General features: G+C 68.3%; 64 protein-coding genes (2 of these 64 running past the window's edge). 41 read left to right on the forward strand and 23 right to left on the reverse strand.

The window, feature by feature from the left end:
• Positions 1-305, forward strand: the 3' end of a protein-coding gene (locus ACLJRL_RS01840) for a GlxA family transcriptional regulator (protein WP_410654210.1). The gene continues 682 nt to the left of window position 1, outside the view; 305 of the gene's 987 nt are visible here — the last part of the coding sequence; the start codon falls outside the window, past its left edge; the stop codon is at positions 303-305.
• Positions 278-1051: an enoyl-CoA hydratase-related protein gene (locus ACLJRL_RS01845; protein WP_410654211.1), complete on the forward strand. Its 774-nt coding sequence runs from the start codon at positions 278-280 to the stop codon at positions 1049-1051. Before ACLJRL_RS01840 ends, ACLJRL_RS01845 begins: the two co-directional genes overlap by 28 nt.
• A 52-nt stretch (positions 1052-1103) precedes the next feature.
• Here ACLJRL_RS01845 and ACLJRL_RS01850 read toward each other — a convergent pair whose 3' ends face one another.
• Complete coding sequence (locus tag ACLJRL_RS01850; protein WP_410654212.1) at positions 1104-1646, reverse strand: NUDIX domain-containing protein; 543 nt, start codon at positions 1644-1646, stop codon at positions 1104-1106.
• A gap of 37 nt (positions 1647-1683) precedes the next feature.
• Here ACLJRL_RS01850 and nucS point away from each other — a divergent pair, with 37 nt between their 5' ends.
• The 13 genes from nucS (at position 1684) to ACLJRL_RS01915 (ending at position 14437) form a co-directional block, all read left to right on the forward strand.
• Complete coding sequence (gene nucS / locus ACLJRL_RS01855) at positions 1684-2343, forward strand: endonuclease NucS (RefSeq protein ID WP_410654213.1); 660 nt, start codon at positions 1684-1686, stop codon at positions 2341-2343.
• A gap of 334 nt (positions 2344-2677) precedes the next feature.
• Complete coding sequence (locus ACLJRL_RS01860; protein WP_410654214.1) at positions 2678-3640, forward strand: patatin-like phospholipase family protein; 963 nt, start codon at positions 2678-2680, stop codon at positions 3638-3640.
• 45 nt (positions 3641-3685) lie between these two features.
• Entirely contained in the window at positions 3686-4462 is a 777-nt protein-coding gene (locus ACLJRL_RS01865; RefSeq protein ID WP_410654215.1) for a hypothetical protein, read from the forward strand.
• Positions 4463-4651: 189 nt separating this feature from the next.
• Positions 4652-5674 (forward strand): hypothetical protein, encoded by a 1023-nt coding sequence (locus ACLJRL_RS01870; RefSeq protein WP_410654216.1) that lies wholly within the window; start codon positions 4652-4654, stop codon positions 5672-5674.
• A 161-nt stretch (positions 5675-5835) separates the two neighbouring features.
• On the forward strand, positions 5836-7533 hold the full coding sequence (locus tag ACLJRL_RS01875; protein WP_410655128.1) for a sodium:solute symporter family protein: 1698 nt from the start codon (positions 5836-5838) through the stop codon (positions 7531-7533).
• A 10-nt stretch (positions 7534-7543) separates the two neighbouring features.
• On the forward strand, positions 7544-7807 hold the full coding sequence (locus tag ACLJRL_RS01880; RefSeq protein WP_410654217.1) for a hypothetical protein: 264 nt from the start codon (positions 7544-7546) through the stop codon (positions 7805-7807).
• Positions 7808-7854: 47 nt separating this feature from the next.
• Positions 7855-8856: a DUF3558 domain-containing protein gene (locus ACLJRL_RS01885; RefSeq protein ID WP_410654218.1), complete on the forward strand. Its 1002-nt coding sequence runs from the start codon at positions 7855-7857 to the stop codon at positions 8854-8856.
• Positions 8857-8935: 79 nt separating this feature from the next.
• Positions 8936-9937, forward strand: a complete 1002-nt coding sequence (gene dhaK, locus ACLJRL_RS01890; protein WP_410654219.1) for a dihydroxyacetone kinase subunit DhaK — start codon at positions 8936-8938, stop codon at positions 9935-9937.
• Entirely contained in the window at positions 9937-10560 is a 624-nt protein-coding gene (gene dhaL / locus ACLJRL_RS01895; protein WP_410654220.1) for a dihydroxyacetone kinase subunit DhaL, read from the forward strand. The genes dhaK and dhaL overlap by 1 nt, the downstream gene beginning before the upstream one ends.
• Complete coding sequence (dhaM, locus tag ACLJRL_RS01900) at positions 10557-11231, forward strand: dihydroxyacetone kinase phosphoryl donor subunit DhaM (RefSeq protein ID WP_410654221.1); 675 nt, start codon at positions 10557-10559, stop codon at positions 11229-11231. The genes dhaL and dhaM overlap by 4 nt, the downstream gene beginning before the upstream one ends.
• 101 nt (positions 11232-11332) lie before the next feature.
• Positions 11333-13108: a 3-hydroxyacyl-CoA dehydrogenase family protein gene (locus ACLJRL_RS01905; RefSeq protein ID WP_410654222.1), complete on the forward strand. Its 1776-nt coding sequence runs from the start codon at positions 11333-11335 to the stop codon at positions 13106-13108.
• A 119-nt stretch (positions 13109-13227) separates the two neighbouring features.
• A complete protein-coding gene (locus tag ACLJRL_RS01910) occupies positions 13228-13593 on the forward strand; it encodes a hypothetical protein (protein WP_410654223.1) in 366 nt (121 codons plus the stop codon).
• Between the two features lie 10 nt (positions 13594-13603).
• Positions 13604-14437, forward strand: coding sequence for a hypothetical protein (locus ACLJRL_RS01915; RefSeq protein WP_410654224.1), 834 nt, complete (start codon positions 13604-13606; stop codon positions 14435-14437).
• Between the two features lie 4 nt (positions 14438-14441).
• Here ACLJRL_RS01915 and ACLJRL_RS01920 read toward each other — a convergent pair whose 3' ends face one another.
• Positions 14442-14915 carry an Lrp/AsnC family transcriptional regulator gene (locus ACLJRL_RS01920; protein WP_410654225.1) on the reverse strand — a complete coding sequence of 158 codons (474 nt, stop codon included), beginning with the start codon at positions 14913-14915 and terminating at the stop codon, positions 14442-14444.
• A gap of 58 nt (positions 14916-14973) precedes the next feature.
• On the opposite strand from ACLJRL_RS01920, the gene ACLJRL_RS01925 reads away from it, so the two are divergent.
• Both ACLJRL_RS01925 and ACLJRL_RS01930 read left to right on the forward strand, forming a co-directional pair.
• Positions 14974-16092 carry a trans-sulfuration enzyme family protein gene (locus ACLJRL_RS01925; protein WP_410654226.1) on the forward strand — a complete coding sequence of 373 codons (1119 nt, stop codon included), beginning with the start codon at positions 14974-14976 and terminating at the stop codon, positions 16090-16092.
• Between the two features lie 62 nt (positions 16093-16154).
• Positions 16155-16538 (forward strand): DUF6401 family natural product biosynthesis protein, encoded by a 384-nt coding sequence (locus tag ACLJRL_RS01930; RefSeq protein WP_410654227.1) that lies wholly within the window; start codon positions 16155-16157, stop codon positions 16536-16538.
• Positions 16539-16572: 34 nt separating this feature from the next.
• Here ACLJRL_RS01930 and ACLJRL_RS01935 read toward each other — a convergent pair whose 3' ends face one another.
• Positions 16573-17520: a mechanosensitive ion channel family protein gene (locus tag ACLJRL_RS01935; protein WP_410654228.1), complete on the reverse strand. Its 948-nt coding sequence runs from the start codon at positions 17518-17520 to the stop codon at positions 16573-16575.
• Between the two features lie 97 nt (positions 17521-17617).
• On the reverse strand, positions 17618-17836 hold the full coding sequence (locus tag ACLJRL_RS01940) for an FmdB family zinc ribbon protein (RefSeq protein WP_410654229.1): 219 nt from the start codon (positions 17834-17836) through the stop codon (positions 17618-17620).
• A 50-nt stretch (positions 17837-17886) separates the two neighbouring features.
• Between ACLJRL_RS01940 and ACLJRL_RS01945 the strand changes: the two genes are divergently transcribed.
• On the forward strand, positions 17887-19011 hold the full coding sequence (locus ACLJRL_RS01945; protein WP_410654230.1) for an alkaline phosphatase family protein: 1125 nt from the start codon (positions 17887-17889) through the stop codon (positions 19009-19011).
• A gap of 28 nt (positions 19012-19039) precedes the next feature.
• Here the strand turns inward: ACLJRL_RS01945 and ACLJRL_RS01950 are convergent, their stop codons facing one another.
• Positions 19040-19603: a class I SAM-dependent methyltransferase gene (locus ACLJRL_RS01950; protein ID WP_410655129.1), complete on the reverse strand. Its 564-nt coding sequence runs from the start codon at positions 19601-19603 to the stop codon at positions 19040-19042.
• 51 nt (positions 19604-19654) lie between these two features.
• Between ACLJRL_RS01950 and ACLJRL_RS01955 the strand changes: the two genes are divergently transcribed.
• Positions 19655-20407: an AraC family transcriptional regulator gene (locus ACLJRL_RS01955; protein ID WP_410654231.1), complete on the forward strand. Its 753-nt coding sequence runs from the start codon at positions 19655-19657 to the stop codon at positions 20405-20407.
• Between the two features lie 26 nt (positions 20408-20433).
• The gene (locus tag ACLJRL_RS01960) at positions 20434-20721 is read left to right on the forward strand and encodes a hypothetical protein (RefSeq protein WP_410654232.1); all 288 of its coding nucleotides are present in this window, start codon (positions 20434-20436) and stop codon (positions 20719-20721) included.
• Between the two features lies 1 nt (position 20722).
• Here the strand turns inward: ACLJRL_RS01960 and ACLJRL_RS01965 are convergent, their stop codons facing one another.
• The gene (locus ACLJRL_RS01965; protein WP_410654233.1) at positions 20723-21223 is read right to left on the reverse strand and encodes a GNAT family N-acetyltransferase; all 501 of its coding nucleotides are present in this window, start codon (positions 21221-21223) and stop codon (positions 20723-20725) included.
• A 40-nt stretch (positions 21224-21263) separates the two neighbouring features.
• Between ACLJRL_RS01965 and ACLJRL_RS01970 the strand changes: the two genes are divergently transcribed.
• The gene (locus ACLJRL_RS01970; protein WP_410654234.1) at positions 21264-22013 is read left to right on the forward strand and encodes an alpha/beta fold hydrolase; all 750 of its coding nucleotides are present in this window, start codon (positions 21264-21266) and stop codon (positions 22011-22013) included.
• Positions 22014-22078: 65 nt separating this feature from the next.
• Here the strand turns inward: ACLJRL_RS01970 and ACLJRL_RS01975 are convergent, their stop codons facing one another.
• The gene (locus ACLJRL_RS01975; protein ID WP_410654235.1) at positions 22079-22912 is read right to left on the reverse strand and encodes a phosphotransferase; all 834 of its coding nucleotides are present in this window, start codon (positions 22910-22912) and stop codon (positions 22079-22081) included.
• 134 nt (positions 22913-23046) lie between these two features.
• Between ACLJRL_RS01975 and ctaD the strand changes: the two genes are divergently transcribed.
• The 5 genes from ctaD (at position 23047) to ACLJRL_RS02000 (ending at position 29085) form a co-directional block, all read left to right on the forward strand.
• Positions 23047-24825 carry a cytochrome c oxidase subunit I gene (gene ctaD, locus ACLJRL_RS01980; protein WP_410654236.1) on the forward strand — a complete coding sequence of 593 codons (1779 nt, stop codon included), beginning with the start codon at positions 23047-23049 and terminating at the stop codon, positions 24823-24825.
• Between the two features lie 85 nt (positions 24826-24910).
• Positions 24911-26140: a phosphoserine phosphatase SerB gene (gene serB, locus ACLJRL_RS01985; protein WP_410654237.1), complete on the forward strand. Its 1230-nt coding sequence runs from the start codon at positions 24911-24913 to the stop codon at positions 26138-26140.
• Positions 26137-26895: a peptidyl-tRNA hydrolase gene (locus tag ACLJRL_RS01990; protein ID WP_410654238.1), complete on the forward strand. Its 759-nt coding sequence runs from the start codon at positions 26137-26139 to the stop codon at positions 26893-26895. Before serB ends, ACLJRL_RS01990 begins: the two co-directional genes overlap by 4 nt.
• 17 nt (positions 26896-26912) lie before the next feature.
• Positions 26913-28670, forward strand: coding sequence for a serine/threonine-protein kinase (locus ACLJRL_RS01995; RefSeq protein ID WP_410654239.1), 1758 nt, complete (start codon positions 26913-26915; stop codon positions 28668-28670).
• A 10-nt stretch (positions 28671-28680) separates the two neighbouring features.
• Positions 28681-29085 (forward strand): OsmC family protein, encoded by a 405-nt coding sequence (locus ACLJRL_RS02000; protein WP_410654240.1) that lies wholly within the window; start codon positions 28681-28683, stop codon positions 29083-29085.
• 69 nt (positions 29086-29154) lie between these two features.
• Here ACLJRL_RS02000 and ACLJRL_RS02005 read toward each other — a convergent pair whose 3' ends face one another.
• From ACLJRL_RS02005 to ACLJRL_RS02015, 3 genes are all read right to left on the reverse strand, one after another.
• Entirely contained in the window at positions 29155-29508 is a 354-nt protein-coding gene (locus tag ACLJRL_RS02005) for a hypothetical protein (protein ID WP_410654241.1), read from the reverse strand.
• A gap of 57 nt (positions 29509-29565) precedes the next feature.
• A complete protein-coding gene (locus ACLJRL_RS02010; protein ID WP_410654242.1) occupies positions 29566-31623 on the reverse strand; it encodes an ATP-dependent DNA helicase in 2058 nt (685 codons plus the stop codon).
• Between the two features lie 125 nt (positions 31624-31748).
• Complete coding sequence (locus tag ACLJRL_RS02015) at positions 31749-32357, reverse strand: biotin transporter BioY (protein ID WP_410654243.1); 609 nt, start codon at positions 32355-32357, stop codon at positions 31749-31751.
• 153 nt (positions 32358-32510) lie between these two features.
• Between ACLJRL_RS02015 and ACLJRL_RS02020 the strand changes: the two genes are divergently transcribed.
• Positions 32511-33176 carry a hypothetical protein gene (locus tag ACLJRL_RS02020; protein ID WP_410654244.1) on the forward strand — a complete coding sequence of 222 codons (666 nt, stop codon included), beginning with the start codon at positions 32511-32513 and terminating at the stop codon, positions 33174-33176.
• A 6-nt stretch (positions 33177-33182) separates the two neighbouring features.
• On the opposite strand, the gene ACLJRL_RS02025 is transcribed toward ACLJRL_RS02020, so the two are convergent.
• Genes ACLJRL_RS02025 through ACLJRL_RS02035 form a run of 3 tightly spaced genes read right to left on the reverse strand, consistent with a single transcriptional unit; the run spans position 33183 to position 35744 of the window.
• Positions 33183-33836, reverse strand: coding sequence for a bifunctional 4-hydroxy-2-oxoglutarate aldolase/2-dehydro-3-deoxy-phosphogluconate aldolase (locus ACLJRL_RS02025; protein ID WP_410654245.1), 654 nt, complete (start codon positions 33834-33836; stop codon positions 33183-33185).
• Positions 33833-34408, reverse strand: coding sequence for a nicotinamidase (locus ACLJRL_RS02030; protein WP_410654246.1), 576 nt, complete (start codon positions 34406-34408; stop codon positions 33833-33835). The genes ACLJRL_RS02025 and ACLJRL_RS02030 overlap by 4 nt, the downstream gene beginning before the upstream one ends.
• 22 nt (positions 34409-34430) lie before the next feature.
• A complete protein-coding gene (locus ACLJRL_RS02035; RefSeq protein ID WP_410654247.1) occupies positions 34431-35744 on the reverse strand; it encodes a nicotinate phosphoribosyltransferase in 1314 nt (437 codons plus the stop codon).
• 74 nt (positions 35745-35818) lie between these two features.
• Between ACLJRL_RS02035 and clpS the strand changes: the two genes are divergently transcribed.
• The 9 genes from clpS to ACLJRL_RS02080 all read left to right on the forward strand — a co-directional run bounded on the left by clpS (position 35819) and on the right by ACLJRL_RS02080 (position 43307).
• Entirely contained in the window at positions 35819-36118 is a 300-nt protein-coding gene (gene clpS, locus ACLJRL_RS02040; protein WP_410654248.1) for an ATP-dependent Clp protease adapter ClpS, read from the forward strand.
• The gene (locus ACLJRL_RS02045; RefSeq protein WP_410654249.1) at positions 36115-36672 is read left to right on the forward strand and encodes a DUF2017 domain-containing protein; all 558 of its coding nucleotides are present in this window, start codon (positions 36115-36117) and stop codon (positions 36670-36672) included. The genes clpS and ACLJRL_RS02045 overlap by 4 nt, the downstream gene beginning before the upstream one ends.
• A complete protein-coding gene (locus ACLJRL_RS02050; RefSeq protein WP_410654250.1) occupies positions 36669-37679 on the forward strand; it encodes a P1 family peptidase in 1011 nt (336 codons plus the stop codon). Before ACLJRL_RS02045 ends, ACLJRL_RS02050 begins: the two co-directional genes overlap by 4 nt.
• A gap of 70 nt (positions 37680-37749) precedes the next feature.
• Complete coding sequence (locus ACLJRL_RS02055; protein WP_410654251.1) at positions 37750-39483, forward strand: DUF262 domain-containing protein; 1734 nt, start codon at positions 37750-37752, stop codon at positions 39481-39483.
• Positions 39470-40702 carry a type II toxin-antitoxin system HipA family toxin gene (locus ACLJRL_RS02060; RefSeq protein WP_410654252.1) on the forward strand — a complete coding sequence of 411 codons (1233 nt, stop codon included), beginning with the start codon at positions 39470-39472 and terminating at the stop codon, positions 40700-40702. Before ACLJRL_RS02055 ends, ACLJRL_RS02060 begins: the two co-directional genes overlap by 14 nt.
• Positions 40703-40789: 87 nt before the next feature.
• Positions 40790-41197 carry a Mov34/MPN/PAD-1 family protein gene (locus tag ACLJRL_RS02065; protein WP_410655130.1) on the forward strand — a complete coding sequence of 136 codons (408 nt, stop codon included), beginning with the start codon at positions 40790-40792 and terminating at the stop codon, positions 41195-41197.
• 71 nt (positions 41198-41268) lie between these two features.
• Positions 41269-41541, forward strand: coding sequence for a MoaD/ThiS family protein (locus tag ACLJRL_RS02070; RefSeq protein ID WP_410654253.1), 273 nt, complete (start codon positions 41269-41271; stop codon positions 41539-41541).
• Between the two features lie 3 nt (positions 41542-41544).
• A complete protein-coding gene (locus ACLJRL_RS02075; protein WP_410654254.1) occupies positions 41545-42495 on the forward strand; it encodes a PLP-dependent cysteine synthase family protein in 951 nt (316 codons plus the stop codon).
• Between the two features lie 98 nt (positions 42496-42593).
• Positions 42594-43307, forward strand: coding sequence for an aspartate/glutamate racemase family protein (locus ACLJRL_RS02080; RefSeq protein ID WP_410654255.1), 714 nt, complete (start codon positions 42594-42596; stop codon positions 43305-43307).
• Here the strand turns inward: ACLJRL_RS02080 and ACLJRL_RS02085 are convergent.
• Positions 43268-44140, reverse strand: a complete 873-nt coding sequence (locus ACLJRL_RS02085) for an arylamine N-acetyltransferase family protein (protein ID WP_410654256.1) — start codon at positions 44138-44140, stop codon at positions 43268-43270. The two genes, ACLJRL_RS02080 and ACLJRL_RS02085, sit on opposite strands and share 40 nt — an antisense overlap.
• 91 nt (positions 44141-44231) lie before the next feature.
• Between ACLJRL_RS02085 and ACLJRL_RS02090 the strand changes: the two genes are divergently transcribed.
• Genes ACLJRL_RS02090 through rdgB form a run of 5 tightly spaced genes read left to right on the forward strand, consistent with a single transcriptional unit; the run spans position 44232 to position 47895 of the window.
• Positions 44232-44894 (forward strand): rhomboid family intramembrane serine protease, encoded by a 663-nt coding sequence (locus tag ACLJRL_RS02090; protein ID WP_410655131.1) that lies wholly within the window; start codon positions 44232-44234, stop codon positions 44892-44894.
• Positions 44891-45697, forward strand: a complete 807-nt coding sequence (gene murI / locus ACLJRL_RS02095) for a glutamate racemase (protein ID WP_410654257.1) — start codon at positions 44891-44893, stop codon at positions 45695-45697. Before ACLJRL_RS02090 ends, murI begins: the two co-directional genes overlap by 4 nt.
• Positions 45698-45726: 29 nt before the next feature.
• Complete coding sequence (locus ACLJRL_RS02100; RefSeq protein ID WP_410654258.1) at positions 45727-46494, forward strand: MBL fold metallo-hydrolase; 768 nt, start codon at positions 45727-45729, stop codon at positions 46492-46494.
• A gap of 22 nt (positions 46495-46516) precedes the next feature.
• Positions 46517-47293 (forward strand): ribonuclease PH, encoded by a 777-nt coding sequence (rph, locus tag ACLJRL_RS02105; RefSeq protein ID WP_410654259.1) that lies wholly within the window; start codon positions 46517-46519, stop codon positions 47291-47293.
• Positions 47290-47895 (forward strand): RdgB/HAM1 family non-canonical purine NTP pyrophosphatase, encoded by a 606-nt coding sequence (rdgB, locus tag ACLJRL_RS02110; RefSeq protein WP_410654260.1) that lies wholly within the window; start codon positions 47290-47292, stop codon positions 47893-47895. Before rph ends, rdgB begins: the two co-directional genes overlap by 4 nt.
• Positions 47896-47936: 41 nt before the next feature.
• Here rdgB and bcp read toward each other — a convergent pair whose 3' ends face one another.
• From bcp to ACLJRL_RS02155, 9 genes are all read right to left on the reverse strand, one after another.
• Entirely contained in the window at positions 47937-48407 is a 471-nt protein-coding gene (gene bcp, locus ACLJRL_RS02115) for a thioredoxin-dependent thiol peroxidase (protein WP_410654261.1), read from the reverse strand.
• Positions 48408-48434: 27 nt separating this feature from the next.
• Positions 48435-48980, reverse strand: a complete 546-nt coding sequence (locus ACLJRL_RS02120; protein ID WP_410654262.1) for a hypothetical protein — start codon at positions 48978-48980, stop codon at positions 48435-48437.
• A 190-nt stretch (positions 48981-49170) separates the two neighbouring features.
• Positions 49171-49353: a hypothetical protein gene (locus ACLJRL_RS02125; RefSeq protein ID WP_410654263.1), complete on the reverse strand. Its 183-nt coding sequence runs from the start codon at positions 49351-49353 to the stop codon at positions 49171-49173.
• A gap of 65 nt (positions 49354-49418) precedes the next feature.
• Positions 49419-49880 (reverse strand): (2Fe-2S)-binding protein, encoded by a 462-nt coding sequence (locus ACLJRL_RS02130; RefSeq protein ID WP_410654264.1) that lies wholly within the window; start codon positions 49878-49880, stop codon positions 49419-49421.
• Complete coding sequence (locus ACLJRL_RS02135; protein WP_410654265.1) at positions 49877-50743, reverse strand: FAD binding domain-containing protein; 867 nt, start codon at positions 50741-50743, stop codon at positions 49877-49879. Before ACLJRL_RS02135 ends, ACLJRL_RS02130 begins: the two co-directional genes overlap by 4 nt.
• Positions 50740-53103, reverse strand: a complete 2364-nt coding sequence (locus tag ACLJRL_RS02140) for a xanthine dehydrogenase family protein molybdopterin-binding subunit (RefSeq protein WP_410654266.1) — start codon at positions 53101-53103, stop codon at positions 50740-50742. The genes ACLJRL_RS02135 and ACLJRL_RS02140 overlap by 4 nt, the downstream gene beginning before the upstream one ends.
• Before the next feature lie 81 nt (positions 53104-53184).
• On the reverse strand, positions 53185-53661 hold the full coding sequence (locus tag ACLJRL_RS02145; protein ID WP_410654267.1) for a DUF3237 domain-containing protein: 477 nt from the start codon (positions 53659-53661) through the stop codon (positions 53185-53187).
• Positions 53661-54089 carry an ester cyclase gene (locus tag ACLJRL_RS02150; RefSeq protein WP_410654268.1) on the reverse strand — a complete coding sequence of 143 codons (429 nt, stop codon included), beginning with the start codon at positions 54087-54089 and terminating at the stop codon, positions 53661-53663. Before ACLJRL_RS02150 ends, ACLJRL_RS02145 begins: the two co-directional genes overlap by 1 nt.
• A 152-nt stretch (positions 54090-54241) precedes the next feature.
• A protein-coding gene (locus tag ACLJRL_RS02155) for a LysR family transcriptional regulator (RefSeq protein WP_410654269.1) crosses the window boundary here: on the reverse strand, positions 54242-54621 show its 3' end. 547 nt of this gene lie beyond the right edge of the window; the window shows 380 of its 927 coding nt (coding positions 548-927); its start codon lies off the right edge, out of view; it ends in the stop codon at positions 54242-54244.

The following is a 54621-nucleotide window of genomic DNA, read 5'->3' on the forward strand; positions in this document are numbered from 1 at the left end:
TCGGCGTCGACGACCTCGTCGTCCACGCCGGACTGAGCGAGCGGACCTTCCATCGAGAGTTCGCGGCCGCCACCGGGGCGACACCCGGACGCTGGCTGCGCGCCCAGCGGGTCCGGCTGGCCCGGCGGCTGCTGGAGACCACCGAACTCCCGGTCGAGCGGGTCGCGCAGCGGTCCGGCCTGGGTACCGCCGCCAATCTGCGGCGGCGGCTGCGGGCCGAGGTCGGGGTCGGCCCCGATTCGTACCGCCGGACGTTCCGGTCGGTTACCGTCGAAGCATGGCCGAGTACGAGCACATCCTCGTGAAGCGTGACGGCGACACCGTCACGATCACCATGAACCGGGCCGCGCGGCGGAACTCGCTGTCCGAGGACCACCTGACCGAACTGCTCGCGGCGTTCCGCGAGGCCGGGGAGACCGACGCCACCGGGATCGTCCTGGCGGGCGCCGGGCCGGTGTTCTCGGCGGGACACGACTTCGGCGACGTCGCCGCGCGCGACCTGATGGGTGTGCGCGAGCTGCTGCGGCTGTGCACGGATCTGATGGGGACGATGCAGTCGGTGCCGCAGGTCGTCATCGCGAGGGTGCACGGGCTCGCGACCGCGGCCGGTTGCCAGCTGGCGGCCTCGTGCGACCTCGCCGTCGCCGCCGAATCGGCCGGGTTCGCCCTGCAGGGCGGCAAGGCCGGCTGGTTCTGCCATACCCCCGCGGTGCCGGTGGCCAGGGCGATCGGGCGGAAGCGGCTGATGGAACTGGCGCTCACCGGCGACGTCATCGACGCGGCGACCGCGCTGGACTGGGGCCTGGTGAACCGCGTCGTCCCGGACGATGAGCTGGACGAGGCCGTCGCTTCGCTGCTGGGACGCGCCACGCGCGGCAGCCGGGCGAGCAAGGCGATGGGGAAGCAGACCCTGTACGCGCAGCTGGACCGGCCCGAGGCCGACGCCTACGCGCTGGCGCTCGAGGTCATGGCGTCGGCGTCGCAGCTGCCCGGGGCGCGTGAGGGGATGGCGTCCTTCCTGGAGAAGCGTTCCCCGGTGTGGCCCGACTGAGCCGATGCCATGAACGACTCGGTACTTGCAAAATTTGCAAGTAACGAGTCGTTCATGACACGCGTTCGTGCATGAGCAGCAGCGTGTAGGCGGCCAGCGTCTGGGCGTCGGTGACGTCGCCCGAAGTGATCATCTTCTCGAACTCGTCCCGTTCGAACCACGCCGTCCGCATGTCCTGCTCCTCGACCTCACGCTGAGCCTCGCCCTGCGTGAGAGCGGTGGCGAGGAACACGCGCCCGCGCTGGCTCGACACCCCGGCGGCGACGTCGACCAGGCCGATGTCCACCATCGACCCGGCGATCAGCCCGGTCTCTTCGCGCAGTTCGCGCGCGGCGAGTTCGGGCGGCGGGACGTCGGCGCGGTCGGGGGCGGTGCCCATCGGGAACTCCCAGCGCCGCAGGCCCAGCGGGTACCGGAACTGCTCGACCAGGTGAAACCTGGCGCCGTCGGAGGGGATCACCACGGCGCAGGTGGGCTTGTCGATGACGGCGTAGATCCCTTCTGAACCATCGGGCCGCCGGACGGCGTCTTCGCGCACGGTCATCCAGTTGTTCCGGTACACCTCGCGCGAGCTGACACGCTGAATGGGGTCCATGCGACCAGTATCGCCATGCTTGTCCTACCCTCGCGTGGTGCGCCTAGTGATCGCTCGTTGCCAGGTCGACTACGCCGGCCGTCTGACCGCCCATCTGCCGATGGCCACCCGGCTGTTGCTCGTCAAGGCCGACGGCTCGGTGTCCGTGCACTCGGACGACCGGGCCTACAAGCCGCTGAACTGGATGAGCCCGCCGTGCTGGCTGATCGAAGACGGCAAGCTGTGGATCGTCGAGAACAAGCAGGGGGAGAAGCTCGTCATCACGATCGAGGAGATCTTCCACGACCACGCCCGGGAACTGGGTGTGGAACCGGGCCTGCAGAAGGACGGCGTCGAGGCGCACCTGCAGGCACTGCTCGCCGAGCACATCAAGACCCTCGGTGACGGCTACACGTTGGTGCGCCGGGAATTCCCGACCGCGATCGGCCCGGTCGACATCATGGCGCGCGACGCCGACGGTGCCAGCGTCGCCGTCGAGATCAAGCGGCGCGGCGAGATCGACGGCGTCGAGCAGCTCACGCGGTACCTCGAACTGCTCAACCGCGACCCGTTGCTGGCGCCGGTGCAGGGCGTCTTCGCCGCGCAGATCATCAAGCCGCAGGCGCGGACGCTGGCCGAGGACCGGGGGATCCGGTGTCTCACCCTGGACTACGACGCTCTGCGCGGCATCGAGTCGAACGAATTCCGCCTGTTCTAGACCCGTCTCTCTCGCAAGTAGTCCTCTAGTTGCGGTAGTTGCACGCGCAAGTACCGCAACTAGAGGACTACTTGCGGGAGCAGCGGGAGCCCGGGCGCTGAACAGCCGATATCCGATCGAGTCCTTGAATGTGTATCTGCATTCTTTCTCGCGCCACAGAATGCCCGAAAGGGCAGCGAGAAATTAACGAACTCGGCCGGTCGAGCAAAAGAACCAGCTATTTATGGGTCATTCGGGTGAACGCCGGATTCGCTTGTCTCGCGTTGTGCCACACTCGATTTCCGCGAGGGGTACCGCCGACATACGGCGGTCGCGGGTGCAGGGGTGATGAGCCATGGCTGATTCGGTGAAGCGCGTCGATCTGGTACTCGAAGGCGGCGGGGTCAAAGGTATCGGGCTGCTGGGCGCGGTGCTGGAGTTGCATGAGGCGGGCTACACGTTCCCGCGGATCGCCGGGACGAGCGCGGGCGCCATCGTCGCCACTCTGGTCGCCGCTTATCAGAAAGCCGGGAAGGATCTCGGTGGCCTGGAAGCGGTGATGAACGACATGGATTGCCGCAAGTTCCAGGATCAGTCCCTGGTCGACAAGGTCGCCGGCCCGATCGGTGACGGCGTCGATCTGCTCCTGCACGACGGGATGCACAGCGGCGACTATCTCGCGGAATGGCTCACGCCTTTGCTGGACGAGCTCGGCGTGCGTACTTTCGCCGATCTCGCCATCGAAGACTCCGAGAGCACTTTGCGTTCCTATCAACGGTATTCGCTCGTCGTCCACGTCAGCGATCTGACCCGTCGCGTGCTGGTCCGGTTGCCTTGGGACTATTCGCAGTACGGCCACGACCCCGGCGAGGAGAAGATCGTCGACGCCGTCCGCGCGTCGATGTCGATCCCGTTCTACTTCCGGCCGGTGCAGTTCGACGTCCGGCCGGAGGGCACCGTCACCTGGGTCGACGGCGGCCTGCTCTCGAACTTCCCGATCACGGTCTTCGACCGGACGGACTCGAAGCCGTCGCGGTGGCCGACGTGGGGAGTGAAGCTTTCCGGGGAACCGGTGGGCGGTCGCGACAAAGCGGTGAAGGGAGCGTTGCGGATCGCCATCGGTTCGCTCGAAACCCTGACGTCGGACTGGAATCGTTACCGGTTGCACGAGGAAGGTGTCAACCGGCGGACCGTGTACGTCGACACGACAGGTGTTTCCGCCGTCGACTTCAAGCTCGGTGACGAGGAGAAGAAACATCTCTTCGAAAACGGGCGGGAGGCCGCGCGGCGGTTTCTGGAAAAGATCGTGCCGCAGTGAAACTCGCCGGCGCTATTCCGGTGGGATGAGGGATAGGAGGATCCCATGCGTTATCGCCCGATCGGCAGCGAACCGGCGGATGATCGCCTCGGCCGGTTCATCCCGGACGACTGGCGCCACATCGAGCGCTTTCCGCTGACCGCGCTGGCCACCGAAGACCGGCCCACCCGGTCGCCGGTCGTCATCGGTGTCAACTGGTACAAGGAATTCGACGTCCCGGAGAAGGACGAGAAGTCCGGCGAGTTCTTCGTCGCGAAGAAGGGCGCCAAATCGCTCACCCGGATCCGCGGCGGGCACTGTGTCTGTCTCGAACCCGGCGAGTCGACCGACGGCGACACCCAGTACGCGTTCTACGACCAGGGCAGCGAGGGCGCCTGTGTCGGATTCGGCTGGTCGCGCTGCATGACGATGTTCAACGGCGACCTGTACGCCGCGCGGTGGCTGTGGGACCAGTCGAAACTGCGCGACGAATGGGGCGAGACCAACCCCGGTGACAACAACGGCACGTCCGTCCGAGCGGCGGCCGAGGTCCTGCTCGAACTGGGGCACGTCCCGTGGTCGGAGAGCTACACCGACGACGACCACGTCAAGCGGGCCGCCTACACGCCGGACGTGAAGAACGGCATCCAGGCCTTCCGCTGGGCGAAGACCGTCGAAGAGGTGCACGAGGTCCTCGGCAACCCGCGGGCCGACGAACTCGGCGCGGTCCCGTTCCTCAACTCGTGGGGCCCTGGTTACCCGCATCGCACGTACATGCCGGATGACGTCCTGGCCCGGTTGATCAAGGAGGACGGCGAAGTCGGCCTGCCCACGGACCGGTAAACCCCCGCCGGTCACGGGAAAGGGCCGCTCCGGACGGAGCGGCCCTTTTTCTGTTCGGAGTCGGGAGGGTCCCGGCCCGGCGGACGATCAAATGACACTGTCCTCTTCGGAAATTGCTCCCTTTGCCGGACAACCGGACGCCGCGCTCCGACGTGGTAGTCGATGCAGGTCTGGGGAAAGGGAGAAACCATGAAACTCAAGTCCTGGGTGCGGTTCGCGGCGCCGGTCGTCGCCGCGCTTTCGGTCGCGGTGCTGGCGCAGCCCGCGGAGGCGGCGAGCCGCATCGGGTGGCGCCCGACGGTCCTGCCGTTGCCGCCCGGCGGAAGCAGCGGGTTCCTGACCGGCTCTGACGGCAAGGGGGAGTACACGGGCACGTTCACGCTCAACGGCAGGCAATCGGTCGTCAGCTGGCGCAACGGGCAGCCGGTGCTGCGCGGCGTGCCGAGCGGCTACGAGGCGGCGCTGGCCGAGGACGAGAACCCGTCCGGCGTCGTGGTCGGCACGGCGCACGACTACGACACGATGATCAGCCGGGCGTACACGCTGGACGCGACAGGGTTCCACGTCAAGGACGTCCCGGCAGGCTACGACTACGTGTACGGCGTCGCGATCAACACGCGCGGCGACGTGCTCGGCCGGGCCATGGTGTTCGGCGGCGGCCTCGCGACCGACGCCGCGGTCCTGTGGCGGGCGGAGGGTGGCGCGCCGGTGATCATCCCGGCCACGCGGGACATGTACTACGCGCACGACCTCGACGAGGACGGCACGATCCTGTTCGACTCGGACTCCAACCCGGTGCTGTGGAAGGACGGGGCCGTCCGGCGCCTGTCACCGAGCCCGTCGATCCAGGGCTGGGGCCTCGCGATCCGCAACGGGGTCGTGGTCGGGACGCGGATCTACGGCGGCGTCGAGCAGGCGGTGCGCTGGGCGTCCCCGGACGCGGCGGCGGTCGGGCTGGCGGGCGGCGCGAGGGCGTTGAGCGTCAACCAGGTCGGCCTGACAACCGGGCTGGTGCCGAACCCGTCGGGGCCGGTGATCGTCGGCAACGCGATCGCGTGGCGCGCCACGACTCCTGGCGAGGTCCGCGCGCCTGGCGGCTACTCGACGTTCGAAGCCTCGGTCGCGGCCGACGACGGCTCGCTCGCCGGGTTCGCGACGAACGGCTCGAGGGACTCCGGCGGCGTGCCGGTGGTCTGGCGCCTGACGCCGTGAGCTGTTCTCCGGATCGGCCTTGAACACCAGGCCGGGGGCGGTGTGCTCCCGGCCTGGCGGGCGGCCCACCCGCGCTGCCGTTCCTGAATCCATGCAGTATGGTCCGCGACTGACGTGATAACGGCGTTTCTCGTGGACATTTCATGATGGAGGTGGGTCGGTTGCACGTACTGGCCGATGCGAACCTGCGGCTCGACGCCAGTCCTATCGACTACGTCCTGCTCGCCTTCTATTTCGCCCTGGTGCTCGGCATCGGATATATGGCCCGCAAGTCGGTCTCGAGCAGTCTGGACTTCTTCCTTTCCGGACGCTCCTTGCCTGCTTGGGTCACCGGGCTCGCCTTCATCTCGGCGAACCTCGGCGCGGTCGAGATCATGGGCATGTCGGCGAACGGCGTGCTCTACGGCCTGCCGACCTTCCACTACTTCTGGATCGGCGCGATCCCCGCGATGCTGTTCCTCGGCATCGTGATGATGCCGTTCTATTACGGCTCGAAGGTCCGCAGTGTCCCGGAGTTCATGCTCCGCCGCTTCGGCAAACCCGCACACCTGGTCAACGGCATCAGTTTCGCGAGCGCGCAGATCCTCATCGCCGGCGCGAACCTGTTCCTGCTCGCCAGCGTGGTCAACCTCCTGCTCGGCTGGCCGCTGTGGGTGTCGATCATCGTCGCGGCCGCGGTCGTGCTCTCCTACACCGCGCTCGGCGGCCTGTCCGCCGCCATCTACAACGAGGTCCTGCAATTCTTCGTGATCGTCGCGGCGCTGCTGCCGCTGACCATCGTCGGCCTGGTCAAGGTCGGCGGTTGGCAGGGACTGGTCGACAAGGTCTCCGCCGGCCCCGGCGGAGAAGCGCAGCTGCACTCGTGGCCGGGTGACAACCTCACCGGCTTCGGCAACAGCTTCCTCTCGATCCTCGGTCTCGTCTTCGGCCTCGGTTTCGTGCTGTCCTTCGGTTACTGGACCACGAACTTCGTCGAGGTCCAGCGCGCGATGGCGTCGAAGAGCATGTCGGCCGCGCGCCGGACGCCGATCATCGGCGCCTTCCCGAAGATGTTCATCCCGTTCATCGTGATCATCCCCGGCATGATCGCCGCGGTCACCGTGTCGGAGTACGTCCAGGACAAGCAGGTCCTGCTCGACGGCGGCGAGGCGCCCAGCGGCGTCACCGCGAACAACGCGATCCTGCTGCTGATGCGCGACCTGCTGCCCAACGGCATGCTCGGCGTCGCGATCGCCGGTCTCCTCGCGTCCTTCATGGCCGGTATGGCGGCGAACCTGAGTTCGTTCAACACCGTCTTCACCTACGACATCTGGCAGTCGTACGTGAAGAAGAACGAGTCCGACGGCTACTACCTCCGCCTCGGCCGCCTGGTCACCGCGGCGGGCACGGTGCTGGCGATCGGCACCGCGTTCATCGCGTCGAACTCCGGGAACATCCTGACCTACCTGCAGGACCTGTTCTCCTTCTTCAACGCGCCGCTGTTCGCCACGTTCATCCTCGGCATGTTCTGGAAGCGGATGACGCCGACGGCGGGCTGGGTCGGCCTGATCTCCGGTACCGCGTCCGCGATCACCGTGTGGCTTCTGTCGCAGGCCGGGATCCTCGGCCTCACCGGGCAGGGCGTCAGCTTCGTGGCCGCCGGTACGGCGTTCGCGGTCGACATCGTGGTCAGCGTGGCGGTCTCACTGGCCACCGCGCCGAAGCCGGAGTCCCAGCTCGTCGGCCTCGTCTACTCTCTGACTCCGCGTGAGTCCCTGAAGCACGACGACACCGGCGAGAACTCGGGCTGGTACCGCAAGCCGGGGCTGCTCGCCGGCATCGTGCTGATCCTGACCATCGCGCTCAACATCATCTTCTAGGAGGCCGGAGATGGCTGAGTCCAAGACGCCCAAGAAGGCCGGTGTGTTCGATATCCGGCTGGTCATCGCTCTGCTCATCGGCGGCTACGGGCTGGTGCTCACGATCATGGGCATCGGCTTCACCACCGAGAAGGAGCTGGCCAAGGCGGCCGACGTCAACATCAACCTGTGGGCCGGTATCGGCATGCTGGTGTTCGGGTTGCTGTTCGTGCTGTGGGCGAAGCTGCGGCCCATCGTGGTGCCGCCCGCCGCCGAGGGCGAGGGCGGCGAATAGCCGGGTTGTCCGGACAGCGCCGAGGCTGTCCGGCTACCGTGCACCTCGTGCTGCTCAACGCTCGACGTCGCCGGATCGTGTCCGTGCTGGCCCTGGTGGCCGCGCTCGGCGCGGTCTCCGCCTGCGGACAGAACCTCGGCAAGTCCAACTTCGCCCGTACGACCGTCGCGGCGGAAGCCGGGTCCGGTTCCGGTGAGGTGCCGTCCGGGGACATCAACGATCCGGCCGTCACGCCCGCGATGATGCGCACGATCGACCCGTGCCCGCTGGTCGGCAAGGACGTGCTGAGCAGCCTCGGCACTCCGGAGGATCCGCGGCCGTCGCTCACCTCGTTCGGCGCCTGCCGGGCGAAGGTCACCGATGCCGGCGGCAAGCAGCTTTCGGTCTCCGTCGACATCGGCGCGTCGACCTACGTCTCCGGTACCGGTTCGGTGGTCACGGCGGTGGAGGGCCTTCCGCAGATCGAGCGGAAGAGCAAGGACGGCAAGAGCTGCGACGTCGGCATCATGACGTTGCGCAAGCCCGAACGCGGGATCGGCTTCTCGGTCACCTACGACGGTGGCGACCCCTGTGCGACAGGCCGTGCGGTGGCGGCGAAGGCCGTGAAGACCCTGCACGCGTCGCCCGCGAAGTACCCGTCGACCGCGGGCACCTTGACCGCGGTCGACCCGTGCACCGCCGCGGACGCCGCCGTCCTCGCCGAGGTCGTGCCGCACGGCGCGACCTCGCTGACCAGCTTCCACTCCTGCGACTGGACCCCGGGCTCCAACCCGCGGATCTCGATCGGCTTCCGCTACGGCCTGCCGCCCGAGGAACGCGACGGGACCAAGAAGGTCGATATCGACGGCGTCACCGCCTTCCAGAAGCCCGGTACCAGCAGCGACGCCGAGTGCAAGATCGAGTGGCAGCACAAGCCGTGGGCCGACGACGAGGTCGAGATCGCCAACGTGATCTACAAGAACTATGACGAGAAGAAGGACGAAGCGGCGTCCTGCGCGAAGGCGGTCAAGATCGCCAAATCGGTGATCGCGAAGCTGCCCAAGCCCTAGCCGGGGCGCTGGGCCTGGCGGCATCCGGCCGCGGGCGGTAGGAAGGGGACACCCACCCGCCGACGTGCCGGAGCCCACCATGAAGAAGATCATCAACGACCCGAAGACGGTGGTCGCGGAATCCCTGCGCGGGCTGGCCGTGGCGCACGCGGACGTCCTGCGGGTGGAGGACGACCCGGCGATCGTGGTGCGGGTCGACGCGCCGGTCGCGGGCAAGGTCGCGGTCATCTCCGGCGGAGGATCCGGGCACGAACCGCTGCATGGCGGCTTCGTCGGCCGGGGCATGCTCGCCGCCGCCGTCCCGGGTGCGGTGTTCACCTCGCCGACGCCGGACGCCGTCGAGGCCGCGGTCAAGGCCACCACCGGGGAGGCGGGCGCGCTGCTGATCGTCAAGAACTACACCGGTGACGTCCTCAACTTCGAGACCGCCGCGGAACTCGCCGCCGCCGAAGGGCTGGACGTGCGCAGCGTGGTCATCGACGACGACGTCGCGGTCAAGGACTCGACCTACACCGCCGGCCGTCGTGGCGTCGGCGGCACGGTGCTGCTGGAGAAGGTCACCGGCGCCGCGGCCGAACGCGGGGACTCGCTCGACGCGGTCGAGGCCTTGGCGCGCAAGGTGATCGGCCAGGTCCGGTCGATCGGCGTCGCGCTCAGCGCGCCGACGGTGCCGCACGCGGGCGAGCCGAGTTTCGTCCTCGCCGACGACGAGATCGAGTTCGGCATCGGCATCCACGGCGAACCCGGCATCGAACGGACGCCCGCCTTGTCCGCCGACGAACTCGTCGCGCGGATGGTCGAGGCGATCGTGACGGACCTGCCCTTCGCCGAGGGCGACAAGGTCCTGTTGTTCACGAACTCGATGGGCGGTACCCCGCTGGTCGAGCTGTACCTGGCGCACGGGATCGCCGAGCGGCTGCTGGCCGAGCGTGGGATCGTGGTCGAGCGGCGCCTGGTGGGGCCGTACATCACCAGCCTTGAAATGCAGGGGATGAGCCTGACTTTGCTGAAACTGGACGACGAGCTGACCGAGTTGTGGGACGCGCCGGTGAACACGCCGGCTCTGAGGTGGGGAGTTTGATGGCCTGCACTGCCGAGACGCTCGTCGCCGCCTTGCGGGCGGCGGCCGCGGTGATCGCCGAGCACCGCGCCGAGCTGATCGACCTCGACCGCGCGATCGGCGACGCCGACCACGGCGAGAACATGGACCGCGGGTTCACCGCCATCGTGTCCGCTTTGGACACCGCCACTCCCGAAACCCCCGCCGCGGTGGTGAAACTCGCCGCCACGACGTTGATCTCGAAGGTCGGTGGCGCGGCAGGACCGTTGTACGGCACGGCTTTCCTGCGCGCGTCGGCGAAACTGGGTGACGCGACCGAAGTGGACGGTCCGCTGCTGGTCGAGGCACTGCGCGCGGCACTCGAAGGAGTGCAGGCACGCGGAAAGGCCGTCGGCGGAGACGCGACCATGGTCGACGCGCTGCTGCCCGCCGTCTCCGCCGCCGAGGGGGCCGTCGGCTCGGACATCGCGGCGATCCTGACCGCGGCCGCCGACGCGGCCGACAAGGGCGCCGAGTCCACAGTGGACCTCGTGCCGCGCAAGGGCCGCGCGTCCTACCTCGGGGAGCGGGCCAAGGGACATCTCGATCCCGGTGCCCGCTCGACGGCGCTGCTGCTGCGCGCGTTCGCGGAGGCCGCCCGGTGAGCGTCGGAATCGTGCTCGTCTCCCACAGCGCCAAAATCGCCGAAGGGCTCGCCGAACTCGCCGCGCAGATGGCGCCGGACGTCACCATCGTGGCGGCGGGAGGGCTGTCCGACGGCGGGATCGGGACGGACTACGACGAGGTCGTCGCGGCCACTCAACGCGCCGATTCGGGCTCGGGTGTCGTCCTGCTCTACGACCTCGGCAGCGCGCAGATGACCGCGGACCTGGCCGTCGAATCGCTCGCCGATCCGTCGGCCGCCGTCGTGGTGGACGCGCCGCTGGTCGAAGGCGCGATCGCGGCCGCCGTCGCGGCGCAGGGCGGCGCGGACCGCCAGGCCGTCGCCGAGGCCGCCGCGTCGGCGGGTGTCCCGCCGGATCTCACCTTCGACGGTGGTGCGCAGGACGGCGAGAGCAGTGTCGAACTCACGCTGCGGAACGACGTCGGGCTGCACGCGCGGCCGGCCGCGGTGCTGGCGCGGAGTCTCGCCGGACTGGAGGCCGAGGTCAGCGTGCGGCTCGGAGACGAGACCGCGAACGCCAACAGTGTGCTCGCGCTGATGGCTCTCGGCGCACGTCAGGGTGACCGGATCGAGGTCAGCGCGCGGGGTGCCCAGGCGGAGGAAGCGCTCGCGAAAGTCAAGGAACTCGTGGACCAGAATTTCGGTGAGTAAACGCGACTGACTCGATTCGGAGGGTGACAGGCGCTGCTTTCCGCGCCGCGGCATGGCACGATCGGAGAAAACTACCAGCGAGTAACCTCCGGAGGCCGGTTGTGGCGCGGGAAATCTCGAGTGTGGGAGTCATCGGTCTCGGCACCATGGGTGCTGGGATCGCCGAGGTGCTCGCGCGAAGCGGCGTGTCCGTGATCGCGGTGGAGATCGACGACGAAGGCGTGGCCAGGGGCAGGGGCCATCTGGAGCACTCGACCGAACGGGGGGTCTCGGGCGGCAAGCTCGACGCCGGCGGCCGGAGCGAACTGCTGGGGCGGATCCGCCACACCACGTCGCTGCACGAACTGTCCGATGTGGACCTGGTGATCGAGGCGATTCCGGAGAGTCTCGAAGCCAAGGCGGACGTTTTCACCCAGCTGGACAAGATCACCGGGCCGGACACGATCTTCGCGTCCAACACCTCGTCGCTGTCGATCACCGAAATCGGCGTGCACACCTCGCGGCCCGGCAAGGTCGTCGGGATGCACTTCTTCAACCCCGCGCCGATCCTCAAACTGGTCGAGATCGTGCGCACGGTCGTCACCGAACCCGACGTGGTCACCGACGTCGTCGCGTTCGCCGAACGGCTCGGCAAGACCCCGGTGGTGATCGGCGACCGCGCCGGATTCATCGCGAACGCCCTGCTGTTCGGCTATCTCAACCACGCCGTGCGGATGTTCGAGCAGCGCTACGCCTCGCGGGAGGATCTCGACGCGGCGATGCGGTTCGGCTGCGGATATCCCATGGGGCCCTTGGCCTTGCTCGATCTCATCGGGCTGGACACCGCGTACGAGATCCTCGACACGATGTACCACCAGTCGCGCAACCGGCTCCACGCGCCGGCCCCGTTGCTCAAGCAGATGATCACCGCGGGGCAGCTCGGACGGAAGACCGCACGCGGCTTCTACGCCTATGACGAGGCCGATTCGCCCACCGTGATCGACGCGGTCACGGCATCCACAGTGGACGGTGCCGCGCCGCGTGAGGTGCGCAAGGTCGGCGTCGTCGGGACCGGGACCATGGCGACCGGGATCGTCGAGGTGTTCGCGAAACGCGGCTACGAGGTCATCCTCCGGGCGCGGAGCGCCGAGAAGGCCGCGGCGTCGGTCGCGCGCGTGAAGAAGTCGCTGGACAAGGCCGTCGTCAAGGGCAGACTGTCCGAAGAGGACGCCGTCGCCGCGCTGGGCCGGATCTCGCCGGCGGTGGAATTCGAAGAACTCGCCGACGTCGACCTCGTCATCGAGGCGGTGGCCGAAGACCTGGCGGTGAAGCAGGCCGTCTTCGCCGCGCTCGACGACGTCGTGAAGGCGGGGGCGGTGCTGGCGACCACCACGTCGTCGCTGCCGGTCATCGAATGCGCGGCCGCCACCTCTCGGCCCTCGGACGTGGTCGGGGTGCACTTCTTCAACCCGGCGCCGGTGATGAAACTCGTCGAGGTCGTCTCGACGATCGCCACCGCGCCCGACGTCATCGCGACCGTGGACGCCGTCTGCGCGGCCGTCGGCAAGCATCCGGTGCACTGCGGCGACCGGGCCGGGTTCATTGTCAACGCGCTGCTGTTCCCGTACCTGAACGACGCGGTGAAGATGCTCGAAGCCCACTACGCGGAGGCCAACGACATCGACACCGCCATGAAGGTGGGCTGCGGGCTGCCGATGGGGCCGTTCGAACTGCTCGACGTCGTCGGGCTGGACGTTTCGCTGGCGATCCAGCGGACGTTGTTCAACGAGTTCCGCGAAGAGGGCTTCGCGCCCGCTCCGCTGCTGGAGCACCTCGTGACCGCGGGACGGCTCGGCCGGAAGACCGGGAAGGGCTTTAAGGACTACTCCGCGCGGTAGGGCTCGGTGCTGCCGGGTGTGTCATGAAAGGGTCTTTCAGGACGAAAAGCGTCCTGGAAGACCCTTTCATGACACTTCGAACCGACGTGGCGCATGCGTGAGCCGGTAACTTGAGCCGCATGCCGGTTTCCTCAGGGGTCAGGAAGCGGATCAGGCACTTCCTGGATCCGGACGACGAGATCCACTACGTGTTCCCCGCCGACGTCCTCGGCAGCCCGATTCCCAGCGTGGTCTTCGCGGTGACCCGCAAGACGATCACGATCCTGTCGACCGGCTTCTGGACCCGGAAGATGCCGAAGTCGGTGGTCGCCACGAGCTTGCGTCATCACCGGCTCGGGCCGGTGGAGACGGGGACCACCCCGTGGTTCAAGTTCAACGGCATCGTCTACGAGGTCGACGACGAGTACGTTTCTGTCGTCCACGCCGCCGACGCGGAAATCATGCGGGACGCGGCAAAACCTGAAGATCCGCTGCCGGACCTCTAAGCTCCCCGGGGTGCGCCAGCTGACATACGACGGGGTGCCGATCCCTGGCCTGAACGATCTGGTCCGGACGGCCATCCGCCTGCACCCCGCATCCGGTGAGCCCCGCCCCGACGAAAGCCACCTCGGCGGCCCGTTGCTGTGGCCGTCGGACGAGCCGTGGCCGGAGTGCCCGGTGACCTGGCCGCCCGACCCGGACGCGTCCGACGACGCGTGGACGGGCGGGCATCGGCTGGACGGGCCGGTCCCGGTGATGGTCAGCGTGGCCCAGTTCTTCCGCGACGACTTCCCCGAACTGCATTTCCCGGAGGGCACCGACGTCCTGCAGGTGCTGTTCTGCCCGCTGGAGCACGACAGCCCGCACCACCGGGGGCCCGCGGTCCGGCTGGTGTGGCGCGATTCGGGCGAGGTGGGGGACATCGCCGACCCGCCGCCGGCTCCCGAAGCCGCCGAAGCCGCGTTCCGGCCGGTGCCGTGTGTCTTCGAGCCGTGCTCGATCGACGAACTGCCGCGGGTCTGCGACTTCCCGGCCGAGACCCGGGCCGCCCTCGGTATCGCCGACGGCGCGGCCGAGGACCCGGAAGGCTGGCCTGAGCTGGGGCAGTACTCGAAGATCGGCGGCTGGACGGCCTGGTCCGCGACCGGTCCCGTCGAACTGGGCTGCCGGGACTGCGGCGCGCGACTCCTGCAGACGATCGCGCTGGCCACCGAGGAACACGAGGTCGGTTGTGGGTGCGAGGTCGCCGAGGACGCGCCGGCGGGCTGGACGCTGGGACGTCGGGGAGTGCTGAACATCTTCACCTGCCCGGCGGATGCCTCCCACCCGTTCAAGGTCCGGATCGACTGACGGCTCAGGCGGGCGGTAGCAAAGGTCCCCCGCTCCAGTGCTGGAAGACCAGGTTCGTGTGCACCCGGGCGACCTCGTCGCGCGCGGTCAGTTCGTCGAGCACCAGGCGCTGCAGTTCGCCGGCGGAAGCGGTGGCGACGTGCGCGAGGAAGTCGTCCGGCCCGGTCAGGTGGTAGACGGCACGGACCTCGGGCAGGGACAGCAGATGCTCGACGAACGAGTCCACCAGGTCCCGCCGGTGCGGGCGGACCTGGACGAACAGCAGCGCTTCGAGCGGGCGGCCGAGCTTGGCGGCGTCCACCTCCGCGCGCTGGCCGGTGATGACCCCGAACTCGCGGAGCCGGTTGACGCGGTCGAGACAGGTCGAGGGCGCGATCCCGACCGCGGCCGCCAGATCCTTGTTCGAAACCCGGGCATCGTTCTGCAGCAGACGCAGGATTTGGAGGTCGACCGTACTCAGTTCGACAGAATCCGACATCTGCGAATGATATCCGAGGATATTGCATCTGATCCGGAGAAAACCGCACCATCTCGGTATGACCGCAACGCTGCGCACCCGAGCCGTCCACGCCGGCCGTGACGACCTCACGGACCTCGGCGTCCACGCCGTCCCGCTGGATCTGTCCACGACCTACCCGTCACGGGACAGCGCCGACGAGGCCCGTCGCATCGATGAGTTCGCCACCACCGGCGACCTGTCCGGGATGCCGATCTACGGCAGGCTGAGCAACCCGACCGTCGAGCGGTTCGAGAAGGCGCTGGCCGAACTCGAGGGCTTCGACGACGCCGTCGCGTTCGCCACCGGGATGGCCGCGGTCTCGGCCGCCCTGCTCGCCGCCGTCGCGCAGGGCAAGCGGCATATCGTCGCCATCCGCCCGGTCTACGGCTGCACCGACCACATGCTCACCTCCGGCCTGCTCGGCACCGAGGTGACCTGGGCCGATCCGGCGGACCTCGCCTCCGCGCTCCGGCCCGACACCGGCCTGGTGCTGCTCGAATCGCCCGCGAACCCGACGCTGCGCGAAGTCGACATCGCCGAGATCGTGCGCGCCGCGGGCGACGTCCCGGTGCTGGTCGACAACACCTTCGCGACGCCGGTGCTCCAGCGGCCCGGACGGCACGGCGCCCGATTCGTCCTGCACAGCGCGACCAAGTTCTTGGGCGGCCACGGCGATGTCATGGGCGGGGTCATCGCGTGCGGTGCCGAGGACGCCGGGCTGCTGCGGCAGATCCGGTTCGCCACCGGTGGCGTGCTGCACCCGCTCGCGGGGTACATGCTGCTTCGCGGGCTTTCGACGCTTCCCCTGCGCGTCAACGCCGCGTCGGCGACGGCGGCCGAACTGGTCGAGCGCCTGCGCGGGCACGCGAACATCCGCGAGGTGCACTACCCGGGCATCGGCGGTCCGCTGATCGCGTTCGAGGTCGACGGGGATCCGGCCGAGGTCATCGGCGCCGTCCGGCTGATCACCCCGGCGGTCAGCCTCGGCAGTGTCGACACCCTCATCCAGCACCCCGGTTCGATCAGCCACCGGATCGTCCCCGAGGGCGACCGGCGCGATGCCGGCGTCGGTGACCGGCTCCTGCGCATGTCGGTGGGGCTCGAAGACGTCGAGGACCTGTGGCACGACCTGGATCAGGCGCTCAAGGCCTGCTGACGGCGGTGCGATCGTGATCACCAAGATGTCGACAAGTCGCCCCGGCTGGTTAACCTGGGCGGGTGAAAGATCTGGTCTCGTCCTGGGTGGAATCTTCGGCCCGTAGCACGCTTTCCCGGCTCCACCAGCAGATCGGCGTGGCCGGGATCGCCGCCGCAGCGGCGCTACCCGGGCTGTCGGCGGTCTTCGACCAGCATTCGGCAGCCGTCCGGGACATCCTCGCGGCCGGGGTCGAAGGTTCGGCCGCGGTCGCCGGGGTGGTGCTCCTCGCCGGCTACACCCGCGGGCTGCTCGACGAGGCCAAGACCAAGGGCTGGACGTTCCGCGCTCCGGCCGACCTGTCCGCTTGGAACTCCAGCGACTGGATGACCGCGCGCCTGGTCGGCGTGTGCTCGCTGGCCGCCGCGCTGGACGACCGGCAGCCGGAGCCGACCGGGAACAGGTAGGGCGGCCGGACGCCCCACCCGTTCCCGTGGAAGGTCAGCGGTACTCCGGCGGAGGGGGCATTGACCCACCGGGGGGCCGCTGGCCGGGCTCCTGAGGCGGCATTACCTGCCCCTGGCTGGGCGGGAACTGCTGGTGCTGGGCCGAGTGCTGGCCCGGCGTCCCGCCGGTCATGGCCGGATCGTTCGCGGCGTGGTGCCCGGCGGGCACCGGCTGGTGAACGGTCGTCTGCTCGCTCGGCACTCCGCCCGAGCGGCTCGCGTCTTCACGGCCTCGCTGGTAGGCCTCGGCCTGCGCCTTCGCGGCGGGGATCTCCGCCTCAGCCCGGTTTAGCCAGGTCTCCCAGCGCTGCTGCATCGGCTTGATCAGGCCACCGCCGACACCGACGACGGCGATCCCGCCGACCGTGGCGAGCACGGTGATCAGCACCGGCAGCGTGACCGCGGTGGCCACCCCGATCTGGTTCAGCGCGGCGATCGCACCGAGGCCCCAGATGAACACCGAGGCGATGGTCGCGAGCACCTTGCCGTAGGAAACGCCGCCCAGGGCGTTGCCGATCAGGTCCTTGACCGCCTTGGCGACGGCGCCGGCGATCACCACGATGACGATCGCGACGATGGCACGCGGCAGCCAGGCGACGATGTCGTTGAGCAGCGTGCTCACCGGGTTCGGGCCGAACACGCCGAACGCGATCTGCAGGGCGATCAGCAGGATCCCGTAGTAGATGATCTTGCTGATGATGCCCGAGCCGTCGACCTTGCTTTTCGCGAGCATCTGTTTGAAGCCGCCGCGTTCGAGGAGCCGGTTGAAGCCGACCTTTTCGAGCACCATGCTCACGGCCTTCGAGATCGCCTTCGCGATCAGCCAGCCGATGACCATGATGACCAGGAACGCGAGCAGTTTGGGGACGAACGTGGCGACCGAACTCCAGGCGCTGGACACGCCTTGACCGAAATCGACGGCCGCCAGTGCTGATGTGGCCACTGGGTTTCTCCCTTCCCACGACTGGACATTCCAGACTGGTTGGGGAGGGGGTACCCGGAGAGGGATCGGTCACACCAGGACCCACCCGATCGGGTGGTCAGCTACAGCAGCCGCCACCACAGCATCCGCCGCCCCCACCTGCGGGAACAGGGGCCGAGCCGGCGGAGGACGACCCGGTCAGCGCGACCGTCGTCAGCAGCTTGACGGTGTCCTGATGCCCCTCGGGGCACGGCGCGGGCGCGCTGGACTCGCTCATCGGCCGCAGCAGGTCGAAGGTCCCGGCGCATTCACGGCAGCGGTAGGCGTAGGTCGGCATTTCGTCATCATTCCATCTCCCCTCCCCGTCCGGGGTGGCAAGCTGGCCGGGTGGAACTGCCTGTCGCGGCGCACGTGCCGCACCTCGGCCAAGTCGTCCCGTCGGTCCTCTCCGCGCTGGGTGCCGGCGAGTTCGCCAACTCGCTGAGCCTGGCGGAGGCGTCCAGCGCGTGTGTCCTGCTCATCGACGGTCTCGGCTGGGAACTGCTGGCCGAACACGCCGCCGACGCACCCGTGCTCACCCAGCTGGCGAAGTCACCGCTGCGGGTCGGCTTCCCGTCCACGACCGCGGCCGGGCTCGGCGCGATCGGCACCGGGCTGGCGTCGGGGGAGCACGGTCTGGTCGGCTACACCTTCGAGGTCCCGGGCGCCGGGATCCTGAACGCGCTGCGCTGGAGCAGCCACGAGGACGGTGGCGATCTCCGCGGCGCGCTGCCGCCGCGCGACGTGCAGCCCCTGCCGACGACGTTCGAACGTGCCGCGGCCGCCGGGATCACCACCAGCGTGGTCTCGTCCGCGAAGTTCGCCCACACCGCGCTCACCCTCGCGACGCAGTCCGGCGGCCGCTACGTCGGCGTCCACGCGCTCGGCGATCTCGCCGCGGGAATCCTGCGGTGCCTTTCGGTGCGGCCGTCGTTCTGCTGGGGCTATCACAGCGAACTCGACATGCTCGGCCATGTCTACGGGCCGGGCTCGACACCGTGGCGGATGCAGCTTCGCCAGGTCGACAGGCTGGTGGAATCCATTGTGGACGAACTGCCGTCCGGTGCGCTGTTGGCCGTCGTGGCCGACCACGGCATGGTGACCGTGGAGGGCGCGCTCGACATCGACGAAACCCCCGCGCTGCTCGACGGGGTCCGGGCCATCGGGGGCGAGGTCCGGGCACGGCACGTCTACAGCGAGCCGGGCGCCGAAGCCGACGTGCTCGCGGCCTGGCGCTCGGTGATCGGCGACCGGGCATGGATCCTTTCGCGGGACGAGGCCGTCGAGGCAGGGTGGTTCGGGCCGGTCACCGACCGGGTCCGGCCGCGGATCGGCGACGTCGTCGCGGCGGCGAAGGGCCGCTTCGGGCTCGTACGCGAGTTGGCCGAGGTCGTCGAGTCGTCCATGGTGGGGCAGCACGGTTCGCTCACCCCGGCCGAACAACTCGTCCCGTTGGTCCTCGCGCGCGGCTGACCACGCCGCAACTAGAGGACGAAATGCATCAGATGGGCTTCCGGGCCGAGAACTTCACGACGCGCTTGGGGATGTGGTCGACCTTGACGTCGGTGAAGCCGACGTCCTGGAGCCTCGGCCAGACCGAAACCGGGTCGAGTGCGTTCATCGTGTCGCCGAGGTGGAGGAGCCGGAACGGCACGTTCGCGAGGCTGTCGATCGCCCGCAGGACACCGCCGGGGCGGAGCACCCGGAACGCCTCGGCGAAGATCCCGTCCTGCAACGTCGTCGTCGGCACGTGGTGCAGCATCGTGAAGCAGACGACCGCCGAGAACTCGCTGTCCTCGAAGGGCATCTTCGCGCCATCGCCCTGCACGATCCGCACCCGGCCGTCGAATTCCCGCTTCAGGAGATCCGCCGACGTCTCGTCGATCTCGAGGGCGGTGAGCCGGGGGACGAGACCGGTGAGCGCGCGAGTGGTCGCTCCGTAGCCGGGGCCGATTTCGAGCACCGAATCGCCGAGGTCGAAGCCGGCGATATTGCCCGGCATCTCGGCGGCGACGGCCTTCGCCCAAAGCGCGGAACTGCAGAGTTTGCGGTGAGCCAGGTTCATCGGCATGAATCCGAAGCTAGCCGTGACAGGCAGGCGATAGGCTGCCAAGTGATGTCGAGAATCGGACTCCTGCCGCCGATGCCGACCGCGATGGTGCTCGGCGAGATGGAGCTGCCCGCGGGCATGTGGTTCCCCTGGCACGAGCACGACGGCCACCAGCTGGCCTGGGCGGCCCGGGGGATCTTGAGCGTGAACATCGGCGAGCAGTACTGGGTGCTGCCGCCGACGAGGGCGTTGTGGATCCCCGCCGGGGTCCATCACCGGACCGGCGCCACCGCCCACACCGTGCTGCGGGGGATCTACGCCACGCCGGACCGGTGCCCGGTGCGGTGGCCGGGACCGCGGCTGGTCGCCGTCCGGCCGTTGCTGCGGGAACTGCTGGAACACCTCGGCTCGGACGGCCTCGATGACGACGCGCGCCGCCGCGCCGAGGCCGTCGCCTTCGACCTGCTCGAACCGGTGGACGTCGTGCCGATCAGCGTTCCGATGCCGTCCGACGGCCGGGCGTTGCGGGTCGCGCGGGCGGTGATCGGCGACCCGGCGGACCGTCGAGGCCTCGCGGACCTCGCCCATGACGTGGGTGCGAGCGAACGCACGCTCGCCCGGCTGTTCCTCAGCGAATGCCGGACCACGTTCGGCGCATGGCGGGTGCAGGCGCGGCTGCGCGCGTCCCTGCCGCTGCTGGCCGAGGGCATGCCCCTGACCGCGGTCTCCCGCCGGATCGGCTACTCGTCCCCGAGCGCGTTCGTGGTCGCCTTCCGCCGGGCGGTCGGTGTGACGCCGGGCTCGTACTTCGGCGGCTGAACGGACCCTTTGGATACGGTTTCAGGGTGCCTCGACGTAACCGGCCCGATCGCGACGGGCGCGCAGACCTCGGCGCGTCCACCGGCTGGGCGCGCTCCGAATCCGCCCAGGACGGGGACTGGCTGGTTCGGACCGTGCCCGGCGCGCAGGCCACCAAGTACTACCGCTGCCCCGGCTGCGACCACGAGATCCGGCCGGGGACCCCGCATCTGGTCGTCTGGCCCGCCGACGAGACCGGCGGCATCGCCGACCGCCGCCATTGGCACAAGCCCTGCTGGGACGCGCGGGGCAGGCGCCGCCCCGGCCGCTGGTGATTCAGCGCCTCAGGTGAAGTGAAGGCTCTCCCTCGAACTCCTCCTCCGTGTGGATTTTGAACCCGAGCCGCTCGGCGACCCGGATCGACGGTTTGTTGGACACCATGATGTTGGCGATAATCGGCACGTCGGTCACCTCGCGCTCGGCCCAGTCGACGACGGCGCCCGCCATCTCCGTCGCGTAACCCTTGCCCCAGGTGAACGGCCAGAAGCGATACGCGAGGTTCAGCACTCGCTCGCCACGCCATTCGTGATAGCGGACGCCACCGAAGCCGGCGATCTCGTCCGGATCGTCCAAGGTGGACACCGTGAGATAGCCGAAGCCGTGCTCGGCCCACTGCTTCATCCAGGCGTCGAACAGTTCCTGTGCACCCTCGATGGTGTGCGGGACCGGGTTGAACTTGTTGGTCTCGGGATCGGCCTGCAACGCGACGATGTTCTCGCGGTCTTCCTCGCGCAGGCGGCGCAGCAGCAGCCTCTCCGTTTTGATCTCTGTCAGCACAGATCTGACGGTAGACCCCGGGTGCGACAGAATTATCGCCATGACGGCTCTCCCCCTGGTCCTGCTGCACGCCTTCCCCGTCGACGCCCGGATGTGGGACGCGGTGCGAGCACCGCTTTCCGAACGCTTCCGGCTGATCACGCCCGACCAGCGAGGGCTCGGCCGGAGCCCGTTGCCGGAGACCGAGCGGGAGCCCGGCTTGGACGACGCGGCCCGTGATGTCGTGGCGCTGCTCGACCGCCTCGAACTCGACCAGGTCGTCCTCGGCGGCTGTTCGATGGGCGGCTACCTGACGATGGCGGTGCTGCGCATCGCGCCGGAACGCGTGGGCGGACTCGTGTTCATCGACACGAAGGCGACGGCCGACACCCCTGAGGCCGTGCAGGCACGGCACGACCTCGCGGACCGCGTCGAAGCCGAAGGCGCCGGGTGGCTGGCCGAAACCGTCACGCCCGGGCTGCTCGCCGAGAAGACCCGCGCGGACCGGCCTGAAGTGGCCGGACGGCTGGGCGAACTGATCACGGCGCAGCCGCCGTCGGGGATCGCGTGGGCGGCGCGGGCGATGGCGGCGCGCCCGGATTCGGTCGAGCTCCTGCGCTCCGCGGACGTTCCGGCGCTGGTCGTGGTGGGCGAAGAAGACGGCCTGACCCCGCCGGCCGCGGCGAACACCCTGGTGGAGGCCTTGCCGGACGCGACACTGGTCGTACTGCCGGAGGTGGGACATCTGACGCCGCTGGAGGATCCCGCCGGAGTGGTCGAAGCGATCTTGGGCTGGTATTCCGCGGATTGACGGGTCGTGAGTGATAAAGATCAGTTCGAGACGATGCCCGCCGGTCTACTTCCGCAATTAGAGGACTACTTGCGGAAGTACCGGTCCAGGGCCGCCTCGGCCTCTCCGCGTCGCTCCGGGAACCGCTGCGCGATCACGAACCGCCACGGAACCTCGAACAGCCGTCGCAACGCGATGAACGGCTCCAGCGACGAAGGCGCGACATCGGCCGGATACGCGGCCAAAGCCGAGGGACCCGACTCCGCGTAAAGGACGCCGAGGTCCCAGCCGAGCGGTCCACGCCAGGTGTCCTCGAAGTCGAGCCAGCACGGCCCGGCCGCCGTCGCGACGACGTTCCCCGAATGGGCGTCGCCGTGCAGCGGCCGGGCTTCTCCCGCGGGAAGTGCGGCCACGACCCGTTCGAGTTCTTCCCGCAGCCGGGGCGCCGCGCCGCCCATCGCCGGACCGTGCCGGTCGAGCAGGGTCCGGAGGTCTTGGACCGGCCCGAGTTCGGGCAGTTCACCGGGGTAGTCGGCGAGCGCCTCGTGCACCCGGAAGAGCGATATCGCCACCTCTCGCGGCGACAGCGTGCTGCCCGGTTCATGCGGCGTGTAATGCCAGAGAGTGACCGGCAGGCCGTCCGCGAAATGCGGTCCGGCCGGGGGATCGGTGGTCGGTGAGACGACGAGCACATCACGTTCCGTGAGGTGCTTCGACAGCGCGACGTCCCGCGCGAGCCACTCCGCCGGATCGGGCCGGGCGAAGAGTGTCGTGCCCGGCACCCGCGCCACCACGGAACCCAGCCTCACCAGCACGTTCGACTTGAAATGCAGGACCTCCGGATCGCCGGTCGGCAGCCCGAATCGCTCACCCACCGCGATCGCCGCGGCCACCCCCGCACGCGTGTATTCGTCGGCCACGGCGCGATCTTGCCAGCCGGTGCGCGCGACGGTGGGTAGTGAGGGCTACGATCCTCACTAGCCGCCGAACGGGTCCCGAACCCGGCCGACGGCGGAACATTGACCACCACAAGGTTTGAGTGTTGGAGGCAGGAGTGACGGCCGTAGCCCCCAAGCCGATCGCAACGCGCCCATACCCCGCGCGCGAGTCGGTTAAGGGTTCGTACCTGCTGCGGTTGTTCCGCACGACGGACCACAAGCAAATCGGCATCATGTATCTGGTCACGTCGTTCGCCTTCTTCATGGTGGGCGGCGCGATGGCGATGCTGATCCGTTCGGAGCTCGCCCGCCCGGGACAGCAGTTCCTGTCCCAGGAGCAGTACAACCAGCTCTTCACGATGCACGGCACGATCATGCTGCTGCTGTACGCGACGCCGATCCTCTTCGGATTCGCGAACTTCGTGCTGCCGCTGCAGATCGGTTCGCCCGACGTCGCCTTCCCGCGGCTGAACGCGTTCTCGTACTGGCTGTACCTCTTCGGCGGCCTGATCGTGATGTCCGGCTTCCTGACCCCGGGTGGCGCCGCCGACTTCGGCTGGTTCGCCTACACCCCGCTGTCGGACGCCATCCACTCGCCTGGCGTCGGCGCCGACCTGTGGATCGCCGGTCTGGTCGTGTCCGGTCTCGGCACCATCCTCGGTGGCGTCAACATGATCACCACGGTGATCTGCCTGCGCGCCCCCGGTATGACGATGTACCGGATGCCGATCTTCACCTGGAACATCCTGGTCACCAGCATCCTGATCCTGCTGGCCTTCCCGATCCTGACCGCGGCCTTGATGGGCCTGCTGGCGGACCGGCATCTCGGGGCGCATGTGTTCGACCCCGCGAACGGCGGCGTGATCCTCTGGCAGCACCTGTTCTGGTTCTTCGGCCATCCAGAGGTCTATATCGTCGCTCTACCGTTCTTCGGGATCGTGTCGGAGATCTTCCCGGTCTTCAGCCGCAAACCGATCTTCGGTTACAAGGGCCTGGTCTGGGCGACGCTGGCGATCGCCGCGCTGTCGGTGGCCGTGTGGGCACACCACATGTACGCGACCGGCGCCGTGCTGCTGCCGTTCTTCTCCTTCATGACCTTCCTGATCGCGGTCCCGACCGGCGTGAAGTTCTTCAACTGGATCGGCACGATGTGGAAGGGCCAGCTGTCCTTCGAGACGCCGATGATCTTCTCGATGGGCTTCATCGTCACGTTCCTCTTCGGCGGTCTGACCGGCATCATGCTGGCCGCGCCGGCGATCGACTTCCACGTGTCCGACAGTTACTTCGTCGTCGCGCACTTCCACTACGTGCTCTACGGCACGATCGTGTTCGCCACGTTCGCCGGGATCTACTTCTGGTTCCCGAAGATCACCGGCCGCATGATGGACGAGAAGCTCGGCAAGTGGCACTTCTGGACCACGTTCATCGGCTTCCACGCCACGTTCCTGGTGCAGCACTGGCTGGGCGCCGAAGGTATGCCGCGGCGGTACGCGGACTACCTGACCAGCGACGGCTTCACCACGCTGAACACGATCTCCACGATCGGCGCGTACATCCTCGGTGCCTCGACGCTCCCGTTCATCTGGAACGTCTTCAAGAGCTACCGGTACGGCGAGATCGTCACGGTGGACGACCCGTGGGGCTACGGCAACTCGCTCGAATGGGCGACATCCTGCCCGCCGCCGCGGCACAACTTCACCGAGCTGCCGCGGATCCGGTCCGAGCGCCCGGCGTTCGAACTCCACTACCCGCATATGGTCGAGCGCATCCACAAGGAGGGTGAGATCGGCTTCTTCGGAAAGCAGAAGGTCAACACCCACCGCGCACCGTCCCAGGTGCTCACCGAAGCGGTCATGCCGGGTGATCACTCCAAGGACAACTCCAGCGAAAAGTAACGCGACCAAGTGAAGGCGCGTGCCCTGTCTCACATCGAGGCGCGGCACGCGCTTTTTCTCTGCCCGGCTAAGGAAGACTGAGCCCGTGACGCAGACTCCCGTCCTCATCACCACCACCGGCCCCGACAAGCCGGGTGTGTCCTCGGTGCTGTTCGCCGTGCTGTCCCGCCACGACGTCGACGTGCTCGACGTCGAGCAGGTGGTCATCCGCGGCCAGCTGGTACTCGGCGTGCTCGCCGGGGTCTATCGCGACCCCGAGGGCCTGCAGGAGTACGTCGAGCAGGCGATGGCGTCGGTCGGGATGCAGGTCGAGGTGAAGATCGGTTCGGCGATCGGCGCCGACCCGTTCGCCATCGGCCAGAAGGACTCGACGCATGTCCTGCTGATACTCGGCCGCCCGGTGACGGCTCGGGCGTTCTCCGACGTCGCACGGCGGCTCGCCGCGCTGAACGTCAACATCGACTCGATCCGCAGCGTCGCCGACTACCCGGTCACCGGGCTGGAGCTGTACACCTCGCTCGCCCAGGACACGAAGGAAGCCGACGCCGCCCTGCGGACCGCGCTGGCCGACGCCGCCGTCGAGGCCGGGATCGACATCTCGATCGAGCGGGCCGGGCTCGCCCGCCGGGCCAAGCGCTTGGTCGTCTTCGACGTCGATTCCACGCTCATCCAGGGCGAGGTCATCGAGATGCTCGGCGCGCACGCCGGCGTCGAGCCGCAGGTCCGCGAGATCACCGAGGCCGCGATGCGCGGTGAGCTGAACTTCGGCGAGTCGCTGGAGCGCCGGGTCGCCCTGCTGGAAGGCCTGCCGGAGACGGTGCTCGACGAGGTCGCCGCGTCGATCGAACTCACCCCGGGCGCGCGCACGACCATCCGCACGCTGAAGCGGATGGGTTTCCGCTGCGGTGTGGTTTCGGGCGGGTTCACCAAGATCATCCAGTCCCTTGTGGACGATCTCGGCCTCGACTTCGCCGCCGCGAACGAGCTCGAAGTGGTCGACGGCAAGCTCACCGGCCGCGTGGTCGGCGAGATCGTGGACCGCGCGGGCAAGGCGACGGCCCTCCGTCGCTTCGCCGAGGAGTACGAGATCTCGCTGGAGCAGTGCGTCGCCGTCGGCGACGGGGCGAACGACATCGACATGCTGTCGGTCGCCGGAATGGGCGTCGCCTTCAACGCGAAGCCGGCGCTGCGCGAGGTCGCCGACACCGCGCTTTCGCACCCGTACCTCGACGCCGTGCTCTTCCTGCTCGGGGTCACCAGGTCCGAGATCGAGGCCGCGGACGCGGCCGACGGTCTCGACTTCTCCCGGCCATGAGCGTGCTGGAGCCGCTGGCCGCGCGCTACGCGTACTGGCTTGGCCTCCCCGCCGAGACTACGGAAGACACCTCGGACGAAGACCCGGCCGAAGTCCGCGCCATGCCGGTGATCCTCCGGATGGAACGCGCCGAACCACCGTCTCGGACGGCGCTGCTGGAAGCCGCCGCCGCGGCCGCTGTCGCGGTCTGTCTCGACGAGCGCGCCGAACCCGAAGGGGAGTGGCACGAGCCGCTCCAGGCCTGGGTCGACGGCCGGATCCGCAAGGTCGCCCGCCGCGCGCGGGGCGCGCACTGGCAGGCGGTGCAGGAACTGCCGGGCATCACGATCGAGGTCGACGGCGCCGAAGCGCGGGCTTTGGTCCCCGGCCGCGTCGCCGATACGCCGAAAGAGGTTTCGCGGCTGCAGATCTCCGGGAGCGAACTCCCGGCCGACGAACCCGGCCCCGCCCCGGACGGCGTCCCGCGGTTGCTGCTGAACCCCGAGGTCACGATGACCGTGGGCAAGGGTTCCGCCCAGGTCGGGCACGCGACGATGATCCTGGCTTCCCTGCTGGACGAAGCCGGACTCAAGGCCTGGGCCGAGACCGGGTTCCGGTGCTCGGTGCGGACCCCGCCGGTCGCGACCTGGAAGGCGTTGTGCCCGGTCGAGGATCCCGAAGGCTCGTGGCGGCGCGACGGCGTCGTCGCCGTCCGGGACGCCGGATTCACCGAAGTCGATCCCGGAACGGTCACCGTCATCGCCCAAAGGGCCTGACCTCTTATACTCCCCTCATGGGTGACCGGCTGATCGCCGGGCGCTACCGCTTGGAGGAGCGGATCGGCGCCGGGGGAATGGGTGTCGTCTGGCGTGCCACCGACAAGGACCTCGGGCGGGTCGTCGCGCTCAAACGCTCCCAGGCCGGCGACAGCGGTCAGATCCGGCGAGAGGCGCGGATCGGTGCGGGTCTCCATCATCCGAACGTGGTTACCGTCTTCGACGCGGTGATCGACGGGGACGACCGCTGGCTCGTCATGGAGTACCTGGCCTCGCGCAGCCTCGCGGAGATCCTCGAAACCGACGGCCCGCTTCCCACCGGCAAGGTGGCGAAGATCGGCGTCCAGCTCGGCGCGGCGCTCGCGGCGATGCACGACAAGGGCATGGTGCACCGCGACCTCAAACCGGGGAACGTCCTGGTGGCAGAGGACGGCACGGCGAAACTCACCGACCTCGGCATCGCACAGTGGTCGGAGGTGACGCGGACCGGCGGCGGTCTCGATGGCGGGACGCCTGGTTACGTCGCGCCCGAGATGGCCGAAGGGCAGCAAGCGGGAGCCGCGGCGGACGTGTTCTCCCTCGGCGCGACGCTCTTCGCCGCCGTCGAGGGCACTTCGGTCTGGGGCGACGCGAATGCGGGACCGTTCGTCCAGCTCCGGCGGGCGGCCGCGTACAACCTTGAGCCGATGCGGGAAGCCGGTCCGCTGGCACCCGTGCTGACCGAGTTGCTGCGGCGCAAAGCCGCCGGCCGGCCGAGCGCCGAGCGAGCCGCGAGACTGCTGGCCGAGTTCGCCGATGTCGACGCTCTCGTGCGGCCGCGAAGGAGCCGGGTACCGAAGCGGGCCATCGCGATCGGAGCGGGTGCCGCGGTGCTCGCGCTGGTGGCAGGCCTGATCTACGTGGTGAAGGAGCCGGCGTCGATGGCGGCGCCCCCGCCCGCGGCGCCTGCCGGTTCCGTCGGCGACCCGCGAACCGCGGATCCCTGCGCGCTGCTGGACCCGTCCGTGCTGAAGCAGTTCGGCACGCCCGAACTGGACACGGCCAACGGCAACTTCAACGCCTGCGGCATCTTGCTGCGCATGAGCCCCGATGACGGGGACATCGTCGACGTCCGGCTCGAACTGACGTTTCCGAAATCGCCCTTGCTGGAGAAGCCGGTACCGGGGCGCCTGATCGTGCGCGAGGTGCCGGGCCTACCCGAAGAGAAGTGTGAGCGGGTCATCCCGCTGCCGGACGGCAACCAGATCTGGGTGCACGCCAAGCACATCCAGGACTGGCACGCCCACCTGTGCGATTACGTCGATCCGGTGGCCGTGCACGCGGCCGCCATGCTGAACCGTGAGCCGATCAAGCGGCGTCCCGCTCCCTTCCCCGCCGGGACACTCGGGACTCTCGACGCCTGCGTTCTGGGCGGATCCCTGATGCCGGGGATCGTCGACGGCCCCGCCGCGCCGGATCCGGTCTTCGGCAACTGGGAGTGCTACTGGAACCATCGCGAGATGGAGGTGACGATCCGGTTCGAACGAGCGTGGGCACCGTTCGAAGACGAGGGCAGGCGCGTCGCTCTCGGATCGCGGGAGGCCTTCGTCGAGGTCTCTTCCGAGTGGGAGGCTTGCCAGGCCGAGATCCCGCACCGGACCTTCACCGGCGACGGCCGTGCCATGATCGAGACGGTGGAGATCTACGTCTCGGACAAGGTCAAGCCGCCGCAGGAGATGTGCCCGGCGGCGGAACGGCTCGCCGGGGAGATCGCGCCCAGGCTGCCGCCACTCTGAAAGGAAGCCCGTGTCTTTGGAAGTCCAGCGCGACGGCGAGCACCGCTTCGTCGGCCGCAACGAACGCGGCGCCGAAGTCGTGATCGGCCGCAAGGGTGCCGAAGGCGCCTTCTCGCCCGCCGAACTGCTTCAGATCGCGGCGGCGGGCTGCTCGGCCGTCACGGCGGAGAACCTCATCACGCGCCGGATCGGCGAGGACTCGAAGTTCCGGGTCGGCGTGACCGCGGACCAGCGTGAGGGTGTTTCGGAACTCGACGCCGTCCACGTCGCCTTCGACGTCGACGTGTCCGCTCTCGCGGCGGAAGACCGTGAGGCGCTGGCCGCGGCGGTGGATCGCGCGATCGAGCGGCTGTGCACGGTGAGCCGGACGCTCAAGAAAGGCATCCCCGTCACGGAAAGCTTCCCGGTCGATTAGGTCCCGGATGCTATGAACGGCCCGTTACTTGCAAAATTTGCAAGTAACGGGCCGTTCATAGCACTGGCTCTAGTGCTTGGCGGGGTGGCTTTCGGAGCTCCAGACCACGTACGCCTCGTCGGCGTCGGTGGTCATGGCCTCGATGAACTTCTCGTTGTCGAAGCCGGGCAGCGTCTGCAGCCGCTCGATCAGCGCGTCGGCGGCCGGGTCGCCGCTGGGGATCGCGGTGCCCTTGCCGTCGGTGCCGGCGAGCATGAAGAAGACGTCTTCCTTCCACGGGCCTTCAGGGATCACTCTGACCACCACTGCGGACAGCTCCGACCAGGTGACGGCTTCTTCGCTGCCGTCCGCGAGCTGGCGCCGCACTCCGGTGTCATCGACGCTGACGGTCCGGGATTGTGCGTTGGGCGACTCGTGGGACAACCGGTTCTCCCTGTCTTCGGCGTTCCGTTAACGGTACTCGGCCGTGTCGCAGGCCACTCAGGCCGGGGCGGCGGCATCGAGACGGCGTAGTGCGTCCCGGGCGACCTTGGGGTCGGTGGTCGGCCAGAACGGCGGCAGTGAGGCACGGAGGAATCCGCCGTAGCGAGCCGTGGACAGCCGCGAATCCAGGATGGCCACGACTCCGCGGTCGGTGACCGAGCGGTGCAGCCGTCCGGTGCCCTGGGCGAGCAGCAGCGCGGCGTGTGTCGCGGCGACGGAGAGAAAACCGTTGCCGCCCCTGGCCTCCACGGCCCGTTGCCGCGCGGAGGAGACAGGGTCGTCCGGGCGGGGGAACGGGATGCGGTCGACCACCACGAGCTGGAGCGACGGGCCGGGTACGTCGACGCCTTGCCACAGCGACAGCGTGCCGAACAGGCAGGTGCGCACGTCTTCGGAGAACTTCTGCACCAGGAGACCGGTGGAATCGTCGCCCTGGCAGAGGATCGGCATGTCGAGCCGCTCACGCATCTCCTCTGTGGCCTGTTTCGCCGCGCGCATCGAGGAGAACAGGCCCAGCGTGCGCCCGCCCGCGGCCTCGATCAGCTCGGCCAGCTCGTCCATGGTCGAGGGCTGCAGGCCGTCGCGCCCCGGCGGCGGCAGGTGCTTGGCCAGGTACAGGATGCCGTTGCGTTTGTGGTCGAACGGCGAGCCGACGTCGAGCCCGGTCCACTTCGGGCCTTCGGCGTCGTCGCTGTCGGCGGGGGCGGCCTTCTCGGTCGCCGTGCCCGGTGACTTCTCGACCCTGGCCCCGCCGGGCGGGAGACCCCACTGCCGGGCCATGGTGTCGAACGTTCCGCCCAGGGTCAGCGTCGCCGACGTGAGGACGGTCGTGTGCTGGTTGAACACCCGCTCGCGGAGCAGGCCCGCCACCCCGAGCGGCGCTACCTTGAGCGCGGGCGGACGTGGATTCGACGAGAACCGGTCCCCGGTCAGCCAGACGACGTCGCGCTGGTGCGCCTTGTCGTCCTCGAACGCTTCGAGCAGCCGGACCGCGGTGTCGTGGACCTCTTCGAGCAGCGACCTGGCCAGCTTCCGGGCCGTGGCCTCGCCGACCTCTTCCTTCCGGTCCTTGCCGAGGGCGGTGAGGCAGCGGTGCGCGGCGTCACGGACCGCGGGGACCGCGCCGGTGAGGGCCTGTGGCAGCGAGTCCATCCGGCCCGAGGGCAGGTCGTCGAGGATCAGGGCCAGCCCGTCGCTCGCCTCGTGGAGCTGGTCGGCGACCTCGTCGTCGACCAGTTTCCCGCAGCGGCGCGCGGCGGCGGAGACCATGCCGCTGGTCAGTTCGCCGGTCGCCACCGAGGTCACCCTGTCGACCAGGTCGTGCGCCTCGTCGATGACCACCAGGTCGTGCTCGGGCAGTACCTGGTAGCCCTGCAGCGCGTCGATCGCCAGCAGCGCGTGGTTGGTGACCACGACGTCGGCCTTGCCGGCCTCGGCGCGGGCCTGCTCGGCGAAGCAGTCGGTGCCGATGGGGCAGCGCGACGCGCCCAGGCATTCCCTGGCCGTCACGGAGACCTGGCGCCACGCCTGGTCCGTGACGCCGGGGACCAGTTCGTCGCGGTCGCCGGTTTCGGTGTCGGAGGACCATTCCCGGAGCCGCGTGACCTCTTTGCCCAGCCGGGAGACCGCGAACGGGTCGAACAACTGCTGGTCTTCCGGCTCCTCCGGGGCGCCGCCGTCGAGACGGTGGAGGCAGAGATAGTTGCGGCGGCCCTTGAGGATCGCGAAGGTGGGTTCGCGCCCGAGAGGCTTCTTCAGCGCCTTCGCCAGCCGGGGGAGGTCGCGGTCGACCAGCTGACGCTGCAGCGCGATGGTGGCCGTGGAGACCACGACCGTGGCCTCCTTCTCGACCGCGTGCCGGATCGCGGGAACGAGGTACGCCAACGACTTCCCGGTGCCGGTGCCCGCCTGCACGGCCAGGTGCTCACCGGTGCGGATGGCGTGGCCGACCGCATCCGCCATCTGGACCTGGCCCTCGCGCTCGGCACCACCCACGGACTCGACCGCGTGGGTCAGGAGTTCGAGGACACCGGGGAAGTCAGCACGGGAGGGCACGGGACAAGACGATAGCCGGGCCCACCGTCAAGATCGGTCGCACCGTGCAATGAACGGCCCGTTACTTGCGAAATTTGCAAGTAACGGGCCGTTCATAGCAGCGCGAAGTGCGGTGAAAGGGCCGGTCACGACTCCCTACGGCTGTGCTTGTCTTCACTGAGAGGCGAGACCACCGCCCAGGTGACCGGGAGCAACGCCGCCGCGACGGCGATCTTGAGCGCGTCCCCAATGAGGAACGGGACGACGCCCTTCTCCAGCGCGGTCGACAGGCCGAAGCCGGTCGAGGCCATCAGCCACGGCACGCCGACCGAGTAGATGACGAGGTTGCCCAGCACCATCGTGCCCGCGGTGCGCAGCGGCGTACGGTCGCCGCCGCGACCGGCGAGCGCGCCCACCAGGGCGCCGGCGAAGACGAAGCCGACGATGTAACCGGCGCTGGCGCCGAACAGGCCCGAGGAGCCGTTCTGGAACCAGCCGAAGCCCGCGGCGCCGACGGCGAGGTACAGCGCCATCGACAGCGCGCCGCGCTTCCAGCCGAGCGCCGCGCCGACCAGCAGGGCGGCGAACGTCTGACCGGTCATCGGCACCGGCGAGCCCGGCACGGGGATCAGGATCTGCGCGGCCGCGCCGGTGAGGGCGGCACCACCGGCGACGAGGACCGCGTCACGGGTCAGGGCGCCGGGTACGAGGTCGGCGAGGACCGGACGGCGGCCGGCCACAGACAGCGAAGACACTCAGACCTCCTATGAGTACACGAATGTGAACCGAGGTTAACGCCAGACGTCGCCCTGAGAACCGAATGTCGGGCACCTCACGGTCCTGGCCCGACCACTCGTCCGGGTGGCGTGGACCTGCGCCGGTCAGCCTTGTGGTGGAGGCTGCCAACCATGACGAAACCCAGGGCGGCGGGGCGGCTGCTGTCGGTGACCATTCTGACCGGAGCGCTGGTGGCGGGAGGCCAGGCGACGGCGTGGGCCGAACCGGCGTCGGCGTCGGCGTCGGTCGGGTCGCTCGACGTGGAGATAGGCAACGAGCACGTCGTCACCGGCGAACTCGCCGAATGCAGCGTGGACGGCCCGCTGACCGCGCGGACGGCGGGCGGGGCCACCGGTGACTTCGCCCGGTTCGGCGGCGGTGACTCGAACTGCGGCCGCACCGGCACGGTGGCCGTCGCCGAGGCGACCGGACGGCGGTTCGAGACGGACCTGCTCAAGCGCTACGGCGGCCCGGTGATCAAGGTCCGCACGTTCATGGCCAAGTGCAGTACCACCAAGGACGGCAGCCTCGGCTACATCGAGTTCGGAGACGTCGCCGGGTTCACGCTGCCCGAAAGCATCCCGCAGAACTACCGGCTGACCATCGCGGGCGGCAAGGGCGGGACGGCGCTGGCCTCGCTCACGGTGAACGAGTCCGTCACCCCCACCCCGCCCGACGGGAGCCTGGTGACGCACATGCTGCACATCAAGCTGTTCCCGCAGGGCGGCGGCCCGGCCAAGGGCGACATCTACCTCGGCACGGCCCGCTGCAACCCGTACGGCAAGAAACCCGCCTGACCGCGTCTAGTGCGCGTGGGCGTACTTCGCGGCGGCGGCGACGAATTCACTCGCCCGGGTGGCGAGGTCGGAGAGCGAACCGCTCGAGGTGAGCGCGTCGCCGAGCAACGGCGTCGCGGCGGCGACGGCGATCGAGCCCGACTCGAGGTACTTCGCGACGTCGGTCAGGTGGACCCCGCCGGTCGGCACCAGCGGGATGTCCGGCATCGGCGCCCGGATCGCCCGCAGGTAGGCGACCCCGCCGACGGCCGCGACGGGGAACACCTTCACCGCGGCAGCGCCGAGGCGCCACGCCTGGTCGATCTCGGTCGGGGTCAGCGCCCCACAGATCACCGGGAGCCCGCGTTCGTGCGCGCGCTCCAGCACCAGCGGGTTGACCGTCGGCGTGACCAGGAACGTCGCGCCCGCGTCCGCCGCGATGTCCACATCGGACGCCTCACGGACGCTCCCGGCGCCGACCTGCGAGTCGTCGCCGAGGTTCTTGCGGATGGTCGTGATGGCTTCCGGTGCTCCCGGCGTGGTCAGCGTCGCTTCGAGCACCCGGATGCCCGCCGCGTGAAGCACCGTCGCGGCATCGGCGAACCTGCTCGCGTTGTCGGCCCGCAGGATCGCGACGAGCCGGTTTTCGATCAGTGAGTCCTGGAGGTCGTGCTGGATCATGCGGACGGAACCGGGGCCTTTCCGGTGTAGGTCACGCCGGCCTCGTCGAAGTCCTTGAGCGCGGCGTCGACCGTCGGCTGCGAACCGCCGACGGTGAGGTCCAGCAGCACCCGGACGGTGAAGCCCGCCTTCGCCGCGTCGAGCGCCGTCGCGCGTACGCAGAAGTCGGTCGCGATACCGACGACGTCGACCTCGGTGACGTCGTGCTCCTTCAGCCAGGCTTCGAGCGTCTTGCCGTCGCGCGCGTTGCCCTCGAAACCGGAGTACGCGGCGGTGTACTCGCCCTTGGAGAAGACCTCGCCGACCGGGACCACGTCGAGCGCGGGGTGGAACGACGCGCCGGCCGTGCCCGCGACGCAGTGGCGCGGCCAGCTGTCCTTGAAGTCCGGCGTCTCACTGAAGTGGTCGCCCGGATCGATGTGGTAATCGCGGGTGGCGACGACGTGCGCGTAGCCGCCCTCGGCGGCCAGCTTCGAAATCGCTTCGGCGGCCGCGGCACCGCCGGGCAGGCCGAGCGACCCGCCTTCGCAGAAGTCGTTCTGCACATCGACCACGATCAGGGCGGTCCCCATGTCTTGCTCCTGAGTCTTCTTGTCAGAGGAAAACGGTCGGAATGGCGGGATCGCCGTGCGAGAGCTTGAGACCCTCCCACGGCAGGCTCACCAGTGCCCGCCGAAGACGCTGGCGCGCGTCGTCCAGTGTGGGCAAATCATCCACCGTCCGGCCGTCCCGGACCAGGGGAATCTGCAATTCGTGGTCGTTCGGGCCCGGTTCCGGTACGTCCGAGGACGGCGTTGCGGCGGTCGAGATCACCTCTTCGACGGCGGTGCCGGTGCTCCGGTGCCGCCGCAGCGCGGATTTCCGGCCACCGCGGGACTCCTTGTGCGCACTGCGCTTGGCGACGGGTTTCCCGTCGACCTCGACGAGCTTGTAGACCATCCCGGCGGTCGGCGCGCCCGAACCGGTGACGACCGAGGTACCGACGCCGTACGCGTCGACGGGTTCCGCCCGCAGCGCGGCGATGGCGTGTTCGTCGAGGTCGCCGGACACCACGATGCGGGTGTCCTTGGCACCGAGGGAGTCGAGTTGCTCGCGGGCCTTGCGGGCCAGCGGGCCGACGTCGCCGGAGTCGATGCGGATCGCGCCGAGTTCGGTCCCGGCCACCCGGACGGCCGCTTCGATGCCCTTGGTGATGTCGTAGGTGTCCACCAGGAGTGTGGTGTCGGCACCCATCTTGTCCACCTGTGCGCGGAACGCCTCTTCCTCGCTGTCGTGCAGCAGCATGAACGCGTGCGCGACCGTGCCCCGCGTCGGGATTCCGTAGCGGCGCCCGGCTTCGAGGTTGGACGTCGTGGCGAACCCGGCGAGATACGCGGCCCGCGCGGCGGCGACGGCGGCCCACTCGTGCGTGCGGCGGCCGCCCATCTCGATGATCGGCCTGCCGTGCGCGGCGCCCGACATCCGCGCCGCCGCGGACGCGATCGCGCTGTCGTGGTTGAGGATCGAGAGGATCAGCGTCTCCAGCACGACGGCCTCGCCGAAGGAACCGGTGACGGTCATGATCGGGGAGCCGGGGAAGTAGAGCTCACCCTCGGGGTAACCGACGATGTTCCCCGAAAAGGAGTAGTCCGCGAGCCACGAAAGGGTGGCGTCGTCGACTACGGCGGTCGCTTCCAGCTGGCTCAGCTCGGCGTCGCCGAACCGAAAGTCCCCGATCGCGTCGAGGACCCGGCCGGTGCCCGCGACGACGCCGTAGCGGCGGCCGTCGGGCAGACGACGTGCGAAGACCTCGAAGACACAGGGCCGCTCCGCGGTCCCGTCGGCGAGGGCGCTGGCCAGCATGGTCAGCTCGTAGTGGTCGGTGAGCAGCGCGGTGCCGGCGCCAGTGGTCGCCTCGGGGAAGCCCATGGTGCCAGCCTATTCACTCACATGGCCGGACCTGCCAACCCGTACCGACTTGGGCCCGTGACACCATGGAGTGCATGTCCACGCCTGTCGCATCCGAGCAGACGCAGGTTGATCCACAGGGAGTAGAGGTCGTCTCTGAGGAGCAGCCCTGGCGGACGGTCGTCTGGAACGATCCGGTGAACCTCATGTCGTACGTGACGTACGTGCTCCAGAAGCTGTTCGGTTACAGCCGGGACCACGCGACGAAGCTGATGCTCGACGTGCACCACAAGGGCAAGGCGATCGTGTCGTCCGGTTCCAAGGAGAAGGTGGAGACCGACGTGGCGAAACTGCATGCCGCGGGCCTGTGGGCGACCATGGAGCAGCCGTCATGAACGGCTGGCGCCGTAAGGGCGAGACCATCGTCGCGGGCTTCGAGCAGCAGGAGGCCGCGGTACTTCGCGGTCTGGTCAGCCAGCTGGAGGACATGCTCACCGCGCGCGCCGAGGAGGCGCCGCAGGACGAGCTGGCCGAGCTGACCGGGATCCGGATGGGCCCGACGGAGTCGCCGGACGACCCGGTGCTCTCCCGGCTGCTCCCGGACTTCCACAAGCTCGACCCGGACAACCCCACGCGCGAGGACATCGACTCGGCCGCCGCGATGCGGTCGTTGCACGAGCCCGAGCTGCTGGACAAGAAGGTCGGCGTCGCCAAGATCGTGCTGGACACGCTGCCGCGTGACGGCGGGAACGTGCGGCTGACCTTCGAGCAGGCGGATGCCTGGCTGGGCGCGCTCAACGACGTCCGGCTGGCGCTGGGCACCGCGCTCGACGTCACCGACGACATGCCCGACGAGCTGCCCGAGGACGACCCCCGCGCGCCGCATCTCGGCGTCTACCACTGGTTGACCTGGGTGCAGGAGACCCTCATCCAGTCGCTCAGCTCATGAGCGGCGGCGGGATCACCGACGTGCCGGGGGTGCTGGTCGGGCACCACGAGCGGGTCGGTGACGGCTGGTCGACCGGGACGACGGTCGTGCTGGTGCCCGGCGGGGCTGTCGGTGCCGTCGATCAGCGGGGTGGCGCGCCCGGGACGCGGGAGACCAACCTGCTGGAACCGGAGAACCTGGTCCAGCACGTGAACGCGATCTGCCTGTCCGGCGGGAGCGCGTACGGCCTGGCCGCGGCCGACGGCGTGATGCGCTGGCTCGCCGAGCGGAACCTGGGGATCCCGGTCGGGACGCAACCGCACGAGGTGGTGCCGATCGTGCCCGCGGCGGTGCTGTTCGACCTGCCGCGAAGCGACTGGGGCAACCGCCCGGACGCGTCTTTCGGTTATGCCGCTTGTGAAGCGGCCGTGGCCGGTCCTGTGACCCTGGGGACCGTCGGTGCCGGCGCCGGAGCGAAGGCCGGGTCACTCAAAGGTGGGATCGGGACGGCTTCCGAGCGGGTCGGGGACTTCACCGTCGGCGTCGTCGCCGCGGTGAACGCGGCCGGTGAAGCGGTCGACATCGCGACCGGCCGTGCTTTCGCGGCGGATCACGAGGTCGACGGTGAGTTCGGCGTCCGCTGGCCGGACCGGCCCGGCGACGTCGAACCCAAGGCGGCCGGGCTCAACACCACGATCGGCGTGGTCGCGGTCGACGCGGCGTTGTCCAAGGCGGAGGCGCGGCGGCTCGCCGTGGCCGCCCAGGACGGCCTCGCCAGGGCCGTGCGCCCGGCGCACACGATGTTCGACGGCGACACGGTCTTCGCGCTGGCCACCGGCGAGCGGGAACTGCCCGGCGGCGCGGGCCCGGTCGCGGCGACGATGCGGGCGGCGGTGCTGGACACCCTGTGCTCGGCCGCCGCGAGGGCGTTCGGGCGGGCGATGGTGCACGGTGTGCTCACCGCCACTTCGGCCGGCGGCATGCGCGCTTACCGGGACGTCTGGCCCGAAGCGTTCTCCATGACCTGAGGGTAAAGCGCTCCTGCTAATACTGTGTCGTATGGCACACTGTTGGAACGTTGTTATAGAGGGGAACAGTATGGTTGACGGCATCCAGAGTGGTCTTACGGCTGATGCGCTTGAAGTCCAAGAACTTGTCAGACGTGTGCGCAATGGCCAGGTTAGGGTGCCTAACTTCCAGCGAGGGCTTCGATGGGGGTACGCCGAAGTCAAAACTCTTTTCGACAGTATCTTACGTGACTTTCCCATTGGAAACTTACTGCTTTGGCAGCGATCTGCTGCCGCCGCCAAGCTTACGTTGGGAGCAGTGCAGCTGGACGCTCCCGAATTGTCGACGGCGTGGTGGGTTGTAGATGGCCAGCAACGAATAATTAGCCTCTATAATGCGCTGTCTGAAGAAGCGGTCCACGATGATAGGTTTGCGTTGTCCTATGATCTGGAGGCTGGGAAGATAGTAAGACGCATTAAGGACGACAATCCGTTTGTCATACCTTTCCCTGTTCTGTTCGATTTGACTCGAGTCTTGAATTGGGCGAGAAGTCATCCTGAAATTACGGACCGGATTGAAGATATTAACCTGATAACTGCGCGCCTTCGCCAGTTTCGCATCCCCATCTACCTCGTGGAGCAGGATGATGAGGAGATACTTCGCGAGATCTTCGACAGGATGAATAATTCTGGGAAGAAGCTCACGAGAGCTGAAGTCTTCTCGGCTTTGAATCCAGGCGAACAGGATCAGCTTGCGATACCCGTCATAGCTGAGCGTGTGTCGCAGGAGCTCAATTTTGGCAGGATCGACGATGACACAGTCTTGCTTGCACTTCTTGCGCGACGTGGGCCGGACGTTCAACGTGAGATTCGACTCGAGTTCGACTCGACGGATAGAAACGGGTCGATTGACTTCCCGAACGAGGATCAAGCCACGGCTTACGTCGAAGGTGAGAAGGCGCTGCGGCAAGCGGTGATATTCCTTCAGGAAGATGCCAATGTTCCACACTTTAGCTTTCTGCCTTACAGGTACCTGCTGGTTGTTCTAACCCGTTTTTTCGGTCTGCATCCCAATCCTCAATCCAGGGACCTGATTCTCCTCAGGCGTTGGTTTTGGCGCGCGGCACTAATCGGCCCCGTCCTATTTAAGGGAAGTGCGACTGGTACTACGCGTCAACTGAATCGGAGAATTTCAAAAGGTAGTTCCAGTGAGTCTGTACAGAAGTTGCTAGGCCTGCTTTCAAGGCGGAATCCCGAGCCTCTTCACCCGAAGACCTTCCGAACAAATGAAATAACGGCAAAAGTTATTCTCTGTTCTTGGTGGCGGTTGTCTCCTCGCTCGCCGCGTACTGGGGCTTCGTATCAGGTGAGCGACTTGGCGGACATGATCGGAGACAGGCGCACGCCGGCTGATGCAGTCCCTCGTTTACGTACCAGTACTCGCGCGGGCGAGTACAAGCTGTGGGCTGCGAATAGAATTCTTGTCCCAGATCAAGAGCTCGTCATTAATGAATTCGATGAAGATTTGATCGTTGCTGAAAATAGAATGAGTTCTACTGAATGGGTTGAGCTGCTTCGTTCGCATACGCTGACCGCCGAGCTTCTAGGCTCTCTGCAAGATGTCGAGGAGCTCCCCCGCTTCTTTGAAGGTAGGCAGCGGCTTATCGAAGCGGAGTTAGAACGTTTCATTGAGCTGATGTGTGAGTACAGCTTGGAAGATACGCCCCCGCTTTCGCTGTTGATATTTGACGATGAAGAAGAAGGCGTTGGCGTGGATTTTGAGTTGGACTTATTTGGTCCAGGCGGTATAGATGCCGGTTCCTGAGCGCAGTTTTTTGGTTTTGCTCTATGGTCAGAAGATCGGTAATCTTCAGCAACGTGGAGCATTTACGCGATTTTATTTCAGTCCGAAGTATCTGGAAGACCCGCAGCGTCCAGTGCTTGGTTTGTACTTCGAAGAGGATCCTCCGGAGCAGCGAGTTAGGCGGTTGAGGCTACCGTCTTGGTTTTCCAATCTCCTTCCAGAGGATCGACTGCGCAGGTGGATAGCCGACCAGCGCGGAATTCCTCTTGATCGCGAGGTTGATCTGATTTCCGAAATTGGGCACGATTTGCCAGGTGCCGTGCAAATTGTGCCTGGTAGTGAGTCTTCGAAAGTGATTGATTGGCCGCGGGTAAAAGATGGACTTGGTCAAGGTTTTTCTGCTGCAGGGAAAGGAGGAATTCGATTTTCTCTTGCTGGCGTAACTATGAAGTTTTCTATGGTCCGAGTCGGGGAGCGCCTTGTCTTGCCGGCTGCCGATGAACGTGGCGATTGGATAGTGAAGCTGCCCGATGCGTCGTTCCCGCGGGTGCCCGAGAACGAATTCGCGATGATGACGCTGGCTAGAGAGTCCGGAATCGACGTACCTGAAATTGAGCTGATGCACCGAGATCAGCTGCCTAGATTGCCAGACAACTTGTGGGCGAATGGTGAAACTTACGCCTACGCTGTTCGTCGTTTCGATCGAGGCGATCAACGCCAGCTGATTCATATTGAAGACTTAGCTCAAGTGTTGGGGATATATCCGGAGAGTAAGTATGAGGCCAATTTTGAAACAATTGCTTCGCTTATTTTTCGGCGTCGCGACAAGGGTTCACTGCAAGAGTTTGGCAGGCGATTTGTATTCAATGTTTGTATTGGCAATAGCGATGCGCATCTTAAGAACTGGTCGCTAATTTATCGCAACTCGCGTCGCCCGTCCTTGGCTCCTGCATATGACCTGGTAAGCACCTTGCCCTATGGCTATCGCGGACTTGGTATGCCCTGGGAAGGGCATACTGACTCGCAAGAAGTAACGCTTGACAGTCTGACTCGCCTTGAGAGGCGTCTGCAAACGAAGGTGGCACTAGGTGACGTCGGAGCCGAAACGTGCAAACGTCTCGTCGAGGCCTGGCCGAGGGTCGAGGAAGGCCTTCGAAGTGCCCCAGAGGTGAGGAACGCGGTTGCGGAGAGTGTCAACACGGTGACCCGGAAGCTGTTAGGGCGAGTGGGTCCTTCCTGAGGTCCGTTCAGGTGCGAGCTCGCGGGGTCCTAGTGGCGCCGATCTCAGAGTGTGGAAGGCGTCTGTCCAGCACCTAAGATGTCGGATGTGCTCCGGATCCGCCGTGACCTCGTCGACGAGATCGTCGCCCATGCCCGTCGTGACCATCCCGATGAGGCATGCGGGGTGATCGCCGGTCCCGAGGGATCGGACAGCCCCGAGCGGTTCATCCCGATGGTCAACGCCGCCCGGTCGCCGACGTTCTACCAGTTCGACTCGATGGACCAGCTCAGGCTGCACCGGGAGCTGGAGGCGAACGACGAAGCCGCGGTGGTCATCTACCACTCGCACACCGCCACGGACGCCTACCCGTCGCGCACCGATGTCTCGATCGCCTCGGAACCCGGCGCGCACTACGTGCTCGTCTCCACCAAGGACCCCGATTCGCACCAGTTCCGGTCTTACCGGATCGTGGACGGGGAGATCACCGAGGAGCCCGTCGAGATCACCGGCTGAACTCCCGTCCGGAATAACCCGGACCGGCCCGAACGTCTGCGTAGTAGAGAACCCACCGGAGGTAGAAACCCATGGCCGTGACCGTGTCCATCCCGACCATCCTGCGTACGCACACCGGCGGCGAGAAGTCCGTCGAAGCGACCGGCAAGACCGTGCTCGAGGTGATCGACGACATCGAGTCCCGCCACGGCGGCCTCAAGGCCCGCCTGGTCAAGGAAGAGAAGCTGCACCGCTTCGTCAACGTCTACGTCAACGACGAGGACGTGCGCTTCTCCGGTGGCCTCGAGTCCGAGGTCAAGGACGGCGACACCCTGACGATCCTGCCCGCCGTGGCCGGAGGCTGATCCATGGCTCGCTTCGAGTCGCTGCTCGACACGCTCGGCGGCACCCCGCTGGTCGGCTTGCCCCGGCTTTCGCCCACCCACGACGTGCGGTTGTGGGCGAAGCTCGAGGACCGCAACCCGACCGGTTCGATCAAGGATCGCCCCGCGCTGGCGATGATCGAGGCCGCCGAGCGTGAAGGCCTCCTCCGGCGTGGCTGCACGATCCTGGAGCCGACGTCGGGCAACACCGGTATCGCGCTCGCCATGGCCGCGAAGCTCAAGGGCTACGGCCTGGTGTGCGTCATGCCGGAGAACACCTCCACCGAACGCAAGCAACTGCTGCAGGCGTACGGCGCGCGGATCGTCTTCTCCCCGGCCGCGGGCGGCTCCAACGAGGCCGTGCGCCGGGCGAAGGAACTGGCCGAGGCCAACCCGGAATGGGTCATGCTCTACCAGTACGGCAACCCGGCCAACGCCGACGCGCACTACCGCGGCACCGGGCCCGAACTGCTCAAGGACCTGCCGACGCTGACGCACTTCGTCGGCGGCCTCGGCACCACGGGCACCCTGGTCGGCGTCGGGCGGTACCTGCACGAGGCGAAGCCGGACGTGCAGATCATCGCGGCCGAACCGCGCTACGGCGAGCTGGTGTACGGCCTGCGGAACCTCGACGAGGGCTTCGTGCCGGAGCTTTACGACGCGAGCGTGCTCAACGGCCGGTACTCCGTCGGCGCGTACGACGCCCTTCGCCGGACCCGGGAGCTGCTGGAGCACGAAGGCATCTTCGCCGGAATCTCGACCGGCGCCGTGCTGCACGCGGCACTGGCGGTCGCCGAGAAGGCCGCCGCCTCGGGCAAGCCCGCCGACGTGGCCTTCGTGGTCGCGGACGCCGGATGGAAGTACCTCTCGACGGGCGCTTACTCCGGGTCGCTCGACGAAGCGGCGGAGCGGCTCGACGGGCAGCTCTGGGCCTGACTCACGGCTCAAGTGCGTGCTATGAACGACTCGTTACTTGCAAAATTTGCAAGTAACGAGTCGTTCATAGCACTTCGCGCGCTGGCACCATGGCGGGCATGAAGGTCATCGGGCTGCTGGGCGGGATGAGCTGGGAATCGTCGGCCGAGTACTACCGGCTGGTCAACGAGCGCGTCCGTGAGCTGCTGGGCGGGTATCACTCCGCGCGGACCGTGCTCTGCTCCGTGGACTTCGCCGACATCGAAGCCATGCAGGCCGAAGGGCGCTGGGACGACGCCGGCCTGGAGCTGAACCTGGCCGCGCGTGACCTCGAAGCCGCGGGCGCGGACTTCGTCGTCTTGTGCACCAACACGATGCACAAGGTCGCCGACCAGCTCACCGAGGGCCTGGGCATTCCGCTGCTGCACCTCGCCGACGCCACGGCCACCGCCGTCAAAGCCGAAGACGTCAGGCGCGTCGGGCTCCTGGGCACCGGCTTCACCATGGCCCAGCCGTTCTACCGCGAACGTCTGGCCGCGCACGGGCTCGACGTGCTCGTCCCGGACGAGACCGATCGCGAGACGGTCCACCGGGTCATCTACGACGAACTCGTCCAAGGCGTGGTCACCGACGAGTCCCGCGAGCGGTATCGCGAGGTCATCGCGCGGCTCGTCGAGGCGGGCGCGGAGGGCGTCATCTACGGCTGTACCGAGATCGAACTGCTCGTCGGCCCCGAAGACAGCCCGGTGCCCACGTTCCCGACCACTCGCCTGCACGCCGAAGCGGCCGTGGACTACGCGCTGGGCAAAATCCCCCTCCCGCCGTCGATGTGACGTTCGTGCTGCGAGACGGCCTGCCGCCACAGCCTGTCCCGCTCCTCGCCGGTGAACCCGCCGCGGGGCACGCCGAAGACGTCCTCGATCGCCGTCCACCAGTCGGCCGGTGACTCCAGCACCGTCTTGCCGCCCGGCAGCCGGGCGAGCGTCAGCGCGCGTAGCGAGTCGACGCCGTCGGCGTCCCGGCGCTGCAGGACGAGCGTGCGGACGAAGCCGGAGGTCTCCGACGTCGACAGCTCCACGTGCTTCTCGGCGAAGTCCGGCATCACGGCCGTCTCCGGCGCGAAGTCCATCCCGACGAAGCTGCCCGCCGGGTCGTGGTCGAACCGCCAGCCGCCGGGCGTCACCTCCGACGGGCTCATGCGGAACAGCTGCGGCCCTTGTTTGTACTCGCCTTCACGCAGGGGGATCGGTTCGTGGATACCGTCGCCGAGGCCCACGTCGACCAGCCAGCCCGTGTCCGGGGCTTCGGGCAGCCCGGACACCGTCAACGGCAGGTGGTTGAGGTGGATCCCGGCGGTTTCGCCGTGGAGCTGCGCCCCGCCCGGATGCCGGGTGACTTCATAGCCGAGTGAGGCCAGTAGTGCCGAGAAGGCGCCGTTGAGGTGATAGCAGTAGCCGCCGCGCCCGGCGGCGATCCGGCCGAACGACACTGCGGGATCCAGCGAGGTCACCCGGCCGAGCTGGACCTCGAGATCTTCGTACGGCACGCGCTCGACGTGCGCCGCGTGCAGCCGGAAGAGCGCGCCGAGGCTCGGCGGCTCGTGTTCGAGGCCGAGCCGTGCGAGGTAGGCCGGCACGTCGACGTGCTCGGAAGCGGAAATCCCCATGTCGAGGACGGTAGCGGCCCCCACCGACAATTCAGGGTTCTCACCGAGGCGATTCCGGCGGTTCCCGCCGTAGCCTGGGGAGGTGACCACTTTGCCTTCCCAGCCGGTCCCGGCGAGCGAGTCGTCCGGTACCGATCCGGCCAAACGCGTCCTGCCGCCGAACCCGAAGGGCGCCGCGATCGTGGCGCTGGGCTTCACCCTGCTCCTCTACCTGGTGGAGCTGGTCGACGTCGTGCTGCCCGCCGACCTCGACCAGGGCGGCATCCTCGCCCGCGACCTCTCCGGGCTCGACGGCGTGCTCTGGGCGCCGTTGCTGCACGCGGGCTGGGGGCATCTGCTCTCCAACACCGTGCCCGTCCTGGTGTTCGCCTTCCTCGCGATGTCCGCCGGGATCGGTCGCTGGGTGCTGGTCACCGCGATCATCTGGGTGCTTTCGGGGATCGGGGTCTGGCTGATCGCGCCGGACAACACCGTGACCGTCGGCGCCTCCGGTCTCGCCTTCGGCTGGCTCGCGTTCCTGCTGGTCAGGGGCATCTTCAACCGGGCGGTCGGGCAGATCCTGGTGGCCGTGGTGCTGCTGGGCATCTGGAGCGGGATGCTCTGGGGACTGCTTCCGGGTGACCCGGGCGTCTCGTGGCAGGGTCACCTGTTCGGCGCGCTGTCCGGTGTCTTCGCGGCCTGGGTGCTGGCCCGCGTGGACAAGTCGCGCGCCGTCAAACCGGCGGCGGGCGGTCCGGGTAGCCTCGCCGTGTGAGCAAGCCGAACGCCGACGCCCCGATCGGCGTCTTCGATTCCGGGGTGGGCGGGCTCACGGTCGCCAGGGCGATCCTCGAGCAGCTGCCCGGTGAGCAGCTGCGCTACGTCGGAGACACCGCCCGCAATCCCTATGGCCCGCTTCCCATCGCGACGGCGCGCGAGTACGCGCTCGCCGCGCTGGACGACATCGTCGACGGCGGGGTGAAGGCCCTGGTCATCGCCTGCAACACCGCCTCGGCCGCCTGCCTTCGCGACGCCAGGGAACGCTACGACGTCCCCGTGATCGAGGTGGTCCTCCCGGCTGCCCGTCGCGCCGTCACGGCGACGCACACCGGGCGGATCGGCGTGATCGGCACCGAAGGCACCGTGCGGTCGCGCGCCTACGACGACGCCTTCGGGGCCGCTCAGGGCGTCGAGATCACCAGCGTCGCGTGCCCGCGGTTCGTGGACTTCGTCGAACGCGGGATCACCACCGGCCGGCAGGTGCTCGGGCTCGCCCAGGGTTACCTCGAGCCGCTGCTCGACGCCCAGGTCGACACGCTGGTCCTGGGCTGCACGCACTATCCGCTGCTGTCCGGGGTCCTGCAGATCGTCATGGGCCAGGACGTCACCCTGGTTTCCAGCGCCGAGGAGACCGCGAAGGACCTCGTACGCGTCCTCACCGAGAACGATCTTCTCGCCGGACGCGAGACCCCGCCCAGGCACGAGTTCGTCGCCACCGGCTCCGCCGAGCCGTTCACGCGTCTCGCTCAGCGATTCATGGGCTTCGCTCCGGGTGTGCTGGCTCCCACCAGCGCGTAAAACGCCGGATCCGTGTCTAAGGTGTCACCGTGCGTCTGACGATCCTCGGCTGCTCGGGCAGCGTCCCCGGGCCCAACGCCGCCGCGTCCGGTTACCTGATCGAGGCGGACGGATTCGTCCTGGGCCTCGAACTCGGCAACGGGACGCTGGCCAGGCTCCAGGCCCTGCGTGACCCGTTCGATCTCGACGCGCTGATCCTTTCGCACCTGCATCCCGACCACTGCGCCGACGTCAGCGCGCTCACCGTGCTGCGGCGCTACCACCCCGCGCTGCCGTACCCGGCGAGGCCGCACCGCCTGCCGGTGTACGGGCCCTCGGACGTGCACGAGCGGCTCTCCAACGCCTACGCGGCGAACGAGGAGGAGCGGGCGACCACCGACCTCTCCGACGTCTACGCCTTCCACGACCTGCGGCCCGAACCCGTCGAGATCGGCCCGTTCGAGATCGTCGCGGTCCCGGTCGACCACCCGACCCCGGCATACGGGCTGCGCATCACCCACGACGGCAGGACGCTCGCCTACACCGGCGACACCGGCGTCTGCGACACCCTGACCGACCTCGCCGACGGCGTCGACGTGCTGCTTTCCGAGGCGTCCTGGACGGACTCGCCCAGCCGGCCCGCCGGCGTCCACCTGTCCGGCAAGGAGGCGGGGGAACTCGCGCGGAAGGCGGGTGCGCGGCGCCTGCTGCTCACCCACGTCGCGCCCTGGACCGATCGCGACGCCGTCCTCGCCGAGGCGGCCGTGGCCTTCCCAGGTGCGGAGCTGGTCGAGCAGGGCGCGGTCTACGACGTCTGACGGCCGTTCTAGAGTGACGGCCGTGGCGAGAAAAGACGGCAGGAACGACGACCAGCTTCGCGACATCAAGATCACTCGCGGATTCCAGCGGTGGCCCGCGGGCTCGGTGTTGATCGAGTTCGGCGACACCCGCGTGCTCTGCGCGGCGAGCGTCACCGAAGGCGTCCCCCGCTGGCGGGCCGGTTCCGGCCTCGGCTGGGTCACCGCCGAGTACGCGATGCTGCCTTCGGCGACCAATACCCGTAGCGACCGCGAGTCCATCAAGGGCCGCGTCGGCGGCCGTACGCACGAGATCTCCCGGCTGATCGGCCGGTCCCTGCGCGCCTGCATCGACCTGGCGGCGCTGGGGGAGAACACGATCGTCATCGACTGTGACGTCATCCAGGCCGACGGCGGCACCCGCACGGCCGCGGTGACCGGCGGCTACGTCGCGCTCGCCGACGCCGTCACCTGGCTCGGCGCGGCCGGCCGGCTCGCCGACCCGCAGCCGATATCGTCCTCGGTCGCCGCGGTCAGCGTCGGCGTCGTCGACGGCCGCGTGCGCCTCGACCTCCCGTACGAAGAGGACTCGCGCGCCGAGGTCGACATGAACGTGGTCGCCACCGACGCGGGCACGCTGATCGAGGTGCAGGGCACCGGTGAGGGCGCCACCTTCGCGCGGTCCACTTTGGACACGATGCTGGACATGGCGCAGGCGGGCTGCGAAGAGCTGACCCGGCTGCAGAACGAGGCGCTCGCCCTGCCGTACCCGGGCGAGCTGCCCGAGCCGCGGGCGGACAAGAAGAAGGGCGCGAAGTGACCAAGCTGCTGCTGGCCACTCGCAACGCCAAGAAGCTCGGTGAACTCCGGCGCATCCTCGTGGCCGAAGGGATCGAGGGCATCGAGGTGGTCGGCCTCGCCGACGTCCCCGAGTTCCCCGAAGCGCCCGAGACCGCGCCGGACTTCGAGGGCAACGCGCTCGCGAAGGCGCAGGACGCGTTCGCCGCGACCGGCCTCCCGGCCATCGCCGACGACTCGGGTATCGCCGTCGACGCGCTCAACGGCATGCCGGGCGTGCTCTCGGCCCGCTGGTCCGGCAAGCACGGCGACGACGAGGCGAACCTGGATCTCGTGCTGGCGCAGCTGTCCGACACCCCCGACGAGCGGAGGGGCGCGGCCTTCGTCTGCGCGGCGGCGCTGGTCGTCCCCGACGGCGAGGACATCGTCGTGCGCGGGGAATGGCGGGGCTCGCTGGTGCGGGAACGCCGTGGTGCCAACGGTTTCGGCTACGACCCGATCTTCGTGCCCGACGGCGGGACTCGGACGTCGGCGGAGCTGGAACCGTCCGAAAAGGATGGGGCGTCGCATCGCGGACGGGCGTTGCGGGCTTTGGTGGGGGAGCTGCGCAAGCTGGGGTCGTGAGTGGTAATGACGGTTAGAACCGTCATTACCACTCACGAGCTCTAGATCTCGAGGTCCCGCAACAGCTTCGCGACATGCCCCGTCGCCTTGACGTTGTACTGCGCCACCGCGATCTTGCCGTCACCATCGACGACGAAAGTCGAGCGGATGACGCCTTCGTAGACCTTGCCGTAGTTCTTCTTCTCGCCGAACGCGCTGTACGCCTGGAGAACGGTCTTCTCCGTGTCGGCGAGCAGCGGGAAGGTCAGCCCCTCCGCCTCGACGAACTTCGCCAGCTTCGCGGGCTTGTCCGGGGAGATGCCGAGCACCTGGTAGCCGGCGTCGTTGAGCTGCGCGAGGCTGTCCCGGAAGTCGCAGGCCTGCTTGGTGCAGCCCGGCGTGCCGGCGCTCGGGTAGAAGTACACGACGACCGACTTGCCGCGGAAGTCGCTGAGCGAGACGTCGTTGCCCTCGTGATCGGGGAGGGTGAAATCGGGCGCGTTGTCGCCGGGGGAGAGTCGCTGCTCGGTCATGACGCACACGGTAGCGAACCGGAGGCGTCAGACCTTCCCGCAGTACTTCGCGGCGACCGGTTCCGAGGGGCTCGGCCGCACCTGCAGGCGGAGCTTCACCTGCTGGTCCGGAACGGCGAACGCCAGGTTCAGCCGGACCGCCCGGCCGGGCGCCACGTCCTTGCCCGCGTCCGCGATCCCGTTGTAGCCCTGCACCGCGTCGACGACCTGCTTGACCGAGGCGGTCTCGCCGTCGACCTCGGCGCTGACGGACAGCCCGGAAAGCCGGTACGTCGAGTCTCCCGCGTTCGTCACGTCGATGCCGAAGGCCACCGCGCGCGGGCTCTGCGGGTACGCCGAGGCGCTGGGGCGGAAGGATTTGGGCGCGGACACGGAGATCGTGACACCGGTCGCGAACCGGTGCGGTGCGCCGAACGCGAGGTCACCTTCCGCGTGCGTCGCGGTCAGCCCCTGCGCCGGGGCGTCCGCGCCGAGCACGGCGGCCCCTTCTTCGGGTGCCGAAACCCCGCACGCGGCCGCCAGTATCAGCGAGCAGGCGGCGAGCAAGAGCTTCGGGGTGCGCGGGGGCGCCATGTGCGGTTACTCCAGTCGGCGGGGCGGATGGGCCGTTCGAGGTAGGTATTAGTGCCGAAGAGTCCAGAGTGGCGGTCTTCCTCAGCCGAGAGGAGCGACGTGGCCGTGTTGACGCGCACCTGGTGTACACCCGTGGCCTATCCGTGATCGGAAGGGTACGGCTAGTGACAGTCGTCACCTCGATGACACTTCAGACGGCGAAGGCGAAGAACAGGATGAAGATCGCCAAACCCGACGCCCAGGCCACCAGCAGCCAGCCGAAATCGCGGACGGGATCGACGGCGCGGCTCTCCTCGCCCGGGACGTAGACCCCGCGCTCTTCGAACCAGTCCGCCCACCGGGTCATCCAGCGGAGGGGGCCTCGTGACGCCATGGTGGTCACACTACGGGCCTTGGATGAGCCGGGTCATCCAAGGAGGCGCCGCCTGAAAGGGTGAATCACCGGCCCGGTGCGGCGTCCCGGATCGCGTCGACGATGAACTGGTAGCCGGTGCACCGGCACAGGTTCCCCGAGATCCCCTGCCGGATCTCGGCGTCGGTCGGGTCCGGGTTCTCCTTCAGCAGTTCCGTCGCCGTCGCCAGCATCCCGGGCGTGCAGAAGCCGCACTGCAGGCCGTGGTGTTTCCGGAACGACTCCTGCAGCGGATGCAGCTCGCCGTCCGAGGCCAGTCCCTCGATGGTGACGATCTCCGCACCGTCCACCTGGACGGCGAGCAGGCAGCACGAGCGCGCGCTGGCGCCGTCGAGGGTGATGGTGCACGAGCCGCACACGCCGTGTTCACAGCCGAGGTGCACACCGGTGAAACCCAGGTCCTGGCGCAGGAAATCGGCCAGTGTCCGCCGCGGCTCGCAGTCCGCGCTGTAGGTTCGCCCGTTCACCGTCAGGGTGACCGTGATCATGCGCCCTCCTTCGCTCGCGTGATCGCCCGCCGTGTGAGGACCGCGGCCATTTCGCGGCGGTAGCCGGCCGGGGCGTGGAGGTCTTCGGGCGGGTCGGTGGCGGCGGCGGCCAGTTCGGCCGCCGCGGCGATCGCGTCGGCTGTCAGGGCGTTTCCGATGAGCGATTCCTCGGCGGCGGTGGCCCGGATCGGCGTCGGGCCGGCGCCCGCGACGGCGATCCGCGCGGCGGTGCAGGTGTCGCCGGACAGCGTGACGGTGGCGAAAACGGCGACCAGCGCGAGGTCCCGGCTCCGACGGCTCAGTTCTTCGACGGCGCAGCCAGACCGGAGCGTTGGTTCCGGACGACTCAGCGGTACCGAAATCCGGGTGAGCAGTTCGCCGGGACCCAGCGCCGTTCGGTGCGGGCCGAGGAAGAAGTCCCGGGCCGCGACGACCCGCTCGCCGCCGTTGCCGTGGACGGCGAACTCGGCGTCGAGCGCGAGCATCACCGCGGGCAGTTCGGCGGCCGGGTCGGCGTGCGCGAGGCTACCGCCGATCGTGCCGCGGTTCCGGATCGCCACGTGCCCCACGTAGCCGAGCGCCTCGGCGAGCAACGGGACTTGGGAACGCACGACTTCGGCGGTCTCGACGATGCGATGCCGGGTCAGCGCGCCGATCTCCAGCAGTCCGTTCTTCCGGCGGAGAAAGGAAAGCCCGCCGACGCGGTTGATGTCGACCAGCAGCGACGGCCTGGCCTGCCGCAGGTTCAGCAGCGGCACCAGGCTCTGCCCTCCGGCCAGCACCTGCGCACCGGGGGTGCCCAGCGCCTCGACGGCCTCGTCGAGCGACGCGGCTCGAAGGTAGGAGAACGGCGCGGCCTTCATCGCGTCGCTCCCCGCTTCATCGCGGCCAGCAGCCGGGGCGGCGTGATCGGCAGTGAGGTGATGTCGATGCCGTACTCGGGCAGCGCGTCCTCGACGGCGTGCGCGATCGCCGCGCCGCCGCCGATCACGCCCGCTTCCCCCATTCCCTTGAAACCGCCGGGAATATGCTCGGCGGGCGTCGCCATATGCGACACGGAGAACGGCGGGATCTCGGTCGCGCCGGGCAGCAGGTAGCCGGTGAACGACGTCGTCTCCATCCGGCCGTCGGCGCCGTAGACCAGCTCTTCGTAGAGCGCGCCGCCGATCGCCTGTGCCGCACCGCCGTGCAACTGCCCGTCCACGATGAGCGGGTTGATCACGGTGCCGCAGTCGTGCGCGATCAGGTAGTCCAGCAGCGTCACGACGCCGGTTTCCCGGTCGACTTCGGCGAGCACGGCGGTGCAGCCGAACGAGGTCGCGACGTTCACCGGGTCGTAGACCTCGCGTTCCTCCAGCGTCGGTGTCTCGTCTTCGGGCCACACCCCGTTGAGTCGCCGGTACGCCGCGTCGCCGATCGCGGCCAGCGTGATCTCCTTGCCCGGCACGCCCTTGACCGAGATGACGCCGTCCTCAAGGGACAGATCGTCGGGCGAGACTTCCAGCAGATGACCGGCGACCCGCAGGACCTTGGCCCGCAGCCGGGACGACGCGTTCAGCACCGCCGCGCCGCCGACGGCCGCCCCGCGGCTCGCCGCCGTCCCGTAGCCGGTGTACGGGCAGCTGTCCGTGTCACCGGACAGCACGGTGACATGATCGAGCGGGACGCCGAGCGTCTGCGCGGCCACCTGCGCCAGCGTCGTGTGGATACCCTGCCCGATCGCGGACAGTCCGGTGTGGACGGTCACGTGCCCGGTGGAATCGACCCGCACGACCTCTTCGTCGAAACCGGAATGCCCCAGCCCGGCCATGTTGATGATCCGGCTCGGCCCGAAGCCGGTCAGCTCGTTGTGGAACGAGTACCCGATCCCGACGGCGGAACCCCTTGACCTGGCCTCAGTCTGACGCTCTGCCCAGCCGGCCTTCTCGACGGCCTTCAGGCAGAGGTCGAGGCACTCTTCGTAGCGGCCGCTGTCGTAGACGAACACCGGGCTCTGGTACGGAAACGCCTCGGGCGGGATGAAGTTCTTGCGCCGCACCGCGTGCGCGTCGATGCCGAGGCGTTTCGCCAGCTGCTCGACGAGATGTTCGTGCACGAAGTTCGCCTTGGGCAGCCCGTAGCCGCGATACGACCCGTAGGGCGACCGGTTCGTCATCACGGCGACGAGGCTCAGTTCGACGTTCGGGATGGCGTACGGCCCGGTCAGCAGCGACGTGGTCGTCCAGCACGGGCTCGGCCCGACGGTGCCGAGCACTCCGCCGAGCACGCCGTACACCGTCGCGCGGAGCCCGGTGATCGTCCCGTCGTGCTTGGCGGCCAGTGCGACGTCGATCTTCTGCTCGCGCGAGTGCGCGTTGGCGACGAAGCTCTCCGCGCGGTCTTCGATGAGCTTCACCGGTTTCCCGGTGCGCCGCGAGAGGATCGACGCCACGACCTCCTCGCCGTAGAAGTCGAACTTGTTCCCGAACCCGCCGCCGACGTCCGGGGTGCGCACGCGGATCCGGTCCATCGAAAGCCCGAAGACCTCACCGAACAGTTCCCGCGCGAGGTTGGGGGCCTGGGTCGCGAGCCAGACGTCGAGCCGGTCGGTGAACGGATCCCAGGTCGCCACCACGCCGCGCGTTTCGATCGGTGTGCCCATCTGGCGGGCGAAGCGGAACGACTCGGTGAGCACGACGTCGGCCGCGGCGAACGCGGCGGCCGTGTCACCCATCGGGACCATGCCGGTGCCGGCGATGTTGTCCGGCCAGTCTTCGTAGAGCTTGGGCGCGCCGTCCGCGAGCGCCTGTTCGAGCGTGCTGACGAAAGGGAGTTCCTCGTACTCGACCTCGATCAGTTCGAGCGCGTCTTCGGCGGTCGCGCGGTCCTTCGCCGCGACCGCCGCCACGCCCTGGCCGGGATAGAGCACCTTGCCGACGGCCAGCGCGTAGTGCTCGGGCACCCGCATACCGGGGAGACTCGCCCAGATCACCGGTTGCGGCGCCTTCACTCTCGCCCGCACGTCTTCGCCGGTGATCACGGCGAAAACCCCGGGATGCGCGTTCGCCGCGGCGACGTCGATACGCACGATCCGCGCGTGCGGCAACGGACTCCGGAGGACCGCGGCCTCCAGCATCCCCGGCAGCCGGACGTCGTCGATGTACTGCGCGCGACCGGTGAGCAGGCGGACATCCTCCTGCCGCGTGACCCTCGCGCCGATCAGTCCGCCCCCGACGTCGGTCATCGCGCCTCCCCGCTCGATGACCCCACCTTTCCGCATCGGCGCCCTCGCGCGCATCGTGCACATGGGTCACCCCTGAGAAAGTCAGAGGATTCGCGCGACCCGGTAGGCGACCCCGCCTTCGACCAGGTAGCCCGAGCCGACGCCGACGACGTCGTTCAACCAGGCGTAGCGCTCGGACCCGGTTTCGAAGAGCGGAGTGGTCCGGAAGTAGTACCTGGCCGGGTCGACGAGGTGCCGGGTCGCGGGGTCGGCGACTTCGGCGCGGATCTCGGGCGGGATGGTCCAGCGGCCGCCGTAGGTCATGTGCACCAGCGCGCCGTCGTCGGTGCGCAGGGTCAGCCGGACGTCGAGCGTCATCGTGCCGTCCGGCCGGAACGTCGCCCAGTCGCCGCCGTTCGGCAGGACCTCGCCGCGGAGTTCCGGGCCTTCGAACGAGCCGCCCACGGCGCCGAAGAACACGCGGCCACCGCCGAAGTCCAGGCGCGGCGCGAGGTCGACGACGACGTCGAAGAGGAGTTCCGTGCGGACGTCGCCGACGTCCTTCACGCGCGTGGTCATTAGCCGAACACCTTTCGTCGGACGGCGTCGGTCGAGACGCCGGATTGGTGACAGAGCGCGGAAAGATCGAAGAAGAACCGTTCGGAGGCGATGAGGCCGTCCGCGAAGGTGAACTGGATGAAGACGGGCAGTTCGGCGCGTTCGCCGGTGGGCACGACGCCGAACCGGTCGCCGGTCATGGTCATCCGCGCGGTGCCCCAGCAGACCAGTGTCGCGCCGTCGTCCGCGTGACCGTCCAGGGTGACGTCGTAGTCGGGGAAGGACGCGAAGAAGCGCTTGAGCGCCCGCTCGTTCTCGGCCCGTCCCTTCGCCGTCGTGCCGAAGGCCGGGGTCTCGAGAACCATGTCCGGGTGCAGCAGATCCAGTGCCGCGGGGATGTCCTGCCTGCTCTTGGCGACGGCCAAGGCCTGGGCGAGTTCGAAGGTCAAGGGGTTCCTCCAGTGGTCGTAAACTAAACGTACGATCGTTCGTACTTTTTAGCAAGGAGGTGTGGGGAGGGAGGCGGAAGTGTCATGAAAGGGACTAGCGGGACAAGATTTGTCCTGCTAGTCCCTTTCATGACACACGCGACCTACTGGGCCTACCGCATCGCCGCCCGGTCCGCCGCCGGCAGCCACTGCCGCACCGGATCGAACGCCCGGTACCCGGCCTGGACGTGCTCGACCAGCAGCTTCAGCGCCGGATGCCGGTTGTCGTGCCGCCACAGCAGCGAGAACGGGTACACCGGGGTCGGGTCGAAGAGCGGGATCTGGACGACGTCCGGGTGCCACGGAACGTGCATCTTCTCGCCGACGAAACCCATGCGGTCCTTCGATCGGCTGAGGACGTCGATGTGGTGCTCGAGGCCCAGGTTGGGGCCGGAGGTGTCGATCAGGATGCCGAATTCCGGGCACAGCGCCCGCCAGAAATCCGCCCACTCGCTGGCCCGCGCGGTGTAGGGCATCCACGCCGTCAGCCCGG

Source organism: Amycolatopsis sp. lyj-112 (assembly GCF_046549055.1).
Taxonomy (GTDB): domain Bacteria; phylum Actinomycetota; class Actinomycetes; order Mycobacteriales; family Pseudonocardiaceae; genus Amycolatopsis.

What these genes read in the sequence shown, in the direction of transcription:
- ACLJRL_RS01845 (WP_410654211.1), top strand. Translation starts at nt 278, where the DNA reads ATGGCCGAGTACGAGCACATCCTCGTGAAGCGTGACGGCGACACCGTC.
- ACLJRL_RS01850 (WP_410654212.1), bottom strand. Translation starts at nt 1,646, where the DNA reads ATGGACCCCATTCAGCGTGTCAGCTCGCGCGAGGTGTACCGGAACAAC.
- ACLJRL_RS01860 (WP_410654214.1), top strand. Translation starts at nt 2,678, where the DNA reads ATGGCTGATTCGGTGAAGCGCGTCGATCTGGTACTCGAAGGCGGCGGG.
- ACLJRL_RS01865 (WP_410654215.1), top strand. Translation starts at nt 3,686, where the DNA reads ATGCGTTATCGCCCGATCGGCAGCGAACCGGCGGATGATCGCCTCGGC.
- ACLJRL_RS01870 (WP_410654216.1), top strand. Translation starts at nt 4,652, where the DNA reads ATGAAACTCAAGTCCTGGGTGCGGTTCGCGGCGCCGGTCGTCGCCGCG.
- ACLJRL_RS01880 (WP_410654217.1), top strand. Translation starts at nt 7,544, where the DNA reads ATGGCTGAGTCCAAGACGCCCAAGAAGGCCGGTGTGTTCGATATCCGG.
- dhaK (WP_410654219.1), top strand. Translation starts at nt 8,936, where the DNA reads ATGAAGAAGATCATCAACGACCCGAAGACGGTGGTCGCGGAATCCCTG.
- dhaL (WP_410654220.1), top strand. Translation starts at nt 9,937, where the DNA reads ATGGCCTGCACTGCCGAGACGCTCGTCGCCGCCTTGCGGGCGGCGGCC.
- ACLJRL_RS01910 (WP_410654223.1), top strand. Translation starts at nt 13,228, where the DNA reads ATGCCGGTTTCCTCAGGGGTCAGGAAGCGGATCAGGCACTTCCTGGAT.
- ACLJRL_RS01920 (WP_410654225.1), bottom strand. Translation starts at nt 14,915, where the DNA reads ATGTCGGATTCTGTCGAACTGAGTACGGTCGACCTCCAAATCCTGCGT.
- ACLJRL_RS01925 (WP_410654226.1), top strand. Translation starts at nt 14,974, where the DNA reads ATGACCGCAACGCTGCGCACCCGAGCCGTCCACGCCGGCCGTGACGAC.
- ACLJRL_RS01940 (WP_410654229.1), bottom strand. Translation starts at nt 17,836, where the DNA reads ATGCCGACCTACGCCTACCGCTGCCGTGAATGCGCCGGGACCTTCGAC.
- ACLJRL_RS01950 (WP_410655129.1), bottom strand. Translation starts at nt 19,603, where the DNA reads ATGAACCTGGCTCACCGCAAACTCTGCAGTTCCGCGCTTTGGGCGAAG.
- ACLJRL_RS01955 (WP_410654231.1), top strand. Translation starts at nt 19,655, where the DNA reads ATGTCGAGAATCGGACTCCTGCCGCCGATGCCGACCGCGATGGTGCTC.
- ACLJRL_RS01970 (WP_410654234.1), top strand. Translation starts at nt 21,264, where the DNA reads ATGACGGCTCTCCCCCTGGTCCTGCTGCACGCCTTCCCCGTCGACGCC.
- ACLJRL_RS01990 (WP_410654238.1), top strand. Translation starts at nt 26,137, where the DNA reads ATGAGCGTGCTGGAGCCGCTGGCCGCGCGCTACGCGTACTGGCTTGGC.
- ACLJRL_RS01995 (WP_410654239.1), top strand. Translation starts at nt 26,913, where the DNA reads ATGGGTGACCGGCTGATCGCCGGGCGCTACCGCTTGGAGGAGCGGATC.
- ACLJRL_RS02020 (WP_410654244.1), top strand. Translation starts at nt 32,511, where the DNA reads ATGACGAAACCCAGGGCGGCGGGGCGGCTGCTGTCGGTGACCATTCTG.
- ACLJRL_RS02025 (WP_410654245.1), bottom strand. Translation starts at nt 33,836, where the DNA reads ATGATCCAGCACGACCTCCAGGACTCACTGATCGAAAACCGGCTCGTC.
- ACLJRL_RS02030 (WP_410654246.1), bottom strand. Translation starts at nt 34,408, where the DNA reads ATGGGGACCGCCCTGATCGTGGTCGATGTGCAGAACGACTTCTGCGAA.
- ACLJRL_RS02035 (WP_410654247.1), bottom strand. Translation starts at nt 35,744, where the DNA reads ATGGGCTTCCCCGAGGCGACCACTGGCGCCGGCACCGCGCTGCTCACC.
- clpS (WP_410654248.1), top strand. Translation starts at nt 35,819, where the DNA reads ATGTCCACGCCTGTCGCATCCGAGCAGACGCAGGTTGATCCACAGGGA.
- ACLJRL_RS02045 (WP_410654249.1), top strand. Translation starts at nt 36,115, where the DNA reads ATGAACGGCTGGCGCCGTAAGGGCGAGACCATCGTCGCGGGCTTCGAG.
- ACLJRL_RS02050 (WP_410654250.1), top strand. Translation starts at nt 36,669, where the DNA reads ATGAGCGGCGGCGGGATCACCGACGTGCCGGGGGTGCTGGTCGGGCAC.
- ACLJRL_RS02055 (WP_410654251.1), top strand. Translation starts at nt 37,750, where the DNA reads ATGGTTGACGGCATCCAGAGTGGTCTTACGGCTGATGCGCTTGAAGTC.
- ACLJRL_RS02060 (WP_410654252.1), top strand. Translation starts at nt 39,470, where the DNA reads ATGCCGGTTCCTGAGCGCAGTTTTTTGGTTTTGCTCTATGGTCAGAAG.
- ACLJRL_RS02070 (WP_410654253.1), top strand. Translation starts at nt 41,269, where the DNA reads ATGGCCGTGACCGTGTCCATCCCGACCATCCTGCGTACGCACACCGGC.
- ACLJRL_RS02075 (WP_410654254.1), top strand. Translation starts at nt 41,545, where the DNA reads ATGGCTCGCTTCGAGTCGCTGCTCGACACGCTCGGCGGCACCCCGCTG.
- ACLJRL_RS02080 (WP_410654255.1), top strand. Translation starts at nt 42,594, where the DNA reads ATGAAGGTCATCGGGCTGCTGGGCGGGATGAGCTGGGAATCGTCGGCC.
- ACLJRL_RS02085 (WP_410654256.1), bottom strand. Translation starts at nt 44,140, where the DNA reads ATGGGGATTTCCGCTTCCGAGCACGTCGACGTGCCGGCCTACCTCGCA.
- bcp (WP_410654261.1), bottom strand. Translation starts at nt 48,407, where the DNA reads ATGACCGAGCAGCGACTCTCCCCCGGCGACAACGCGCCCGATTTCACC.
- ACLJRL_RS02120 (WP_410654262.1), bottom strand. Translation starts at nt 48,980, where the DNA reads ATGGCGCCCCCGCGCACCCCGAAGCTCTTGCTCGCCGCCTGCTCGCTG.
- ACLJRL_RS02125 (WP_410654263.1), bottom strand. Translation starts at nt 49,353, where the DNA reads ATGGCGTCACGAGGCCCCCTCCGCTGGATGACCCGGTGGGCGGACTGG.
- ACLJRL_RS02130 (WP_410654264.1), bottom strand. Translation starts at nt 49,880, where the DNA reads ATGATCACGGTCACCCTGACGGTGAACGGGCGAACCTACAGCGCGGAC.
- ACLJRL_RS02135 (WP_410654265.1), bottom strand. Translation starts at nt 50,743, where the DNA reads ATGAAGGCCGCGCCGTTCTCCTACCTTCGAGCCGCGTCGCTCGACGAG.
- ACLJRL_RS02140 (WP_410654266.1), bottom strand. Translation starts at nt 53,103, where the DNA reads ATGACCGACGTCGGGGGCGGACTGATCGGCGCGAGGGTCACGCGGCAG.
- ACLJRL_RS02145 (WP_410654267.1), bottom strand. Translation starts at nt 53,661, where the DNA reads ATGACCACGCGCGTGAAGGACGTCGGCGACGTCCGCACGGAACTCCTC.